The organism is Micromonospora sp. A200, assembly GCF_029893845.1.
Classification (GTDB): domain Bacteria; phylum Actinomycetota; class Actinomycetes; order Mycobacteriales; family Micromonosporaceae; genus Micromonospora; species Micromonospora purpureochromogenes.
Map to the genome: position 1 here is coordinate 1 of NZ_JARXXY010000021.1, position 57671 is coordinate 57671.

Below are 57671 nucleotides of genomic sequence, written 5' to 3' on the forward strand. Positions count from 1 at the left end.
CCGCTACGACCGCAAAGGCGACCACTTCGAAGCCTTCGCCACCATCGCAAGCACCCTGATCTGCTACCGCCGCCTCACCAAATGAGACGCGCCCTTAGCTCATGGCACCGGCCCGCCCGCCCACAATTCGCTACCGCCTGGCCCCTGCCCGGACCGCGTCGGCGTCCCACACCGACTGATTCCGCAGACGTCGCAGCGCATCCGGGGACATGTCCGGCCTGTTCAACGAGCTGCCGAAACGTCGTGATCTCAAGATCGGCGAGCAGCCGGTCGCGGTGCGGAGCGGCCCGACCCGCCCGAACCTGCCCGCCGAACGAGGCGAGTACCTTGTCCGCGGCACTGTGCCATCCGGCAGCGTTTACGCTGTTACCGAGAAAGGCGGATCATGATCGTTGCATGTTGCCGGGCACTGACTCCTTCCCAGGCCCGGGTCGGCCGATGAGCGCAGTCGCATTCCTCAACATCGCCATGCACGGGCACATCAACCCGACGCTGCCGGTCGTGGCCGAGCTTGTTCGTCGTGGCCACTCCGTCACCTACCACACGACGGCCGCCTTCGCCGAGGAGATCGCGGCCACCGACGCGCGAGTGCTCCGCTACCCCGGGGAAGACCAACCGCTCGCCAGCACGCCGGTCACGCTGATGGAGCAGCTTGCGCACACCGCCGTACGCGTGCTGCCCGCCGTCCTCACCGATCTGCGCGGTGCCCGGCCCGATCTGATCGTGCACGACTCCCTCTGCCCGTGGGGGCCGGTGGCCGCCCGGGAACTCGACGTGCCGGCAGCGTCGTCGTTCACCACGTTCGCGTTCAACGGGCACATGCCCAGCCCCACCCACGGCTCCTGGGGGCTGCTCGCCGAGGCGGCGGCCCGGCCCCGCCACGCCGGGGGGTACCTGAGGTCGCGCTGGGAGCTGCGCCGGCGGTACGACACAAGTGCGGTGCCCGTGATCGACCTGGCGAACATCCGTCAGCCGCTCAACCTGGTCTACACCTCGCGGGCCTTCCACCCCGATGCCGACAGTTTCGACCAGTCGTACCGGTTCGTCGGACCGAGCATCGGTGCCCGCCCAGCCGACTCGTCGTTCCCGGTCGATCGGCTGCGGGACCCGGTGCTGTACGCCTCCCTGGGCACGCTGTTCAAGGCCGACCCGCGGCTGCTGCGCAGCCTTGCCGACGCGCTCGCCCCGCTCGGTGGCACCGTGATCATCTCCACCGGACACACCGATCCCGCCGAGCTCCGTCCGCTGCCGGCCAACGTGATCGCCCACCGCTCCGTACCGCAGCTGAAGGTGCTGGCCCGAGCAGCGCTGTTCATCACCCACGGCGGGGTGAACAGCGTCAACGAGGCCCTGTACGACGGCGTCCCGATGCTGGTGGTTCCGCAGGGCGCTGACCAGCCGTTGGTGGCTGCCCGCGTCGTCGAGCTCGGTGCCGGCCTCTCGATTCGCACCGAGGACGTGAACGCGGAGGCCGTGCGCGTCCTCGCCCAGCGCCTGCTCGACGAGCCCCGATTCCGGGCCGCCGCGAGCACCCTGCAGGTCGCCCAGCGTCAGGCAGGCGGCTATCTGCGCGCCGCCGACGAACTCGAACGCTATGTGCAGCAGACCGGCCCGGTCACTCAGCCGGGCTCTGCCGATCTGCCACCGCAGGGCTGACCGATGTCCCCTGTCGTCGCCATCCTGCTGCTGTTCGCAGGGCTGTCCGAGGCCGCCGGGCGTGTCCTGCCCCTGTTGGCACGCCTGTCCGGCGTGTCGCACACCAGGGTGGTCGGGTTGATGCTGGCCGGCGCCGTGGTCGAGGGCTCGGTATTCGCGCTCTGGCCGCTGTCCGCGTGGACCCTTGCCGAGCTGGTGATGCAAACCTCACCGTCCGACGAGGCCGCGCTGGTCTGGACACCAGGCCTGGCCGCCCCGCTGCTGCTTGCCGCAGTCCTCGCGTTCCCGCTGCTCGGGCCGCTGCTGCACTTTGTGCTCATGCTGGGTGTGGGGGCCGGCCTCGCCGCTGCGCTCGCCACGGGGGCCGGTCTCGGCTGGTGGCCTGCCGCCGGCTGCGTAGCCGTCGCGGGAGTCGGGCTTGGCGTCGCCGTCGAGGGGGTCCGCCGCCTGGTCGCGAGGCTCAACAGGCCAAGGGCACCGGAGCCACTCACATGATCGGGCTTGCGCTCCTGCTGCTGCTCGGCGGGCTCGGACTGGTCCTGATCGCCGAAGCTCTGCTCGCCCGCTACGAGGTGCTGGTCTATGCCGCAGGCTGGCGGACTCCCACCATCGCGCTCCCCACGGGCATGCCCCCCGCCCGGGGCGCGGACCCGGACCGCCCTCCGGACGCCTACCTGGTCTATCTGGACGGCATCGGGAAACGCCGCTTCCACGACACCCGCGACGGCGGCCGACTGGTCAAGGCCCTGATCGACGGAGCACCGGAGCTCAGGGTGCTGGGCCAGGTGCAGCCCTACTCCCCGCTGGCCGTACCGCTCTCCGACCGGCCGGTGTGGGTATGGCTGCGCCGCCACCTCGGGCTGGTGCTGTTCCTGCACAACGTGATGCAGATCTTCGTCGCCGCCGACCGCCGGTACCGTCCCCTGTACAACCGCGCCGTCGGCTCGCAGATCGCCACTCAGCTCCGGCTCGCCGGTTACCGGCCTGACAGCGGTATCCCCGTGGTACTGCTCAGTTACAGCGGCGGCGCCCAGGTCGCCACCGGCGCGGTGCAGGAACTGTGGTCCCAGCTGCGCTCCCCGCTCTGGCTGATCACTCTCGGCGGGTTCCACAACGGCGCCAACGACATCAGCCACGCCCAGCACTTCGACCAGCTCACCAGTGCCGGCGACACGATTGAGCGAGTCGGCGCCTTGATCTTCCCGCAGCGGTGGCGGCTGTTCCGCCGGAGCGGATGGAACCGGGCCGACCGCGAAGGGAAGATCACCGTGCACTGGCTCGACCCGGCCACCCACATCGGTACGCGCAGCTACATCAGCCCGGGGGCCCGGTTACCCGATGGCCGCAGTCACCTCGACCGGACCGCCGACACCGTGATCGCGCTGATCCGGGATCGCCTCAGCGCGACTGCGAATACCGACGGCCCGCCGCCATGATCGGACGAGGCCGGTGACCTGGCGTCTCGCCCTTGATCGGTCGTGAGCCGCTATTTGTACAGTCGCGGTTATTTCACTCGCAGATCGCCATTGCTGTGTAAATGCGCGCAATCACGGGTAAAGCGCAGCATGCAACAACAGGTGCCACGGCGCCGAGACCTGACGAGGAGTCTCGGCTCCCGCTGGGAACGGTTCGTGCGGGCGGGTCGACGGGGTGCCGCCGAGGACAGGCTCGTCCAACGGCTCAAGGTGCGAGAGCGTGCGATCCGGGTGTACGGCGGAGGCATCGTGGCCCTACAGGCTGGCATCGCTGCGGTGACCGCTTGGCTGCTGTCGCACGAACTGACCGGCAATCCCAGCCCCGTGTTTGCTCCGCTTGCTGCGGTCGGGACTTTGGCCGTGTCTGTTGGGCAGCGGGTACGGCGGATCGTCGAGCTGGTCGTGGGTGTGGCGCTGGGGGTGCTTGTTGGTGATGCGCTTCTGTCCTTCATAGGCATCGGGCCCTGGCAGCTCGGCCTGGTCGTCATCATGTCGATCCTCGCAGCCTTTGCCCTCAGCAGCCGGGCGGCGGTGGTGATCCAGACGGCGAGCACCGCAGTACTGATCACCACATTGAGCCCGCAGGCCCCGAACGTGGAGTCTTCCCGGTTCGTTGACGCGCTGCTCGGCGGTGGTGTCGCACTGGCCACGGCGATCCTCTTGCCGGTCAACCCGTTGAGAGTCGTCAGGCGTGCTGCCGGACCGGCGCTGCGAACGCTGGTCGAACAGCTGACGGAGACGGCAGAGGCGTTGTGCGAGCGCGATATCGAGCGGGCGATCCGGGCCCGGGACCGGCTGCGCGGCAACCAGGAGGAACTTCGGGTATTGCGGGAGGCGGTGGCGGGTGCACGGGAGGTTACCCGGCTGTCTCCGTTGTCATGGCGGCACCGGCACGGCGTGCTCAGTCACTACGCCCGAACCGCCGAGCCGTTGGAGAGGGCGATGGGCAACAGCGGGACAATGATCCGTCGAGCTGTCACGGTCATCGAGGACAAGGAGCCAGTCCCGGCAGCGATGGTCGACGCGGTTCTCGCCCTTGCTGGGGCGGTGCGGATACTTCGGGACGAGTTTGCGGCCCGACGGGAGCCGCACAATGCGCGGGCGAAAGCCCTGCAAGCCGTTGAACATGCCGGCGCAGCGTACGGGGATGACATTGGTTTCTCCGGGACCGTCGTCCTCGCCCAGATTCGCACCACGACCAGCGACCTACTCGTGGTGTCCGGCCTCACCCAGGCCGAAGCCAACAGGCAGGTCCGGTGCGCCTTCGGCACGCTGCCGGATGCGTCGCAACAAGCCCGGCAAAGCAAGGCTACCGGCACTGGCGTCGGTCATTCCCGGCTGACGCCGGATGCGTCGGCCCGGCGGCTCTGATCGCCGCTTCCGGCATCGCTCACCCACACACCGGCCACCTGTCGGGGCAGGCGGGCCAGCGGGAAGCAACGGCGTCAGGGAGCCGGTCCTGATCGGGAGGCCGGGCGTCGAACTCATTGTCCGGCCGGTGGGTCGGCCGGATGAGGCCCTGGGTCCATCGGCTTGCGGAGGCGCTCGACCAGATCGAGCGCCGCCTCGATGTACGGCTCTTCGGACGCGCGGGGCCCGTGTCCCTTGATCGGTGGTGGGACGCTGTCGCTGGCTGGGACGACCACGTCGCTGGGGTCGCGGACGCGGTGGTCCACCGTTGCCGCCGGGCCGGTGACGGTGGGCGGCTCGTCCGGCCGGTGGGCGGAGAAGATCCATCCGCCGATCGCGTCGGTGTCGCGCCAGAGGTTCAACCATCGCCAGCCGACTCGACCACCCACCTCGTGCAGCATGTCGTCGTCGACGTAGGCGGGGAATAGCCGGGCGTAGATCCGCCGCAGTGGTGAGCCGCAGGTGAGTAGGGCGACCCGGCCGCTGACGTGGGGCGGCAGTTGGAGCACGGTGGCGGTGACCAGCACGGAGCCGTGGCTGTACCCGGCGATCAGGACGACGTTGCCGCTTTCGACCAGGTAGGTGATGCGTCGTACCAGCTCCGGCACGGCCCGTTCGGCGTAGCAGGGCGGCGCGAAGGGGTGGGCGGCGCGCGGCCAGAAGGTGGCCAGGTCCCAGAGAACGCCGACGTGGCGCCGGAACCCGGCGGTCCGGTAGGCGAAGATTCCGCCGATGACCAGACTGAGCAGGGTCGCCGCGATCAGGTAGCTGCCCATCCCGATGCCGAAGTTGACCAAGCCGGCCGGCACCCCTGCGTACCGCTCGAGTGCGTCGCCTGGATACAGCCCGAGCAGGTCCAGTGCGGTGGTTGCCGCGCCGAGTCCGGCGAGGCAGGCGTAGACCACGGCCAGCGGTATCAGCCGTTCGGTGAACCGGGCCCGGACGATCGCCTGCTGCACCTGCCGAAGCCGGGGTGCGGCCTCCGGCGGCGGGTCCGGGAAGTCGCGTGCGACGATCGCGGCCGCCGCGCGGGAGCGGCCGCGTCGGGAGATCAGGGTCACCACGCTGGCGACGACCAGCGTGATCAGCGCCGCCCGGAAGAAGCCGTAGATCACCCAGGTGTATGCGGCTGGTGGGCGGGGGACCAGGTCTTGTGAAGTTGATGCGGTGCGGTCCAGGTAGTCGGCCACCCGGCGGACGAGTTCGGCGGAGAACGCCACCGCGAGACCGGCGGCCGCCGCCGCGGTCGCCAGCGCGCCCAGTCCGAGTAGCGGTGGGTGACCCGGCGGTCGGTCCGGGCGCCACAGCAGCGCGGCGGCCAGGGCGGCCAGCAGCCCGGCATGAGCGACGAACAGCCAGGTGAGGGTCGAGCCGTAGCCGGGCAGGCCACCGCCCTCCTGCCAACGGGTGGGGCTGGTCAGGACGTGGGCGAAGACCGCGACGGTGAGACCGACGGCGATCGTCCGCAGCAGGCGGGCGGCACCGTCGAGCCGCCGGTTCGTGGGGGCCCGGTCGATCAGCGGGGGGGCGCAGAGCAGGGCCACACAGGTGGCCAGGACGCCTCCCGTTGCCACCGCCAAAACGATGGTGCTGGCTGAGGCGCCCTGTGCGGCCCGGGCGGCGAGCAGGCTGCCGTCCAGTGTCGCGAACGCCGCAGCGATGTGGATCGAGCGCAGCCGTCCCACCAGTGGCTCGGCGTCCCACTGGCCGACCGAGCTGAGCGGGTGCCCGGACACCGTGCTGTCCGGCGCGCGGAACGCCGTGAACGACCGTCCCGGGCGCGTGCTGGCCCACCAGATCAGGCCGATGGCGGCGGCCGGCACCAGCGCGAGCACCGCCAGCCGCAACCCGGTGGGACGTTCACCCAGCCAGGACAGCCAGCTACGACCAGACAGGCAGGCCGAGGAGGACATGCACTGCCAGGCGACGAGGTCCAGCGCGACGCCGACGGCGGCAAGCACGTACAGGGCGGTCAGGGTGAGGCCCAGCACCCGGCACAGAGATCTGACCACCGCGTCGGAAGCCGGCTTTCCCGGGCGCATCCAGATCGCCACGTTGAGCAGCAGGAACGGCAGCAGGAACACCAGCGAGAGGGTCCGAACCGCGGTGCCGGAGGGCAGGTCACTCCACCGGTACGCCTCCAGGGTCACCCCGCCCGGGCCGTTGACCTCCGAGCAGCCGGGTCGGGGCCGGTAGAAGCCCGCGCTGCGATCCCCCGCGACCTGCTGCACGTTCGGTCGGTCCAACACTTCGGCGGCACCTGCGGCGGCGATCCCGTGCACTCGCAACTCCACCACGTCGTTCGGCGTCGCCGGCCCGCTCACTCGCGCTGGTCCGTCTGACATCGACCCTCCGAGACATCTCGGCAGCCCCACCGCAGGTGGCGGGCTGAGGACGGTCCCGCCGGCCGAGTGGAAGGCGGATCTACCCCACCCGAGGGGCTCTAACCCCGGGACACGGGACTGGTGCCGCCCGGCACGACCACCGTGCCCGCCGACCCCGGGCGGGTCCGCGACGGGCAACCCCGGCGCCTGCCTCGCCCGCGGTGCGCTGCTCAGAGGAGCCCGTACGTGAATCCGGCGGAGTCCGGGCGGATGACGACTACAAGTGCCAGAGTGGCCTAAAATGCCGATATAAGGCGTTTGTCGCGGTATGCAGGGGTTACCGAAGGGCGGTAGGAGTTCTTGCTAGCCGGTACAGATGGGCAACGGAGTGAGGTTGATCTGCAGGCGGACCTGTCAGGTCCGCCAGCCCCCCGGCGTTCACGTCGGCGAATCGGCGCGGTGCTGGTGCTGGCGCTGGCGGTGTTCTTCCCCCTGGTTGCGCATGTTCTCGAGCTCAGGTCGTCGAATCGGGGAGCCGCTCCGCCCGTGATCCACACGTTCCATGTCAGCCCGACCGGGGACGATGCCCGCGACGGCTCCTCGCCCGCCACAGCGTGGCGATCGCTGGACAAGGCCGCCGCCTTCGCCTTCAAGCCGGGAAACAAACTCCTGCTCGAAGGAGGTGCGCACTTTCGCGGGAGCCTGACCTTCGGGTCCGGCGAGGCGGGGGACGCGGCAAATCCGGTCGTTGTCAGCACCTATGGCGCCGGCCGTGCCACGATCGAGGCCGCCGGCGGCGCGGGGATCAGGGTGCACAACACGGCCGGCATCGAGATCCGCGACTTGGTGATCGTCGGCGGCGGGGCGGACAACAGGACCACCGCCGGGATCGAGTTCTACTCCGATGTGACCGACGGCCGGACACTCGACCACGTGGATATCACCGGGGTCGAGGTGAGCGGATTCAAGAACGGAATCCAGATCGCCGCCGGCCCGAAGTCCACCGGCTTCCGTGGCGTACGGATCCGTGCTGCCAACCTGCACGGCAACACGGAGAATGGACTGATCAGCTTCGGACCTCGCTTCGACGCCGCGGCGCCGCGCTATGCGCACGAAGACGTCGTCGTGTCGGAGGTCGAGGCGCACCACAACCCGGGAGACCCGACCAATCACTTCAGTAACACGGGCAGCGGAATCGCGCTCGGCAGTGTGCGAGGCGGGCGCATCGAGCGGTCCAGCGCGCACGACAACGGGTCGTCGGCGGCGGCGCCCGAAGGGCCGGTCGGCATGTGGACCTGGGATTCGACCGCCGTGGTCATGGAGCGCAATGTCTCGTTCCGCAACCACACCGCCGGCCAGAAGGACGGCGGTGGCTTCGACATGGACCAGAACGTGTCCTCGTCGGTCCTGCAGTACAACCTGTCCTACGACAACGACGGCGCCGGATACCTGCTCTACAGCGGCCAGTCCAATGCCGCGCACACCGACAACGTCGTCCGTTTCAACATCAGCATCAACGACGCCCGCAAGCTGCCGGAGTACGCGGGTATCCACCTGGCCGGGTCGGTCAACAACGCCGAGGTCTACCACAACACGGTGGTGATGGAGGCGAAGGACTGGGCCCCCGCGGCCATCCGTCTGCAGAAGTACTTCGGTGGCTTGTCCAACGTCGTCCTGCGCAACAACCTGGTTGTCTCGGGTGGGACCAACCTCGTGCTCGCCGATGAGTTCTCAACCGCCGACGTCCTGTTGCAGGGCAACAACTTCTTCGCCGAATCGGGAAGCTGGGCAGTTTCGTGGGCTGGTACGTCCTATGTCAATCTGGAAGATTGGCGCGCGGCGACCGGGCAGGAACGCCTCGGGGCGAGGGTCGGCGGATCGAGCGCAGACCCGCGTTTCGGGAGGGCCGGTCGCTCGGGCTCGCCGGCCCAACGGGCGAAAGCGCTCACGCCGCGCCGCGATTCGCCGCTGGCCGGCCGCGCCCTCAACCTCCGGTCGCTCTTCGATGTCGATCCGGGACCGGTGGACTTCCTCGGCCGACCGCTCGTCGGGGCCGGCACCGTCGGGGCCATCCAGCCCGCCGCCTGAGCGATGTCTCGCCATTTGGTGGGACACCGTTGTCGACGGCGCCTGGGCTCAGCCCATGGTGGCGGTCGGGAAACGACATCGGTCAGGCTCGGCCGCCTGTGGTGGGCGCAGGTTGAGGCCGCCGGGAGCACGTGGCAGGCTCATGCCCCATGATCGATGACTTCGCGAAGACGCACCTGCACAGCGACCTGCGGGAGATTCGCGAGGCGATCCTTTGGAAGCTCGACGGGCTCGGCGAGTACGACATCCGCCGCCCCCTGACCGCGACTGGCACGAATCTTCTTGGCCTGGTGAAGCACCTGTCGGTCTGGGAGGCCAGATACTTCGGCGACGTCTTCGGGCGGCCGTTCCCCGAACCCCTGGCTCGCTGGGACGACGCCGAGGCGCGCGGCAGAGACATGTGGGCGACCGAGCACGAGACGCGCGAGGAGATCATCGACCGCTACCGTCGCGTGTGGGAGCACTCAGACGCGACGATCATCGCCCTGGACGTCGACTCGCCCGGCTACGTGCCCTGGTGGCCGCGCCCACAGGTCACGCTGTTCGCCATCCTGGTCCACGTGCTCACCGAGACGAACCGGCACGCCGGACACGCCGACATCCTGCGCGAACAGCTCGACGGCTTGACAGGGACAGCAGCCCGATACGCCAATGGGCAGCCCGACGCGGCCTTCTGGGAAGCCAGACGCGCGCAGATCGAGCAGGCCGCCAAGGCAGCCGCTCCTACCCTTGCCTGAGGCGCGGTCGTAAGCCGGTGATCGTCGCCGTCGAGCGTCAACGATGGTCAGGTGCAGGTGATCTGGGCATCGCGTCCGCATCGAGCGATCGCGCCGTCGGGATGGCGGCCGGCCTCGTCAGGTCGTCGTCGAATCCGGCGGGATTCAGCAGCTGGAAGCGCCACGCGTCCCGGCACATCGCGGCGAGGTTCCGGGTCGTGCGCCAGCCCCACTTCCGGGCCGCCGCGCCAGGATCGGCAACCAGTCTGGCCACGTCACCTTGCCGCCGTTCGACGATGTCGTACGGCAGGGACTTTCCACAGGTCGCGCTGACCGCCCGCACGAGCTCCAGGACTGACGTCCCCACGCCGCTGCCGAGATTGAGGGTCTCCAGTCCCGTCACCTCGTCGAGACGCTCCAGTGCGATGCGGTGCGCCTGGGCGACGTCCATGACATGGATGTAGTCGCGCACCGCCGTACCGTCCGCGGTGGCGTAGTCGCGGCCGAAGATGCTCAGCCGTTCGAGCCTGCCGATGGCGACCTGCATCAGATAGGGCATCACGTTCTGCGGGATGCCGCGGGGGTCCTCGCCGAGCAACCCGCTGGGATGCGCGCCGACCGGGTTGAAGTATCGCAGCGCATAGGCCGCCAGCTCCGGGTGCTGCCGGCAGGCGTCGGCGATGATCTGCTCGCACATCCATTTCGATCTGGCGTACGGGTTCGTCGGCCGTGGCGGTGCCTGCTCGTCGATCGGGATCCGGGCCGCCTCCCCGTAGATGGAACACGATGAGGAGAAGACGAGGCGGTGCACGCCGTTTTCCCGCATGCTTCGCAGCAGGCTCGTCGTGCCACCGACGTTCGTGTCGTAGTAGTCGACGGGAATCCACACCGATTCGCCGACCGCCTTCCTCCCGGCGAAGTGGATGACCGCATCGATGGGGTTCTCCGCAAAGATCGCCGAGAGCGCCCGATGATCACGTACGTCGGCCTCGTAGACGCTCAGCAGAGGGCGGCCCGCCACCTTCTCGACCCGGGTCGGTGCCGCCGGTGAGCTGTTGGAGTAGTTGTCGACAATGCACACCTCGTAGCCGTGCTCGAGCAACTCGACACAGGTGTGGCTCCCGATGAAGCCGGCGCCGCCGGTCACCAGGACAGTTTTCGGATCAGACATGAATGTCTCCTTCCAGCGTGTCGGAGATCTGGGAGTTATCGGGTGAGGAGCGGCAGCGCAGGAAGGGGGTATCTGGCGATAGCCGCCGCGAGCGGGAGGAGCGCCACCACGCCGACCAGCAGGGGGCCGATGACGGTCGGGACGGCTGACCGCACGCGCAGCCGGGCGGCCCGGGCTGCCTCCACCATGTGCAGGACGGGTACCGCGAGTCCCACCGCCGCGTAGCAGAGTGCGCCGAGAATGCAGAGGAAGACGTACCCCAGCGTGTGTGTCGACCGCTCGCCGAGCAGGGCGGCCGCGGACAGCACCACGGTGATCACCGTGTAGGGCAGGACGAGTCGGGTGGGGAGTGGCTCCAGGCCGGTGCGCGCCTTGGGGGTGACCTTGAACGAGACCTGCCTGGGCCGCACGTTCAGCCGCGTCGCGGCCAGGACGCCCCAGGCGACGTACGGCCAGCGGGTCAGGGCGAACAACATGTTTTCCCAGCTCACCACCGGCGCTGATCGCGGGCGCAACAGCCCCCGCCGGCGGAGCAGCAAGGTCAGCGGGGGCAGCCACAGCGATACCACAGCCAGGCGGACCAGGTATTCGAAATAGTTGACGTTGACCCAGGGCAGCCCGGTGACCGCCGCGATCGGAGGCAGGGCGAGGCCGACGACCATCACTACCGCCAGTAGCGGATAGTAGGACAGTTGAAACGCGAACTGCAGCCGCAACGCGACGCGCAGTCGCCGGAGGTGATCCGGCACGAGGTCGTAGAGCAGCGTGGTGAGGCTGCGTGACCACTGGAACTCCTGGGTCAGCATGTCGGCGACGGTGAGCGGGCCGTCGCCGTGTGCCTCGGCGTCGATGGCGAAGGTGCCGTGCCAGCCGGCCGAGGTGAGCAGGAACGTCGTGGAGAAGTCCTCGGCCAACTCGGGGCCGAGCCCGCCGATGTCGCGCAGCGCCTTGGTCCGTACGGCGTAGTGCGAGCCGATGCACAGGGGGGCGAGGCCATTGAGGCCTAGCTGGACCGGGCCGTGAAAGGTCGCCTCGCGGTACAGCCGGCCCCGGGCCGACCACGAGTTCGCGCTGTTGGCGTCACAGACGCTCGGTGCGGCGACGTATCCGATGGCGGGATCTGCGAACGGTCGCGTGATCTCGGCAAGATAGGTCGGTTGGGGCACGTGGTCGCAGTCGAGCTGGGCGACCACGTCGTAGTCCCGGTAACCCCAGTGGTCGTAGAAGTAGGCGAGGTTGCCTTCTTTGCAGCGGGTACGGCGAGGCCAGGTGGCCCGGTGGTAGGCGGCGACGCCACTGCGACTGGACACCCGGACCCCATTCGCGGCGCACCATCGCAGGGCCTGCTCGGACGGGTCCTCGTCGCAGAGCCAGACGTCGTACGGGTAGGGAAACCGCTGGGCCAGCATCGCGGTGAGGGTGCGGTGGGCCATCGACCAGGGTTCCGACGGTACGTGGGTCACCACGAAGGCCACCCGCAGCCGCGACACCCCGAGCGCGGGATTGACCTGGCGCAGTCGCGAGACGGCGAGCAGGAAGTAGCCGGGCAGCCCGGTCAGATACAGCATAAGCAGGCTGTTGAGGGCCAGTCCCGCCCAGCCGACGCGGTGCGCGGGTTGCCACCACCACAACCAGAAGGCCACGAAGGAGGTCGCCCAGCCGGCGGTCAGCCCGGCGACGGCCACCCGGTCGCGCCAACGCAGGGCCGATACGAAGGTGGCTGCCCGGGTGGCGCGCAGGTACCGGAAGGGCGCGAAGATCGGTCCACCGGGCCCGGCGCGTAGGACGCGGCCGCCCGAGAGATTCCGGATCTCGGTGTCGAGTGTCTCGGGTGCTGGCCGAGCGGGAGCGCTCATGCCGCGGTCCCTGCCCGCTGCCCGGCCCAGTTCTCCGGCGGTCTTCCCGATCGCCGGACGTCCTCGCCAAGACGGTAGCGCCGACCGGAGTGTTCCGTACCGGATGCGTCCGCCCGGCGACGCCCGCCGGCTCGCCGATTCCCCGAAGTCTGCACGTGCACTTGCGGTCCCCGTATCAAGATCGATGATTGCCGATGCGGTGGCGCCCAGCGGGCCGGTTCTGTCCGACCGGGGCATCCTCGGTCAGCGCAAGTCCGACCAAAGCGATGCTAGTGGCCGCAATCCGGCAAAAGCGGAGTATTGCCGTATTAAGGGGCATCGCCAGGAAGCCCCATACCTCCCGCGAGCGCCCTCGCCGCAGGCCTCGGTCAGTAGAGGCCGCGCTCGCGGGCCGCGAGGCGGGCGAGACCCAGTAGCGCGTCCAGGTGCGGGGTGGGCACGCCGGTCAGCGCGCCGATCTCACCGACCGCGGTGACCAGGGCGTCCAGCTCGATGGTGCGACCAGCCTCGGCGTCCTGGAGCATGGAGGTCTTGAAGGCGCCGAGCCGTCTGGTGGCCTCCGTGCGCTCCGCGATGCTCTGCGAGATCGGGCAGCCGATCCGCACACCGATCTCGGCCGCCTCCGTCATGACCCGCTGGACAAACGTGTTGACCAGCGCGTCGTCGAGGATGCGGTCGGCGGTGGCGCCGGTCAGCGCCGAGATCGGGTTCATGGTCATGTTGCCCCAGAGCTTGAACCAGACGTCCCGCTGGATCGACTCCGACACCGTCACCGTGAACCCGCCGCGGCGCAGCAGGGCGGCCACCGCCGCCGCGCGCGGGGACGCCACGCCCGACGGCTCGCCGATGATCAGCTCGTCACCTGCGGTGTGCACGGCGTGCCCGGGCCGGAGGGTGCGGGCGGCGAGGTGGACCACGCAGCCGATCACCTGCTCAGGTGGCAGCGCCTTCGAGACGACGCCGCCGGGATCGACCGCGTCGAGGACGGTGCCGGCCAGTGGACCGCCGAAGTCGTGGAAGAACCACCACGGCACCCCGTTCAGCGCCGGGACCAGCACGGTCTCCGGGGTGAGCAGCGGCACCAGCGCGGGCGCGAGCGCGGGCAGGTGGTGCGCCTTCACCGCGAGGATCACGACGTCCTGCGGGCCCAGTGCCGCGGCGTCGTCGGTGGCCGCGGCCACCGGGGCGGCCTGCGGCCCGCCGTCGCGCGAGCTCAACAACCAACCGTGCGTACGCAGCGAGGCCAGCGTGTCGTTCCTGGCCAGGGCCGACACGGGGAGCCCGGCCAGGGCCAGGCGCGCGCCGATCACCCCACCGACCGCGCCCGCCCCGACCACGCAGACCTTTCGCACGGAGCCGAAGCTACACCTACCTGGAGCCAGGCCACCGTGGCCGCAGGCGCCGCGACGGCACAAAGATATTGACGTACTTGCATTTCTCGATTGAGTTCCGGTATGAAGGTTCAAAGCCACGTCCGGATGCTGGTTCCGGGGAGGAGCGACGATGAAACATGCCCTACGCCGCCTGCGCACGGTGGCGGTCGCGCTCGGCGCCTGCACACTTGGGCTGAGCCTGCTGTCGGTACCCGCCGCCGAGGCGTACTCGGTGCGACCTCTCGCACCACACTCCGAGCGGGCACCCGAATCGGATCAGTTCTCGGCCGAGGGCGTCACCACGGTCGGTGAACTCCGCACCGTCGACGGCTCCCTGTCCTACGCCCGGGGCGGCCGGACGCAGATCATTCGGCACCCCGGCGCGGCGTACGTCAAGGTGCACTTCAGCTCACTGCGACTGGCTGACGGCGACTACGTCACCGTGTCGAGCCCCGACGGCGAGGAGAGCTACCGATACGACCGCTACCTGAACCGGGCGACCGGCTCGGACTACACCATCGACGGGCAGCCGGGCTTCTGGGCGATGTCGGTGGAGGGTGACACCGCAGTGGTGGCGCTGCACAGCAACCGCCGCTCCCTTGGCAGCGCCGCCACCATCGACCGGTTCTGGCGCGGCTACGACCGCACGGAGATCACGCAGCACAACTTCTCCACGCAGTCCGTCTGCAGCACCGACGCCCGGCGCGACGTCGTCTGCTACCAGAACAGCCACCCGAGCGAGTACGCCCGCGGCAACGCGGTGGCGCGGCTACTGATCAGCGGCGGCGGGCTGTGCACCACCTGGCGGGTCGGCAACACCAACCGCATGCTGACCAACAAGCACTGCTTCTCGACGCAGTCCGCCGTCAGCGGCAGCGAGATGCAGTTCAACTACCAGTGCGCCACCTGTGGCGGCGCGAGCCCCGGGCCCGGCACCAAGGTCAGCGGGGCCACCCTCTACAAGGTGAGCTCCGGCGGCTCCGGCGAACTGGACTACACCCTGTACTCGGTGAACAACTTCACCAACATCCAAGGCTTCGGCACGCTGTACCTGGCGACGACCGCCACCAGCACCGGCACCCGGATGTACATCCCGGGGCACGGCGACGGCAGCCCGAAGCGACTGTCGATCTATGAGAACACCCAGGGTGGCACGACGTGCACCGTGCGGAACGCGAACTACAACACCTGGAACATCAGCTACAGCTGTGACACCTCTGGCGGCAACTCGGGCTCGCCGGTGCTGAACGCCAGCCACCGGGTGATCGCCCTGCACCACCTCGGCGGCTGCCCTTCGAACCAGGGCGCGAAGGCGCACCTGATCTACAACCAGATCGCCAGCCTGATTGACAACGGCTGACGACTGCTGACAACGACGGGCCGTTGGGGCGCGATCCGCTCCCCAACGGCCCATCGGCATGCCGTACCTGCCGAGTCGCGGGGTGGGCAGGTTCCCTAGCACCGTCGGTAGATTGACAGCGCATAGACGTACTGGTATCTGTTAATAAGGTTATCTAATGCGTCACGGCGGTAACCGGGACCGTCCGACGCGGCGCAGGCCACCAACCGGAGGGCGGTAGCACCGCACCCCCATCCGAGGAGAGCCCATGCTTCGCAAGCGGACAGTCGCCCACCTTTCAGCGGCTCTGCTGGTATCCACCGCGACGGTTGGCTACGGCCTGTCGTCGGCCAGCGCCGCGTCGGCCGGGCCGATCACCGGCCTCGGTGGGAAGTGCGTCGACGTGGCCGGCGCCAACCCGGCCAACGGCACGCCGGTCCAGCTCTGGGACTGCAACGGCACCGCAGCCCAGGCATGGACGGTCGGCAATGCCGACGGCTCGGTCCGCGCGCTCGGCAAGTGCCTGGACGTCACCGCCGCGTCGACCGCCGACGGCGCCAAGGTGCAGCTGTACGACTGCAACGGCACCGGCGCCCAGAAGTGGGCCGCCAGCAACGGCGCGCTGGTCAACACCGGCTCGGGCAAGTGCCTCGACACCACGGACTGGAGCACGGCCAACGGCACCCGGTTGCAGATCTGGAGTTGCTCCGGCAACGCCAACCAGCGGTGGGTCCTGCCCGGCGGCGGTGCCACGCCCAGCCCGTCCGCCCCGGCCGGCGCCCCCCTCGACGACCCGGCGAAGAAGGACGTCGCCATGCAGCTCGTCTCGGCGGCGGAGAACTCTTCCCTCGACTGGCGCGCGCAGTTCTCCTACATCGAGGACATCGGCGACGGGCGGGGCTACACCGCCGGCATCATCGGTTTCTGCTCCGGCACGGGCGACATGCTCGCACTGGTGGAGGCTTACACGAGGACCAAGCCCGGCAACGTGTTGGCCGGGTACCTGCCGGCCCTGCGCGCCGTCAACGGCACTGACTCGCACGCCGGCCTCGACCCGTACTTCCCCCGCGACTGGCGGACCGCCGCCGCGGACCCGGTGTTCCGGGTCGCACAGGAGGCCGAGCGGGACCGGGTGTACTTCAACCCGTCGGTACGCGACGGCAAGGCCGACGGGGTACGGGCGCTCGGGCAGTTCGCCTACTACGACGCGGCCGTGATGCACGGCTATGAGGGCATGCGGGGGATCCGCAGCCGTGCCCTCACCCGAGCGAAGCCGCCGACGCAGGGCGGCGACGAGCGGACCTGGCTGAACGCCTTTCTCGATGAGCGGGTCGCCGAGATGAGGAAGGAGCCGGCTCACTCGGACACCTCCCGCGTCGACACCGCCCAGCGGGTCTTTCTCAACAACGGGAACTTCAACCTGAACACCCCGCTGGTCTTCGCCGTCTACGGCGACCAGTACCGCATCGGATGACGACCGCCCCGGTCGCGAGGGGGTAGGTCGTCGCCTGTCACATGGGGGATCGCTGTGACCGCATGTCGTCCACGCCCGGGGCGACCGGAACAGTGAGCGTGGTAGACATTCCGCGTGGTGGAGGTGAGCCAGCCCGGCGAGCGCGGCGTCGACGACGCGGTCCTGGACGCTGCCCGGGACTGTGTCCTCGCCTACGGGGTGCGTCGCACGACGCTGACGGACGTGGCGCGACGTGCCGGGGTCTCGCGGATGACGGTCTACCGGCGCTGGCCGGACGTGCAGTCGCTGATCGGGGACCTGATGAGCCGGGAGTGGCATCAGGTGCTGACGGAGGCCGCGGACGACGGGCGCGCGGGCTCCGCCCGGTCCCGCCTGGTCTCGCGGGTGGTGGCGGCGGCCCGGGTGCTACGGAGTCACCCGTTGCTGTGCAAGATCCGCGACGTCGATCCGGAGGTGCTGCTGCCGTACCTGCTGGACCGGCGCGGCAACGGCCAGGACGAGATGCTGCGGTTTCTCGTGGCGGCGCTGGTCGATGGCCACGAGGACGGCTCGGTCCGCGTCGACGATGCCGAGGTGCTGGCCCGCATGGTGTACCTGACCACGCAGTCCTTCGTGCTGTCCCTCCGCACGGTCGCCGATGACGTGCCGGTCGCCGAGTTCGACCGGGAGCTGGTCCGGCTGGTCGACGGCTATCTCCGGCCGGACTAGGGCTGCGTCGAAGTCGCTGTATCCGCAGTACGGACCGGTGCCGCCGGAGAACGCGAACGGGTGCGGGTGACCGACTTCGACAGGGCCTTAGCCGCAGATGATCCGCAGCGCGCGCGGGCGGAGCGTGACGTGCACCTGGTCGCCCCGGCCGATCGGGTCGCCGTCCCCGTACGCGACCACCGGCCGGTCGGCGCGTACCGTGACCGAGCTGCCGCGGTAGGACGTGACCTGCCGGCGTCCGAGATGCCAGCCGGCGCGCATCTGTCGCAACACGACCGGGAACAGCAGCTTCGGAGCGTGTCGGACCACGACGACGTCCAGCGCTCCGTCGTCGGGCTGCGCCATCGGGGCGATGTGCAGCCCGCGGCCGTAGTACCCGCAGTTGGCCACCACCACCGTGTAGGCGTGCAGCTCCTCCGTCCGGCCGTCCACGGTGATGGTGTACCGGGTCCGCGGCCACCGCAGCAGCGCCCGCAGACCGGTGGTGGGATACACCAGCGACGCGGGCAGGCGTGACCGGTTGGCCAGTTCGTTGGCGGCCGCGTCGACGCCCGTGTAGACGCTGCCGACGACCGTCTGCCCGGCGACGCGGAGCACGTCGAGGTGCCGGGGCCGGCCGTGCAGCAGGAGGTCGGCGACGGCATCGGGGGAGTGCGGCAAACCCAACTGGCGGGCGAAGTCGTTGCCGCGCCCGGCCGGGATGACACCGAGCAGGCCGCCGAGGTCGGCGACCACGCCGGCGAGCAGCCGGATGGTGCCGTCACCGCCGGCGGCGACGACCACCTCGTCGTCCCGCACCGCGGCGGCGGCGCGGTGGCGGGCCTGCTCGGCGGTCTGCGTGTACTCCACCCGGATCCGCGCGCCGACGGCGCGGAGCTGGTGAGCCACCGGCATCACGCGGGACAGTCCTCGGCGCGCGGCCGGCCCGAGGATCACGGTGAAGGCGCGCACCTCACGGCACCAGGATGCCGGGGTTGAGGATGCCGGCCGGGTCCAGCTGCTGCTTGACCGCCCGAAGCAGGTCAACGGCCACGTCGCCGATCTCGGCGGCATACCAGGCGCGATGGTCCGCGCCGACTCCGTGGTGGTGACTGATCGTGGCGCCGGTGGCGGCGATCGCCTCGCTGGCCGCCGCCTTCGCCGTCCGCCAGCGGCCGATCGGGTCCGATCCGGGCGAGCAGATCACCGTGAAGTACAGCGAGGCGCCGGTCTCGTAGACGTGGGAGACGTGGCCCAGCACCAGCGCCCCGTCGGGCAGCGCGTCGAGGATCGCCTGGCGGACCCGGCCGTGCACCTCAGGCAGCGCCGACCAGTACGCCGCGGTCTCCAGCGTCTCCGCGAACGCCCCGGCGTCCAGCAGCGCGTCCCGCAGGTAGGGGGCGTCGAAGCGGTGCCGTGCCCACTGTTGCCCGGCCTCCTCACCCAGCGGCACCCCGCCGTGTGCGGCCAGCACATCGGCGGCGGCCTCCACGGTGGGCAGGACCTCCTTGCCCTCGTACCCGGCGACCAGCAGGCAGCCTCCCTCCGAGCGTCCGGAGCCGGCCGCCCCGATCATGGTCTCGATCTCGTCGGAGAGCCGCAGCAGCGTGGGTCGCGGCCCGTCCTGCGCCAGCCGCCGTACCGCGTGCAGGCCGTCGGCGAACGATTCGAACCGCCAGCCCTCGTAGTGTGACCGCGCGGGCAGCGGACGTACCCGCACGGTGACGTCGGTGATGACGCCGAGCGTCCCCTCGCTGCCCAGGAAGAGCTGTCGCAGGTCGGGACCGGCGGCCGAGGCGGGAGCCCGGCCCACCCGGACGGTGCCCCGGGGCGTGGCGACGGTCAACCCCATCACCATGTCGTCGAAGCGGCCGTAGCCGGCCGACGCCTGACCGGACGACCGGGTGGCGGCGAATCCGCCGATGGTGGCGTACTCGTAGGACTGGGGGACGTGGCCGAGGGTGAATCCGTGCTCGGCGAGCAGCTCGGTCGCCTGCGGGGCGCGCAGCCCCGCCTGCAGGGTGGCGGTCCGGGACACCGGGTCGACGGCGAGAAGCTGGTTCAGCCGTCCCAGGTCGAGGGCGACGTACCGGGTCGCGGCGGGGGTCAGCCCACCGACCACCGAGGTGCCGCCACCGAAGGGGACCACGGCCACCCCGAGCCGGGAGCAGATGTCGAGGACGGAGACCACCTGGCGGTGGTCGGCCGGGCGGATCACCGCCTGCGGGGCCAGGCGTACGTCACCGTGTCGCTCCCGCAACAGGTCCGGCGTCGACATCCCCGAGGCGTGGCGTACCCGGGCCTCCTGGGTGGTGATCACGTGCCCGTCGCCGACCACCTGCCGCAGCGCGTCGAGGACCGCGCCGTCCAGCTCGCAGTCCGGCACCGCGACCGCCGCCAGTGCCACGACCGACGGCGGGGGCGTCAGATCGAGCACCTGCGCCAGCAGGCGCGACGCGGAGTCCGGCAGCTTCACGTCCTTCGCGGTTCCCCAGCGAGCCCAGCCGGCCGTCGACGCTTCCCCTCGTACATCCATGTGTGACAGAGTTACACTGAATGTCACTTGAGCGCAAGGAGGGTGTGTGAACGCATCGTTGACCGGCGCAGGCCGTGAGCGGGACCTGGCCGAGCTGGCCGCCGGCAACGTCGTCGACGTCCTCGTCGTCGGGCTCGGCGTCACCGGTGCCGGGGTGGCGCTCGACGCCGCGAGTCGCGGCCTGTCGGTGGTCGCCGTCGACGCCAACGACCTGGCCCACGGCACCTCCCGGTGGAGCTCCAAGCTCGTCCACGGCGGCCTGCGCTACCTCGCCCACGGCCAGGTCGGGATCGCCTACGAGAGCGCCGTCGAACGCCACGTCCTGCTGACCCGCACCGCCCCGCACCTGACGCGCCCCCTGCCGATGCTGCTTGCCGCGACCGGCTACACCACCGGTTGGCAGGACCGCGCCGCGGCAGCCGGCCTGCGCGCCGGAGACCTGTTGCGCACCTGTGCCGGAACCTCCCGCCGGACGCTGCCGGGCACCCGCAGGCTCGGCGCGGCCGAGGCGAGCGCGATGGCACCGGCGCTACGCCCGGCCGGCCTCCGCGGAGCCCACCTGTCCTGGGACGGCCAGCTCTGCGACGACGCCCGCCTGGTCGTCGGCCTGGCCCGCGCCGCCGCGGCGCGGTCCGCCCGCATCCTGCCCCGCTGTCGCGCCACCGAACTGCACCGCGACGGCGCCACCATCGAGGACACCCTCACCGGGGCCCGTCTGCACGTCACCGCGCGCGTCGTGATCAACGCCGCCGGCGTGTGGGCGAGCAGCCTGACGCCGCACGTACGCCTGCGCCCGTCCCGCGGCACCCACATCGTCCTGTCCGCCGCCCGCCTGGGCGGGCTCTGGACCGGACTGACCATCCCGGTACCCGGGCAGTTCACCCGCTACGTCTTCGCCCTGCCTCAGACCGACGGTCTGGTCTACGCCGGACTGACCGACGAGGCGGTGGACGGACCGGTGCCGGACGTGCCGGAGCCTGCCGACGCCGACGTCGCATTCCTGCTCGACGTGCTCAACAGCGTCCTCGACCAGCCCCTGCGACCCACCGACGTGCTCGGCGCCTTCGCGGGACTCCGCCCGCTGCTCGCCGACGCGGACGCCCGGACCGCCGACCTCTCCCGACGACACGCCGTCATCGACGACCCGGACGGGATCATCAGCGTGGTCGGCGGCAAGCTCACCACCTACCGACGGATGGCGGAGGACGCCGTCGACACCGCCGTGCGCCGGCGCCGCCTCGCCGCCGGCGCTTGCCGCACCCGCCGGCTCCCGCTGCCCGGCGCCGCGAGCCGGGCCCAGTTGGCCCGGGTCCCCGCGCCGCGCCGGCTCGTTCAGCGGTACGGCACCGAAGCGGTCGACGTGCTGGCCGAGGCGCCGGCCGACCTCCGCCAGCCGATCGGCCCCGACATCCCGGTCACCGGCGCCGAACTGCTCTGGGCCGCCCGCCACGAACTCGCCCTCACCGTCGACGACCTGCTCGACCGACGCACCCGGATCGGACTCGTCCCGGCACACCGCGAGGCCGCGCTGCCCGTGGCGCGGGACGTTCTCGCGCTGGCTGCCGACGGCACGGCAAACCCCACCGGAGCGTCGGCCTGAATCCGGCAGCGCCACAGCCGTCCGAGGTGTTCCCGTTCCGCGGCCGCATCCGCAGGCCCACGGGAGATCCTCCGGGCCACAGGTCGTAGGCGGCACGCCGGGCTTCGCGGGGAGGTTGTCCGTCCAGCGGACGATCAAGGAAGGGAAATACCACTCCCTGCCACTCTCAACATATAGCGCACCGGGGGACTTGCCGCAAGACCCGGGTCGTGCCGCAAAATTGCCGGCCGAGGCCAGAACCTACGGAAAATGGGAGTCGCGAAAACGAGTTGGTGGGTTCCTGGACGGCGGCGCACCACCGGTGGACGTGAGCTTCGGCAGCACGCACATGCGCGCATCGGAAGACGTCGCCCGGGTGGCCGTCGAGGCGATCCGTGCGCAGAGCCGCCGCGCCCTCGTCTCCCTCTGCAAGCGATCTCAGATCGGAGCTGATGACGTGAATTCCCTGACCACCAGCGCGTTCGACCTTCCCGAGCACCTTTCCCCCAAGGCCGACCCGACGCTGATCGCCCGCGACGAGCAGCATTTCGCGGCCCTCGCGGCGAGCCTGGAGCAGTCGATCGCCGACCTGTCCGACCGCCTCGATGCCGCGCGCAAGGCGCCCGGCGGCAAAGGCCGGCAGGCGGTGGACCGGGACCAGGAGGTCCGCCGGCTGACCGCTCGCCTGCGTGCCCTGCGGCGTTTCGGTGTGGACCTGTGCATCGGACGCATGGTCAGCGAAGACAACCCTGAGCCGGTGTACGTCGGACGACGTGGCCTCACGGACAGCGAAGGTCGCCGGCTGCTGCTCGACTGGCGCTCCCCAGCGGCTGAGCCGTTCTTCGGGGCGACCCACGCCAACCCGATGGGTCTGGCGAGCCGCCGCAGGTATCGCTGGACCGGTGGCCGGATCAGCGACTACTGGGACGAGGTGTTCACCTCGGACGGGCTGGAAGGGCACGCCGCGCTCGACGACCAGTCCGCCTTCATCGCCAGCCTGGGCAGCAGCCGGTCGGCCCGGATGCGGGACGTGCTCGGCACGATCCAGGCCGACCAGGACGCCATCATCCGCGCGGGATCGAGCGGCGCACTCGTCGTCGACGGCGGTCCGGGTACGGGCAAGACCGTCGTCGCTCTGCACCGCACCGCCTACCTCCGCTACGCCGACCCTCGCCTCGGTCACCGCCGGGGCGGCGTGCTGTTCGTCGGTCCGCACCAGCCCTACCTGGCCTACGTCGCCGACGTCCTCCCCAGCCTCGGCGAAGAGGACGTGCAGACCTGCACCCTGCGGGACCTGGTGCCCGAGGGTGCCGCGGCAACCGTCGAGACCGATCCGGACGTGGCCCTTCTGAAGTCGTCCGCGGACCTGGTGAAGGCGATCGAGGCGGCGGTCAGGTTCTACGAGGAGCCGCCGGCCAAGGGAATGACGATCACGACCGACGAGTCCGACATCTGGCTGAGCGCCGAAGACTGGGCCGAGGCGTTCGAAGCACCGGACCCCGGTACCCCGCACAACGAGGCGCGTGACGAGATCTGGGAAGAGCTGCTGACGATCCTGCTGGCGAAGTACGACGGCGATGAGCCGGACGACCTGGTCCGCAGGTCGCTGATGCGGAACAGGGAACTGCTCACGACCTTCAACCGCGCCTGGCCGCTGCTCGAAGCGACCGACCTCGTCGGAGACCTGTGGTCGGTGCCCGCCTATCTGCACAAGTGCGCTCCCTGGCTCAGCCGCGACGACATTCGGAAGCTGCAGCGCGGGAACGCCCAGGCCTGGACGGTGTCCGACCTGCCGTACCTGGACGCGGCACGGCAGCGGCTCGGCGATCCGGAGGCGTCAGGGCGTAAGCGTCAGCATGAGGCCATTGTCGCGGTCGAACGCGCGCGCATGGCCACGGTCGTCGACGAGCTGATCGAGGCCCACGCCTATGACGACGGTGAAGGGGTGCTGTCGAGCCTGCGCCAACTGGATCTCCAGGATGCTCTGGTCGACGAGACCGCACTGCCCAGCACCGACCCGGACCTGCTCGCCGGCCCGTTCGCGCACATCGTCGTGGACGAGGCGCAGGAACTGACCGACGCGGAGTGGCAGATGTTGCTGCTCCGCTGCCCGTCCCGGAGCTTCACCATCGTCGGGGACCGCGCCCAGGCCCGGCACGGGTTCACGGAGTCGTGGCAGGAACGGCTCGAGCGGATCGGGCTCGACCGGATCAACCTGGCCTCCCTGAGCATCAACTACCGGACGCCGGAAGAGGTCATGGCGGAAGCCGAGCCCGTCATCCGGGCCGTGCTGCCGGACGCCAACGTGCCGACCTCCATCCGCAGCAGCGGCGTCCCCGTCGTACACGGATCTGGTTCTGATCTGAACTCGATCCTCGACACCTGGCTCGCGGCGCACGCCGACGGGATCGCCTGCGTCATCGGCGACCCCACATTCCAGCCGACGCCCCGCGTCCGGTCGCTGACCCCGGAACTGTCCAAGGGGCTCGAATTCGACCTGGTCGTCCTCATCGACCCGGAGGCGTTCGGCGAAGGCATCGAAGGAGCGGTCGACCGCTATGTCGCGATGACCCGAGCCACTCAGCAACTCGTCATCCTCACGACCTCATGACACCGTGCTCGGCGTTGTCTCGGGGGCAGTCCCTCCTGGACTGGTCCGCCTGCCGTCGAGGTCAGGCACCAGGCGACGAGCCGAAGATCAGGTCGAGGTGGGCATCCAGCGCACCCAACGCCTCCTCGGAGGTGTACTGCCCGCCGAGCAGATAGACGCCCAGCCCTTCCATCAGCGCCAGCAGGCCGGCCGCGGCGGCGACGGCGTTTCGAGACGGGAGGACGCTGGCGATGAACCCGGTCAGCTGCACGGTGTCCTCGCGCAGGCTGGGCGCGGCCGCGGGTCGCACCGCAGTGTAGGCGAGGAACGCCAGCGCCACCCGTCCCTCGTCGCGGGTCCGCTCGTCGAGCGGCAACAGCGCGGCGATCATCGTACGCAGCAACAGCCGAGGGGCGGGGTTCTCGCCCAGTCGCGCCATCGCCTCGGTGACCCGGACCTGGCTGCGCTCGCGGACCACGGCCAACGCGAACGCCATCATCTCGTCCTTGGTGCGGAAGTAGTGCTGGACCATCCCGGCGGACACGCCGGCCTCGGCAGCCACGTGACGGAGGCTGACGGCCTCCAGGCCCTGCTCCGCGGCGACCCGCATCAACGCGTCAGCGATGAGCGTGCGTCGCTCCTGGTGATCGACCTTCTTGGGCATGACCTCGATCGTTTCACAGTGGATGGCCCGGACACTCCGCCGGCGGGCGGCAGCTACCGGCTGACAGTTCCGGTCGCGGGGGTGCCCCGTGCGCTGCGCAGGAGGCCGTCGGGGTCGTCGGCGTACAGCCGCAACTCGTCCATCGGCTCAGACCGGCCCTTGGGCAGGTCGAAGGTCGTCGGCCGGCGCAGCAGGACGTCGATGCTCGTCTGGCTGCCGACCGAGATGTACAGCACCCGGCGCTCCCCCTCCTGCTCGACCTGCACTGATTTGCTGGAGGGCAGCGAGCGGTGACGCTTGCGCAGCGCCTCGACGTCCGTCCAGGGGATCCAGATGTCGATGCCCGAACTCAGCCGAACCCGCAGGCCTGTGTCCCCGACGACGTGTGGGTGGATCTGCATGCTCGCGTAGAGGCCGGCCATCCAGAGCAGACCCCAGATGCCGAGGACGAGCACGATCCAGCGGGCCGGCCCCCACGGCACCACGTTGGTGACGATCAGATCGAAGATCGGAATCTCCACGACCGACAGGCCGATGAAGATCCCGAGGATCGGCTTGACCACGCCCAGGTAGCCGAACGGCTCATCGCCCGGCGCCAGCGGGAGCGGCTTGCGCCGCGCCCACACGTACAGGCTGCGCCACATCGCGGCCTCCATCGCGGCCACCCGGCGCAGCAGCGGGCCCACCTTCGCCCCGATCGGGGGTGTCATGTCGGTCATGGTCGTCCTCGCGGTAGTGAGCTGGCGGTCAGGCGGTCAGTGGAGGGTGACGGTTCCGGCGCCGCCGTCCAGGGTGACGAGCTGACCGGTGGAGATCGTTCGCGTGGCGTCGGGCACGCAGATGACGGCGGGGATGCCGTACTCCCGGGCCACGGTGGGGCCGTGCGCCATGATCGCGCCGGTTTCGGTGATCAGCGCCGAAGCGGTGAGGAACAGCGGGGTCCAGCCGGGGTCGGTGGTCGCGGCGACCAGGATCTCGCCGGGCTCGATGTGGGCGGTGGCCGGGTCGTGGACGACCCGGGCGGGGCCGGTCACCCGGCCCGCCGACGCGCCCACGCCGACGATGGTGCCGTCGAGGGCCGGCGCCGCCGGCAGTACGGTCTCGACGTCGGTGCCGTCGGAGAGCAACGCCACCGGCACCGCCCTGCGGCGCAACTCGCTGCGGTGTACCGCCCTGCGGGAGGCGACCGTCGCCCGGTGATCGATGCTCTCGTGCACCGCGGCGTGCACCTCGTCGAGGGTCAGGAACATGATGTCGTCGGGCTGCTCCAGCAGCCCGGCGCCGTGCAGGTCGGCGCCGATGAGCAGCAGTTGCCGGCGCCTCTCCCGCAGCGGGTACAGTCCGGCGAACTTGCCGGCCTCGCGCAGGCCGGCCAACGACCGGGCCCGGCGCAGCAGGAACCCGGCCATGGTGCCGCGTACCGGCCGCCGACGGCGAGCCCGCCTGACCAGCTCCTCGAGAGCGGCCTCGGCCTGGGCCGCGGCCCGTTGGAAGCGCTGGTCGGGCCCCTGTTGGGGATCGGTGACCCGCAGATAGTTGGCGATCGCCGCGAAGACCGGTGCCGGATCCTCCGCCCAGCGCGGTACGCCGAGGTCGACCTCGGCGACGCCGCGGTGACCGTAAGCGTCCAGGAAGTCGTCCATCCCGACGTCGGGCAGCGTCCCGCGCAGATACCGCACGGCCAGCTCGTCCGGCGGGGTGTCGAGTAGGAGCTCACGGTGTTCCCCCGCGCCCTGAGCGAGCCGCCAGAGCGCCAGGTTCATCTCGATGGTGACGTTGTGCGGCATCCCGCCCAGCACGGTGTGGATCTCATCCGGGCTGGCGACGCCCTTGAGCAACGACGCCGGCAACGCGGCGGCCAGCATCCCGGTGACGATCGGCCACATGATCGCGTCGGCGCCGTCCTCGGAGTCCCGCGCCTGCAGAAAGCGGAGCCGGTCGGCGGCGGTCCGCAGGTCGGCGGGGGCCGCCGACCGTACCTTCATCTCCTCGATCGCCTGGAACATTCGGATCCGTGCCGCGTCGGGACGGGCCAGCGCGCGCAGGATCCCCACCACCGCGCGGCCGGCCGTCCGCAGGGACGCTGCTCCCGCCGCCGCGCCGCGCTCGATGCTGCCCTTGGTCGGCGCGAACCGCGGATCCGCCAGGACGTGCTCCATCACCGCTTGTGCCCGCGGGCCGAAGTCGACCGCCATGAGCTTGACCAGCCGCTTGCGGGATGACCTGCGCCGGGCCAGCTCGGTCAGGTCACCGTAGAGGCGACCGCCGATGTCGACGATCTCGACCCGGACGCCGAGCGAGGCGAGCATCGCCGCGATCTGTGACTGCAGGGTCGACATGCCCATCGGGGTGACCGGTTGCAGCATCCCCTGGACGTGGCCGAACTCCAGGTAGACCCGGGGGAGGGGCTTCCCGGTCTCCGGAGGGAGGGGGAACAGGCTGGTGATCGGCCGCGATTGCAGCAACCACAGCACGCCGTCTCCGTCGAACGCCCACTCCACGTCCTGCGGGCAGCCGAAGTGACCCTGCAGCCGCTCACCCGTTGCTCGCAGCTCCGCCAGGTGCGCGGATGTCAGACATCCCGCGTCGGCTCGGGTCACACCGTCGAGGACGTAGTGATCTACCGTCGCCGCCCCGTTCACCACCGTCGTGCCGAGACCCGGCGCGGCGTCGACCGCCATCTCGTCGCGGCGACCGGTCACCGGGTTCGCGGTGAACAACACGCCTGCCACCGAAGGGGCGACCATGCGCTGCACGACGACGGCCATCCGCACCGCCTGATGATCGATCTGGCGGGCGTCGCGGTAGGCGGTCGCGCGGACGGTGTGCAGCGATTCCCAGCACTTCCTGATCGCGGCGATCAGGTCCGGGGTGCCCGTGACGTTCAGGAGGGTGTCCTGCTGCCCGGCGAAACTCGCCTCCGGCAGGTCCTCCGCGGTGGCGCTGGAGCGCACCGCCACCGGGCCCGCACCGAGTCGCTCGTACGCGGCGACGATCTCCGCCTGCGGAATGACGCCGAGCCGGTGAGCCTCGGCGGTGACGCAGAACCCCTCGGGGACCCGCTCGCCTCGCCGGATCAGCTCGCCCAGCCCAGCCGCCTTGCCGCCGACCAGGTCGACCATGTCGGCGGTCGCCTCGGACAACGCGATCACGTGCATGTGGGCCCTCTCGCTATGCAATGCATCTGCATTGCATGCCACGCTACCCGGTTGACGATGCGACTGCAATGTCACCGTGAGGGGGCAGGCCGTACCGTCCGGAGCGGGACCTGGGTCGGCCGAGATCGCCGCCATGTCGACTGGTGAGTGAGGAACCACAGGTCAGGGCGGCAAGGGCCTCGCGAGTGTTCGTGCGCCGGCCGGCGGCGGGCATCAACGCGTGTCGGCGAGGTACCGCTCGACCGGCTGTGGCAAGCCGTGGCCGCCTACCCGACGGTCAGCGAGACCTGGCTGCGACTGCTCGAAGCCTACGAACGCCCCACCGTCCGAATTGCGGCGGCCGTCGACGACGGTCTCGTCCCGGGTACGCCCGGAGAGCCCGACAGGCAGGCGGCCGTCCCGTCCTGACCCGTGTGGGCGACACCGGCGACTTCGACACCGGCCCTAGTCGGCGACGTGGATGACGATCTTGCCGCGGCGTTTGCCCATCTCGAGCGCCTCGTAACCCGAGCGCGTCTCGGTGAGGGGCAGTACCCGGTCCAGCACCGGCCGCAAGTGGCCGTGGTCGACGAGCTCGGCGATGGAACCCAACGTGTTCCGCTCGGGCTCGACGATGAAGTACACCCCGCGCACGCCGTGCCGGGCTGCTTCCTGCTCGTCCGGAGGCGTGGCGAGGCTGACCAGAATGCCGCCCGGCTTCAGCACGGACCAGGACCGCGACTGGGTGGCTCCTCCGACGAGGTCAACGACCACGTCCAGGTCGCGGACGTGATCCTCGAAGCGGTCGCGCGCGTAGTCGATCGCCTGCTCCGCACCCAGATCCTGGACGAACTCCAGGTCGGCCGCCGCCGCCGTGGCGCTCACGCGAGCACCGAGGCTGGCCGCGAGCTGCACCACGTAGTTCCCCACGCCGCCGGCGCCGCCCTGCACCAGCACGTGCTGGCCTTCCTGCAGATCGGCGTGGTCCACCAGCGCCTGCCAGGCACTCAGCGCAGCCAGTGGGAGCGCTGCGGCGTGGTCATGGTCGACGGTGGCGGGTTTGGCCGCCACGACGGCCGCGGGCAGGACGACATACTCGGCGGCAGCGCCATCCCGGGTGAACGGGATCAACCCGTAGACGGCCTCCCCCACGGCGGGGCTCTCCACCCCCGCACCGCACGCCGCGACGACTCCGGAGAACTCGTGCGACGGAATGATCGGGGTGCGCTCGGGTCCGGTCCCATCCGAGCTGTGGGTCCAGGTTTCCGGCCAGGTGAGCTCGCGGGGTGTCATGGAAGCAGCCTTCACGGCCACCAACACCTCACCGGGCCCCGGCTCGGGCCGCGGCGCCTCCTCGTACACGAGTTGCTCCGGGCCGCCCCGGCTGTGCGCCCTCACTGCGTGCATCGTGCTCATCCGACGGCTACTCCCTCCCCGAGGCATGGCGATCAGCGCAGCAGCCCCGGAGGATGAACCCAGGCTGACTTTCGCATTATCTGGCGGTTCGGCAGCCGCCCGCCGAACTTCCGCAATCTCGGGCGCAGACGAGCGTCGCCGAACACCTGTCACCAGCGTCCTGATTCCTGCCGGCACCTGGCGTCGACTCACCCGTGCCCACAGCCCGCCGGAGGTCGGTCTGCGTCACTCCGCTTCCGTGAGGGTGGTGTGGCAGCCGATGGCGTCGACGTTCCACCGCCGGCCCCCGACCATCACGTTGTGCAGGCGGATTCGGCCGAGTTCGTCGGGCAGATGTGGGTCGGCGACGAGGGTGTCCGCCTGCGGTTTCAGGCCGAGCATGGTGCGGAGCAGGAGCAGGGGTGCGCCGCTGGCCCAGGCCTGCGGGTTGCAGGCGGTGGGGTAGGGCACGGGTTGGCGGCCGAAGGACCGGTCGTAGCCGGAGAACGCCTCCGGCAGGCGGTGCTCGGAGTGACGGGCGGCCTCCAGCATGGCCATGGCGATGCGGTTCGCCTCGTCCCGGTAGCCGTAGCGAGCGAGGCCGGCCGCGATGATGGAGTTGTCGTGCGGCCAGACGGTGCCGAGGTGGTAGCCGATGGGGTTGTAGCCGGTGTCGGCGGTGGACAGGGTGCGGACTCCCCAGCCGGAGAACATCTCGTCGGACATGAGTTGCCGGGCGACGTGCCCGGCGTGGTCCTCGGGCACGATGCCGCTCCACAGTAGATGACCCATGTTGGAGGTCATCGAGTCGATGGGCCGCTTGTCCCCGTCCAGCCCGACGGCGTAGTAGCCGCCCCGCCGCGGGATCCAGTAGTCCCGGTCGAACTGCTCACGCAGCCGGTCGGCCTCCGCTCGCAGCCGGCGGGCCAGGTCCGGGTCCTGCCAGGGGCCGTCGGCGAGTTCCGCGAGGCGCACCTTGGCGTCGTAGGTGTAGCCCTGCGTCTCGCAGGTGGCGATCGGTAGGACCGGGACGTTCCCGTCGGCGTACTGCACGCCGTCCGGGGAGTCCCGCCAGCACTGGTTGCCCAGGCCCTGGTCGGAGCGGGTGGCGTACTCGACGTAGCCGTCGCCGTCGCGGTCGCCGTGGTGGTCGATCCAACCCAGGGCGGCGTCGGCGTTGCCGCGCAGCCGGCGGACGAGTTCGTCGTCGCGGGTCCACCGCCAGTACTCCGACAGCAGGATCAGCCACAGCGCGGTGGTGTCGGCGCCGCCGTAGTAGGGGCGGTAGGGCTTGAGGCCGAGCCGGGTCAGCTCGCCCGACCGGTACTCGTGGAAGATCTTGCCGGGTTCCTGGTCGGTGAACTCGTCGAACGTGGTGGCCTGGTGGGCGGCCAGCACGATCAGGGCGCCGCGGGCGACGTCGGGGCCGCACATCATGGTCTGGTAGGCGGTGATCAGGGTGTCCCGGCCGAAGACGGTCAGGAACCAGGGCAGGCCGGCGGCGATCAGGACGACCGGTTCCCCGGCGATGGTCTTCTCGATCCGCATCGACACGAGGTCGACCGCCGACTTGTGGTAGACGTCCCGGACCAGGTCGGCGTCCGCGTGCAGGTGCGGCTTGCTCGCCGCCCACCGGGTCGACGGATCCTCCATGCCGTGGTCGACGGCCTGTCCGAACTCTCGGGACGTGGGGCGGTTGTCCTCCTCGCCGCAGCGCAGCGGTACCCACAGCTCACAGCCCCACTGCTGTCCGCGCGCCAGCCTCAAGTTCCATTCCAGCGTGTCTCCGTCCACCTGGTCGGCCGGCGGGTCAGCTTCGATCCGTACCGTCGCCGCGTAGTCGCCGTTGCGGTACGCGAACTCGAGGGCCGACCCGTCCGGCGCGTGCCGGCGGACGATGTGTGGGCTGCGGTCCCGGCCGGACTCCTTGATCTCGAACAGGTCGGCGAAATCGGTTCCCACCGCGAGCCGCAGCCGCACCTGTGCCGGCTCGATGCCGAAGTAGCGCAGCTCGACGCGCTCGTAGAGTCCGTCGCCGACGAACCGTTGCCGCCGCACGCCGACCCGGTTCGCCGGCAGCCCGGGTAGCGCCGAGTTGGCCAGGAAGAAGGCCGCCGAGTACGGGTCGACGGTGCCGGAGGAGAGCACCAGCAGCGGTGCGTCGCCGATCGTCAGCACCCACCTGCTCACGAAGCGGGTGTCGTCGTGCACGAGCCCGCCGATGGACCCGTCCGGCACGTTTCCCACGGCGTCGGAGAGCATGAAGGTGCGCCCCTCCAACAGGCCGATCGCGTCCGGCCCCAGCTCGGGCGGCAGGTCACGGCAAGCGCCGCTCGGCACGCGGCGGGCGGTCCCGGCGACCATCGGATCCACGGGCGTGGGACGCCCGGAGGCTGCCGACACCGACACCTCCTTCCGCTGCGAGCTGGGCTCGCGTCAAGGCGGGCGCGTGTCCGCAGCCTATGAGCGCTCCTCACGTCCTGCAGGCAGATCGGCGCATCTGTCTGGGTACGGCCTTGAGGGCTGGACCGCGAGGCCCCGGGTCATGCCCGGTACCCCCGGGCGGCGTCGTCGGGGGTTCCTGCCGCGCCGCCGGTGCGGGGTCCGTCGTCGGCTCGGGGCGCGATGCTGAACGGCTAGGGGTCGCTCAGTCGGTCGGCCGCGCGTGCGCCGGCACCTGGAGCAGGTCCAGGCAGTTGCGCCACAGCGTCTCCAGCTGCCCCGGGTCGTTGAGCAGCTTCGCGAGCAGGACCCGCCCCTCGATCTGCGCGACGATGGACCGGGCGGCCTCCCGGGATTCGACCGACGGACCGGCCTGGCCCTGCTCCTTCGCCTCGAGGACCACCTGCTCGATGAGGTCGATCTGGGCCTCGAAGATCTCCTGGAGCCGACGGCGGATCTCCTCAGCCTGGTTGCTGAGTTCGAGGGCGAGGTTGCCGAACAGGCAGCCGGCGACCAGGCCGACCTGCTGCTGCCCGGTGCGCTGCACCTCCTCGGTGGCCTCGAACAGGTCCCGCAGGCGGCGCAGCGGGTCGTGTCCGCTGCCGAGCAACTCCTCCCACCGGCGGCGCTGGATCGCCCAGTGCTCGTCGATGACGGTGAGGGCGAGTGCCTGCTTGGACTCGAAGAAGTAGTAGAAGCTGCCCTTCGGCACGCCGGCGGTCGCGCAGATCTCGGCGACCCCCAGCGCCGCGTAGCCGCGCTGCTCGATCAGCGTGGCGGCTGCGGTGAGAAGTTTGTTCCGTGCGTCACTGGTCCGACCCATGCTTTGACGATACACGACCGGTCGGCTAGCTTTTAGTCGACCAGTCGTCTAGTGGTCGTCCGGCTGCCGCGATCGCGGCTCCCGGCCCCGTCAGCCGCCGTCCTACCAGGGCTTCGGCCAGTCAGGAAGTGGTTCGTCATGAGCAGCAGTCAGGTTCAGAAGGTCGCCGTGATCACCGGTGCCTCGCAGGGCATCGGCGCCGGCCTCGTGGACGCGTACCGCAAGCTCGGATACGGCGTCGTGGCAACCTCACGCTCGATCGGTGATGCCCACGATCCGGACATCCTCACCATTCGGGGCGACATCGCCGACCCGGACACCGCGCAGCGGGTGGTCGACGCGGCGGTGGAGCGTTTCGGCCGGATCGACAGCCTGGTCAACAACGCCGGCATCTTCGTCGCCAAGCCGTTCACCGACTACACGGACGAGGATCTCGACCAGGTCACCAAGGTCAACCTCGTCGGGTTCTTCCACCTCACCCGGCGGGTCCTGCCGCACCTGCTGGCAACCGGTGGCGGTCACATCGTCACCATCACGACCAGCCTGGTGGACCAGCCCAGCTCGCACGTCCCGTCCGCGCTCGCGTCGTTGACCAAGGGTGGCCTCAGCTCCGCGACCAAGTCGCTGGCCATCGAGTACGCCAGTCGTGGAGTCCGGGTCAACGCTGTCGCGCCCGGGATCATCAAGACCCCGATGCACCCGGTCGAGACCCACGACGCGCTCGCCGGCCTGCACCCGGTCGGCCGGATCGGCGAGACCAGCGACGTCGTCGACGCCGTCGTCTACCTCGAGTCCGCGCCCTTCGTCACCGGCGAGATCCTGCACGTCGACGGCGGCCAGAACGCCGGGCGCTGACCGCCAGCACCGCAACCCGTAGACAGGAGCATCCCGTGCCGATCGTCAACATCCAGATCACCCGCGAGGGCAGCACGCCCGGCGCGTCGGCGGCGACCGCCGAGGAGAAGGCCGCGCTGATCAAGGGCGTGAGCGAACTGCTGCGCGACGTCCTCAACAAGCCGCTGGACTCGACCTTCGTCGTCATCGACGAGGTCGAGACCGAGAACTGGGGCCGGGGCGGCCTGCCGGTCGAGCAGTTCCGCGAACAGCAGCGGTCACGCGCCAGCGAATAGGGCCCCTGCGCAGTACCGCGGCGTGCGCTGCGGACAGCGACAGTGGGTGACGTCGTCGTGAACCTGCACCGACAGGACCGACGGCAGCCTTGAGAATTTCCCCCACCAAGGGGGGCGGTCGGCCGGTGGGCGAAGCCAGAGCTTCACCCACCGGCCGATCATCGTCTCCGGTCGTGCGACCGGCCTCACCGCGCCGGCTGAGTCGGCCGCCGGTCGGGGCTTCGCCGTGATCGCACCTCCGCTGATCCGCGCAGCGGGTGGTCGATGCCGGCCGAGTCCCGTCAAGGACGCCGGATCCGACCGGCGCCCTGCGCGATCACCCCTGCTCGCCGATCGCGGTGTCGCCCTCGTTCCGCGCGGTGAGCCAGGTGCTCAAGCCGGCGAGCGCGGCAGGGCCGTAGTCGTCGTCGACACCGCTGGCGAGGTCTGCGATGGAGATCGCCTGTAGGGCGGCCCGCCAGGCGGCGTCGGCCCCGGCCATCGCGCGGGAGATGGGGCACGGCCGGGTGCAGGCCTCCGGCGGTGTCGCCAGGGGGCCGCGCTGGCGGATCTCGGTGCACACGAACGCGGGCTGAGCGCCGTCGACGGCGGTGACGACGTCGAGCATGGTGATCAGTTCGGGTGACCTGGTCAGGACATATCCCCCCGCCTTGCCCTAGACGGCGGTCACGAGCCCGGCGCGGGAGAGTGCCTGCAGCTGTTTGGCCAGGTAGCTGCCGGAGACGTCGTGCAGTTCCGCGAGCCGGGCAGCCGGCACGGGCTCCGTCGCCGTGGTCAGCACCACGCAGCAGTGCAGTGCCCACTCGACCCCACCTGACAGCTTCATCCGACCCCCCGCTTGACTCGGACAAAGCTTATCCGACTACTGTCTCGGACAAGAGTTGTCCGAGCTCGGGGCTGGTCCTCGACAAGTTGGGCGTGCCTGCGCGGCGCGCATGGAAGGGTGAGAGCCATGAAGCTCACAGTCATCGGCGGTACCGGACTGATCGGCTCGCAGGTGGTCCAGAAGCTGACCGCGGCCGGACACGAGGCCGTCCCCGCGGCGCCGTCGACCGGCGTCGACCTGATCACGGGAGAGGGCCTGGACCAGGCGCTGGAGGGCGCTGACGTCGTTGTCAACGTTTCCAACTCGCCAACCTTCGACGAGGCCTCGCTCGGCTTCTTCCGTACCTCCATGACCAACCTGCTGGCCGCCGGGGAGCGTGCCGGCGTCCGGCACCAGGTGATCCTCTCGATCGTCGGTGTGGACCAGGTGCCCCAGCTCGACTACTACCGCGCCAAGACCCTGCAGGAAGAACTGCTCCGGCAGGGGCCCACGCCGTACTCCATCGTGCGTGCCACCCAGTTCTTCGAATTCATGAACGCGACCATGTCCTGGACCTCCGACGACACCACCGTCCGCCTGCCCGCTACCCGTATCCAGCCGATGGCCACCGCGGACATCGTCGACGAAGTCGTCGATGTCTCCATCGGTTCGCCGCTGAACGGCATCCGGAACATCGCCGGCCCGGACGTCTTCGCCCTCGACGACCTCGGCAGGCTCACCCTGGCCGCACAGCACGACGACCGGACCGTCGTCACCGACGACAAGGCCGGCCTGTTCGCGGCCGTCACCGGCGACGCGATCATCGCGGGCCCGGACGCACACCTGGCACCCACCCACTACCGGGACTGGATCCAGTCCGCCCGCTGACCGGGTGCGCAGCCCGTCAGGAGCACTGGCGAGCATCGGGGGCGCCCCGGCCCGTGCCGGAGTCGCCCCCGAGGCTCGCTGCCCGCTTCCCGGTCAGCCGGCCTGCGTCGCCGCGCGGTTCTTCAGCCGGCGGACGGCTTGCGGAGCGCGTCGCGGACCCGGTCGACGACCGCCAGCGCGGGACCGGCCGCCAGGTTGCCGCTGGCCGACTGCGCGCTCGGGTGTGGTCGGGTCGGCGCGGCGGCCTCCGCGGCGCGTACGGCGGCGGCGAGGGTATGCAGCCGGTCGGCCGGCACGTGCTGTCGCAGCCGGGGGAACTCGTAGCGCTCCTCGTAGCGGGCGTGGGTGAGCACCGCGTCGCGGAGCAGGATGATGCCGGTGTCGAAGCCGTCGGCCTCGACGCCGCCCGCGATCAAGGTCGTCAGCGTCTCCTTGGCCTGGCGTTCCTCATCGAGCCGGTCGTCGACCATGGCTTCGCCACCACCACCGGGCAGGGTCCGGGCCAGCGGGTGGACGACCTCCTCCTCGGCGGTCTCGTGCGCGGCGAGGAGCCGGACCAGGTCGTCGAACGCCTCCCGGCGGGTATCGCCGGTGCTGCCGATGACCAGCAGGAAGAGCTGCTCGACGCGCGCGTGCTGGGCGAGCAGCAGGTCGACCACGTCCTCCTCGGGCCCGGGCGTGGCCGGGGCGTCGGTGTCAGGCATGGCTACCTCCCCGGGCACGCAGCCCCTCCACCGGGTGCGGTCCCTCGGTCTCGATGCGGTACTCGTCGCCGAAGCGCTCGCGGTGCATGTCGATGACCTGCTCGGTGGGCGGCTGCTGACCGTCGTGCAGCTGCTGCTGCATCCACTCGAAGCGCTCGTGCGCCTCCGTGACGTACCCCTCGCCGAGTTTGGTGAGGTCGATCTGGGTGGCCAGCAGGTGGCGCAGGTACTCCTTGTTCGGTTCGAAGGTGAGCGGCTCGGGCAGGCCGGCGCTGCCGACGATCTCCTCCGGCTCGCGGCCGTCGTGTCGGCGCAACAGGTCGGCCGCCTGCTGGAGGTGGGCCAGCTCCATCTGCAGGTGCAGCTCCCAGACCGCCCTTATCCGCGGGTCGCTCTCCTGCTGCAGGAACGAGTAGTACAACCAACACTCGTTGTACTCGTGGGTCAGCAGTCGCTCCCACCAGCTCTCGCCCGGGTCCAGCAGCGACTCGTAGTGGGTGACGTGCTCCTGCTCGATCAGGCTGATCTCCTGGTAGAGCTGGCGCGCGATCGGCTCCATGTACTGGGGGCCGACGTTGATGTAGTAGAACATCACCTGCTGCTCGGCGGAGAGGATCGTCAACGCGTTCAGCTTGGAGCGCGGGTCGACCGAGTTCCGGTCGTACGGGGTACGGACCTCGTCGAACGGGTGCCGGTGCTCCTGCACGGTCGGCCGGCCCGGCATGACCTCGGTGAGGCCGTCGACGATCTTCTCCGCCTTGCGCCGCTCGACCATCTCGTAGAGGTTCGCGTAGCGGTACAGGTGGTCGAAGTCCTCCAGCACCCCGAACTCGTACGCCTGCTTCAGGTAGGGGTCCGGTTCGTGCCGGGCCACCCAGGCCGTCAGGTCGACAGCGACCTGTTCGTAGCCGAGGGTCGTCTCCAGCACGCTCGCCACCCCCGGCAGCAGCCAGTTCACCACCCGCTGCTGCTGGCTCTCCACGTACCGCACGTACGCGAGCTGCCGCCGGACCTCCTGGTCCGGGCAGACGCGGGCGAACTGGTGCTGGAAGTTGATCGCCTCGACCTCGATGCCGTTCATCGTTATGATCCGGCACCGGGTGTAGGGGTCGACGGCCTCGGGATCGATCGGTTCGACGTTCAGTTCACGCCAGTTGCGGATCTGGCTCTCCAGGGGGATTCCCTTGTGATCCAGCGGGTTGAACATGTCTCTCCATTCGCGTCGGGGGTGCGCCGTCGGGTGCTGCCCGGGATCGTCGAGCGGCATCGCCCGAACAAGGCGCTGGTGTCGAGGGGACGGGTCGGTCAGCCGGAAGGCGCCAGCTGGTCGGCAGGGACAGTGCCGTCGAAGGAGCCTCGCGGCGCCAACCGCCGGCTGCCGCCGTGTCCGCGGGCCAGCGGGAAGCGAGTGACGACCGGAGGTACCGTCGCCGTGGACCGGGCCGAGGCGATGTCGACATCGAGCTGCGCCGGCACGCCGGTCACACCGAGGATGTGGAGCACGAAGGGTGGGGCCGCACGGAGGGTCAACCGCCCACCGGCCGAGGTGACCAGCTCGCGCACCTGCAGCAGGGCATCGATTCCCGGCGCACCGAGGTAGGTCACCGTTGACAGGTCGAGCGCGATCGGGGGCAGCGGAGGACGGCAGAGAAACTCCACCAGCTCCACGAGCAGGTGCGCGTTGCTCATGTCGATCTCGCCACTGGCGGTGATCACCTTGGTGGCGCCGTCGCAGCTCAACGACAACGACATGATGGGTTGACGCAATCCTGGTCGCCCTTCGGCGGAGGATCGGGCAGGCCCTCGTTCGTCGGGAGTGTCCGGATCTGTTGACATGGCGCCTCCGCCCTTCACCGGGGATCACCCGCTGCCCCACAGGACGGTGCGGCAGCGGCGGTTCAGGGCGCATTTCTCGACCCGGAGCTGTCCCTACCCCCGGATGCCGGTCGTACACCCGTCCGTCGCCGCCGGCGGCCCGCGCCGAAGAACGCGAGGTCGGCGGTCGGTTTCCCGGGGTGGGCATCGGGTAGTCGCCGGCTCCGGTACCGCCGGCCGATCGCCGAGCGGCAGACGACGGTGGCAGGAGTGTTGTCGTGTTGCGTGCACGCCGAGCGATCGGTTCCGGGTGAGATGTGCGGGATCAGCGGTGAGGCGAGGTTCGACGGCGCGACCCCCGACGCCGGCGCGGTGACCCGGATGACCGAGGCGATGCGCTCCCGGGGCCCCGACGGCGAAGGGTTGTGGAGCGACGGCGGGGTCACCCTGGGACACCGCCGGCTGACCGTCATCGACCTGTCCGAGGCGGGCGGCCAGCCCATGGTGCGCGAGGACCTGGGGCTCAGGCTCGTCTTCAACGGTTGCGTCTACAACTACCACCAGCTGCGCGACGAGCTGCGGGAGGCCGGGCACACCTTCCACTCCACCAGTGACACCGAGGTCATCCTCGTGGCGTACGCGCAGTGGGGTGAACGGTTCGTCGACCACCTGGTCGGCATGTTCGCCGCGGTGCTCGTGGACCGGCGGCGGCGCCGGCTGGTGCTGGCCCGGGACCGGCTGGGGATCAAGCCGCTCTACCTGGCGGAGTCGCCCGGGCGGCTGCGGTTCGCCTCCACCCTGCCGGCGCTGCTGGCCGCCGGTGACCTGGACACCGGCATCGACCCGGTGGCGCTGCACCACTACCTCTCCTGGCATTCGATCGTGCCGGCGCCCCGGACCATCCTGCGGGGGGTGCGCAAGCTCCCCCCGGCCACGGTGCGGGTGGTGGAGTCCGACGGAAGCAGCCGCGAGCGCGTCTACTGGCAGCCCGACTACCAACGGGACCCGGCACACGCCGGCATGAACGCGCGGGACTGGCAGGCCGCGGTCGGCGACGCGCTGCGCACGGCCGTGCGGCGGCGGCTGGTGGCGGACGTACCGGTCGGGGTGCTGCTCTCCGGCGGCCTGGACTCCAGCATGATCGTGGCGTTGCTCGCCGAGGCCGGGCAGCACCACCTCCAGACGTTCAGCATCGGCTTCGACAGCCGCGGCGGCGAGGTGGGCGACGAGTTCCACTACTCCGACCTGGTCGCCGCCACCTTCGGCACCGACCACCAGCGCATCCAACTCGGTAACGACGACCTGGTGCCGGCGGTCCGCCGGACGATCGAGGCGATGACCGAGCCGATGGGCAGCCACGACGTGGTCGCCTTCCACCTGCTCTCCGAGCAGGTGGCCCGCCGTGTCAAGGTGGCCCAGTCGGGCCAGGGCGCCGACGAGGTCTTCGCCGGCTACGCCTACCACCAGCCCCTCACCCGGGTACCCCGCGACGGCGCCGCCGAGGCGTTCGCCGCCGCGTTCCTCGACCATGACCACGCGGAACTGGACCGGGTGGTCGACCCGGCGTACGCGTGCGACCACGACGCCAGCCGCGAACTGCTCGCCGCGCACCTGGCCGCGCCCGGCGCGGACACCGCACTGGACGCGGTGCTGCGCCTGGACACCCACCTGATGCTGCCGGACGACCCGGTGAAGCGGGTGGACAGCATGAGCATGGCGTGGGGGCTGGAGGTGCGCACCCCGTTCCTGGACCAGGACCTCGTCGCCCTCGCCGCGGCCTGCCCACCGGAGCACAAGGTGGCACAGGGCGGCAAGGGGTTGCTCAAGGAGGTGGCCCGGGAGGTGCTGCCCGCCGAGGTGATCGACCGGCCCAAGGGCTACTTCCCGGTGCCCGCCCTGCGCAACGTCGACGGGCCGGTGCGGCACCTCGTCGAGGAGGCCCTGACCGCGCCGGCCGCCCGGGAGCGCGGCCTGTTCCGGCCCGGGTACGTCGCCGACCTGCTCGCCGAACCGGCCCAGGCGCAGTCCGCCGCCGGCAGCAACAAGCTCTGGCAGCTCGGCCTGCTGGAACTCTGGCTCCAGGCCCACGACATCCACTGAACTCCCGGCGCGCTCGCTCGTCGGCTTGGTCCGGCCCGGCCGCCGGTTCAGTGGGCGGTGGTCTGGGCGGTCAGGTGGTCCAGAACGGCCTGGACGTCGCCGTCGGTACGGGCCATGATTCGGCGCTGTCGGGTCGCGCCGGTGCCGTCCCGGCGTATCCGGTCGAGCTGGCGCCGCACCAGATCGAGATCGCCGTGCCGGGTCAACGCGGACGCGACGGTGACGAGGAGATCGTCGATCAGGTCCCAGGCGGGACGGGCGCCGCCGCCCCGCAGGTCGATGAGGTCACCGTCGACCCCGTTGTGGGCGGCTCGCCAGTGGGCGGCGGCGACCAGGCAGTCCCGGACCGGAGTTGCGCGGACCCCGGCGCGGACGTCGTCGGCCATGGTGGCGACCAGCGCCCTGACCAGCGCGGCGACCAGCACCGTGTCGTCAACGGTGGGGCAGACGTCGCCGACCCGGACCTCCACGGTCGGGTACGCGGCGGACGGGCGGGCGTACCAGTAGACCATCGCGGCGTCGAGCATGATCCCTGCGGCGATCAACTCCTGCACGGTGGCGTCGTAGTCGGCGACCGACTCGAAGTGCGGGGTGGGTCCGATGCTCGGCCAGCGTTCCAGCTGCATGGACCGCCAGCTGGCGTGCCCGGTGTCCCTTCCGTCGTGCAGGGGGGAGTTGGCGGTGAGCGCCTGCACCACCGGCAGCCACGGGCGCAGGTGGTTGCACACCTGCACGGCCAGCTCCCGGTCCGGCACACCGACATGGACGTGGCAGCCGCAGACCGCGGGGTCGTGGGCCACCGGACCGAACCGGCGGGACATGGCGTGGTAGCGCTGCTCGTCCGGCACCGTTCGGTGGGCTTCGCAGACCGGGGTGGCCCCGACCGCGACGAGGCGCGCCCCGGCCGCCTCCGCCGCCTGTGCGGCGGCACCGCGCAGCGCGACCAGATGTTCGCGCAGCTCTGCCAGGTCGGTGCAGACGGGGGTGACCATCTCCACCATGCTGTGCCGGAACTCCTGCCGGCTCTGCTCCCGAGCGGTGGTCCCCGACAGCGTGTGCAGCACCCGGTCGGCGACGGGCAGGCTCTCCCCGGTTGCCGGGTCCAGGAGCAGGAACTCCTCCTCCACCCCCAGGGTGAGGATGGTGGCAGCGGGTACCGCGGGGGCGGCGACTCGGTGCGGCTTCATGGTCACGTCCGATCGTCGGCAGTGTGCTGGAGTACCGCGGCGCGGCGTGCTGCCATCGTGGTCGGCGGTAGCGGCTGATTGGCCGTGGTCGAGCCCGGACCTGCCTCGTGTCCCAAGAACGTGACACCGTGTTCCACCGCGGTGCGGATGACGGCGATGCCGTCCTCATTGTTCACGGCGGGGCCGAGGCCGGATCTGATGCCCACGCAGCCGAACCCGAGGGCCGACACCTCAAGGCCGGTGCCGAGGATGCGCTTGTCCACAGTCGTGATCCTTCCGTAGGTGAACGTGTCGTGCGGGCTGCTTACCGGGGCGGGCGGCGGCCGCGCTGCGGGCCGCAGGTCGGTGACGCCGGCGCTCCGGCTGCCGCGCGGGACGAGCATGACCGCCGGGACGAGGGCGAGCGCCAGCATCCCGGTGCCGACGGTGAGCGCCGGTGGGCACGCGGTCGGGGACCGCGTGCCCGGCGCCGGGCGCCACCCGGACAACCCTCACCGCTCGCGTCGTGCCAGCGCCTGCTGAGACCGGTACTGGCAGAACCTCCCAGGCGGGGTTGGGTCGGCCGGTCGACCCAGTCCCGAGGTTTCGTAGCTAACCTTCTTGACTGCTCATTCATATGTAGCTAAGTTTCAGCCACCCGGACTGAGAGGTCGTCGTCTATGAAGACCCGATCCGTCACCGCGACCGTCCTGATGGCCACCCTGGTGACCACCCTCGCGCCGCTCCCCGTCCACGCCTCGGCCGAGCCCGCGCTCCCGCCCACCGCCGAGCAGGGCTGGGTCACCTCGACGCTGCGGCACATGAGCCTGGCGCAGAAGGTCGGGCAGCTCTTCTCCACCTACGTCTACGGCAGTGACGCCACCGAGCCCACGGCCGCCGACCGCGCGGCCAACCGCGCCGCGTTCGGCGTCGAGACTCCGGCCGAGGTCATCGACCGGTTCCACCTCGGCGGCGTCTGTTACTTCTCCTGGTCGCACAACCTGGACAGTCCCCGTCAGATCGCCGGCCTCTCCAACGGCCTCCAGCGGGCCGCCCTCGGCGACGGCGCCAAGGGGCGCGTCCCCGTGCTCATCTCCACCGACCAGGAGCAGGGCACGGTACTGCGCATGCCCGCTCCCGCCGCGCAGTTCCCCGGCGCGATGGCGCTGGGCGCGGGGCGCTCACCGCAGGACGCGCGCACGTCGGCGGACATCACCGGACGGGAGCTGCGCGCGGTGGGCATCCACCAGCCGTACGCGCCGATCGCCGACGTCAACGTCAACGCGGGCAACCCGGTCATCGGGGTACGGTCGTTCGGCGCCGACCCCACCCTGGTGGCCGAGCTGACCGCCGCGCAGGTCGCCGGGTTCCAGGACGGCGCCGGCGTGACCGCGGTGGCGAAGCACTTCCCCGGCCACGGCGACACGGCCACCGACAGCCACACCGGCCTGCCGGTGATCAACCACAGCCGGGCGGAGTGGGACCGGATCGACGCGCCGCCGTTCCGGCGGGCGATCAGCGCGGGCGTCGAATCGATCATGACCGCGCACATCGTGGTGCCCGCGCTCGACCCGTCCGGCGATCCGGCGACGTTGTCGCCGACGATCCTCACCGGTGTGCTGCGCGGTGAACTCGGCTTCCGGGGAGTCATCGTCACCGACGCGCTGAACATGGCCGGCGTGCGGCAGAAGTACGGCGACGAGCGGGTGCCCGTACTGGCGATCAAGGCCGGCGCCGACCAGTTGCTGATGCCGCCGAACCTCGCGCTGGCCCGGGACGCGGTGCTGCGGGCCGTCGCCACGGGCGAGCTGACCGAGCAGCGGATCGACGAGTCGGTGCGGCGCATCCTCGGCATGAAGTACCGGCAGGGGCTGGCCCGGTCGCCGCTGGTCGACGTCGAGGAGGCGGTACGGACGGTCGGGGCGCCCGGGCACCTCGCCGCCGTCACCCGGGTCACCGACCCGACGCTCACCGCGGTGCGCAACGACGCCGGGCTGCTGCCGCTGGCCGGCACCGGCCGGTCGGTGCTGGTCACCGGCTGGAACAGCGCGGCCTTCGCTCCGGTCGCGACGGTCGCCGACGGGTTCACCGCCCGCGGCGCCCGGGCCACCGCCCGACCGGCCACGCTGCCGTCCGACGCGGTGATCGCCGCGACGGCCACCCAGGCGGCCGCGCACGACCTCACCGTCGTGCTGGTCAACAAGGCGTGGGACACCACCATCACCGATCCGCGGGCCACCCAGCAGCGCCTCGTCGCGGCGCTGCTCGCCACCGGCAGACCCGTGGTGGTGGTGGCGGTGCGGGACCCCTACGACATCGCCCACCTGCCGGGCGTGACCACCTATCTGGCGACCTACTCGTACACCCGGGCGGCGATGGACGCACTCGTCCGCGCGCTGCACGGCGAGCTGTCCCCCCGGGGGCGGCTGCCCGTCACGATCCCCACGGCCGAGGGTGCGGGCACCGTGCTCTACCCCTACGGCCACGGCCTGACCTGGTAGGAGGCAACCCATGCAGCGTAGGAATTTCCTCGCCGGCGCGGTCGGCGCGGGAGCGCTCGGCACCGGCGCGGGGGCGCTCGGCGTCGGCGCGGCCCGGTCGCCCGCGGCGGGCAGCCCCGGTGTCCGCCGGGTCCGCACCGGCCTGGACCAACTGGTGGCCTCCGACTTCGCCGTGCTCGCCGGCCAGCGGGTCGGCGTCGTCTCGAACCCGACCGGCGTCGACGGGGCCTACCGCCACCTCGTCGACCTGATGCACGGCTCGGGCCAGGTCCGGCTGACCGCGGCGTTCGGCCCCGAGCACGGCTTCCGTGGCTCGGCCCAGGCCGGAGGCAGCGAGGGCACCGGCGTCGACGCGCGCACCGGCATCCCCGTCTACGACGCGTACGGCGCCTCGCTGGCCCGGTGGGAGAGCATGTTCACCGAGGCGGGCGTGGACACGGTCGTCTTCGACATCCAGGACGTCGGCGTCCGCTTCTACACCTACATCTGGACCATGTACACCTCGATGGTCGCCGCGGCCCGGGTCGGCAAACGCTACGTCGTGCTGGACCGTCCGAACCCGATCGGCGGGCGGGCCTACGGGCCGATGATGACCGCGCCGTACACCTCCGGGGTCGGCCTCAAGGAGATCGTCCAGCAGCACGGGATGACCGTCGGGGAGCTGGCCCGGTTCTTCAACGGCACGTTCCTGCCCGTCGAAGCCGGGCGACCGGTGGACCTGCACGTGGTGCGGTGCGAGCACTGGAAGCGGGACCGCCTCGCCGCCGACACCGACGTGCCCTGGGTGATGCCCAGTCCGAACATGCCCACCCCGGACACCGCGCTGGTCTACCCGGGTACCGGCCTCTTCGAGGGCGTCGCGTCGATCACCGAAGGCCGCGGCACCTGCCGTCCGTTCGAGTTGATCGGCGGGCTGGCGACCGACTTCGACCACCACTGGAGTGACCGCCTCAACGCCCGGGACCTGCCCGGAGTCGAGTTCCGCGAGGCGTACTTCGCACCGACCTCGGCCGGGCAGAAGCCGGCGCTGTTGAACAAGCTCTGCGCCGGCGTCGAGGTCAAGGTCGTCGACCGGGCGGTGTACGACCCGATCCGTACCGCGGTGGCGATGCTGGTGGAGGCGCACAAGTACCCCGCGTTCGCCTGGCGGCGTGACTCCTGGGACGCCGTCCGCCCGTACTGGATCGACAAGCTCACCGGGTCGCCCCGGCTGCGTACCCAGATCGACGCCGGGGCCGACGTGGACGACGTCGTCGGTGCCTGGGCCGACGAGCTGGCAGCGTTCGACCGCCAGCGCCAGCCCTACCTGCTCTACTGAGGAGTGTGGCCATGACCACGTCGTCCCGCCCGCTGCACCGCCCGCCCGCGCTCCGCCGGCTCGCGCTCGGCCTGGCCGTGGCCATCCTCGGTACGACGGCGCCGGCCACCGGGGCGGCCGGCGCACCACTGCGCGACGAGGCCGGGCCGCCGGCCGTCACCCCCGCCGACATCCACTTCCGGCAGGACACGCTGCGGCCCGGCACCGCCCGCGAGGTCGGTCTGCTTCCCGCGCCCGTGGATCGCCTCCCCGCCGACCTGGCGGCCTATCTCCAGCCGACGCCGGACCACCCCGGGTACCCGGCGTACGCGGGCGCGGTGGTCCTGGCGGCCAAGGACGGCGTGGTCGTGCAGCACGCCGCCGTGGGCACCGCGGTCCGGTACGCCGCCGTCGGACCGCCGCCCGGGCTGGTCGGGGTGGAGCTTCCCGCCGACCAGCAGATCCCGATGCGGCCCGACACCGTCTTCGACCTGGCGTCGGTGTCGAAGCTGTTCACCACGATCGTCACCATGCAGCAGGTCGAGCGGGGGCGGGTGGAGCTGGACGCCCCGGTCGCCCGCTACGTCCCGGAGTTCGCGGCCGGCGGCAAGGAGGCGGTCACGGTACGGATGCTGCTGACCCACACCTCGGGTCTGCCCGCCTTCACGCCACTGTGGAGCAGGTACCCGACGTCGGCCGAGCGGTTCGCCGCCGCGCTGGCCACGCCGCTCGCGGCCGGGGCCACCCCCGGCACCCGCTACGTCTACTCCGACCTCGGCCTGATCGCACTGGGCGTGCTGGTGGAACGGGTCACCGGGCGGCCGCTGGCCGACCTGGTCCGCGACGGTGTCACCGCGCCGCTGGGCATGACCGACACCGGCTACAACCCGGGGCCGGAGCTGCGGTCGCGGATCGCCGCCACCGAGTACCAGCCGTACGCCGGGCGCGGCATGGTCTGGGGCGAGGTGCACGACGAGAACGCCTGGTCGCTCGGGGGCGTGGCCGGGCACGCCGGGGTCTTCTCCACCGCGGCCGACCTGTCGCTGCTCTGCCAGTCACTGCTCAACGGCGGCGAGTACAGCGGGCGACGGATCCTCCGGGCGGACACGGTGCGCGCGATGCTGGTCAACTACAACGCGCCGCTGGAGGCGGCCTACCCGGAGAGCGATCGCGGGCTCGGCTTCGAGCTCAACAAGCACTGGTACATGATGGGGCTCTCCTCCCCGGTGGCGTTCGGGCACACCGGCTTCACCGGCACGTCCCTCGTCATCGACCCGCTCTCCCACTCGTTCCTCATCCTGCTGAGCAACCGGGTGCACCCCGACCGCGGCTGGGGCAGCAACAACGTCGCCCGGCGCGCGGTCGCCCGCGACCTCGCCGAGGCGATGCCGGTGCGGCCCCGGTCGCGGGAGGCCTGGCGGGCCGACCCGCGCGACCTCGCGACCGTCACCCTCACCGCCCCGCTGCGCCGGGCCGCGCACGGCGGCGCCGCGAGCTTCCTGCTCTGGTACGACACCGAGCCCCGCTACGACAGCACGCGGTTCGAGGTCTCCACCGACGGGGGCCGGACGTGGGCTCCGGCGCGGATGCTGCTGCGGCACGGGGACCGGCGCTGGACCAGCGACGGCACGGTCACCGGGTACGGCGGCCGGGCCTGGTGGCAGGCCTCGGTGGCGCTGCCCGACCAGGCGACCCACCTGCGCTGGAGCAGCAGCACCGACGGCTCCGGCCAGGGTCGTGGAGTGTACGTCGACCGGGTCGTCGCGGGAGACCGGGACGGGGTGCTCTTCGACGGCGAGGGCGTCGACGCCGCCCTCCTCGTCGCCGACGGGTGGTCACCCGCCCGCAGCTGACCGGAACAACACGACGTCGACAGGCGTGGGTGCTCAGCGCAGCCGGCGGATGTCGCCGTACGCCCGGTAGAACCCACCTCGGCCGGACTCGCGGACCTCGGTCACCAGGTAGCGGGCGCCCGGCTCGCGGATGCCCTTGGGGAACTGCACCGACCAGTCACGCCGGTAGCCGTCGGAAACCACCTGGACCCGCAGCCGCCCCCGATCGTCCAGGCACTGCACGACGACGCCCGCGCCGGCGTCGCTGGTCACCTCGACCACCGTCGGCTCCACGGTCCGCGGCGCCTGGCGGGGCGCCTTGACGTCCAGCACCTGCGGCACGTCGCCGACCTGGGCCGCCCGGATCGCCGGCTCGCTGGCGTCGATGCAGGCCAGATGGCCGCCGGTGGTGACCACATAGAGCCGATCGTCGTGGTACTGCATGGAGTACGCCGAGCCGCAGCCCGTGCCGAGCTTCCACAGTCGGGTGCCCGCCGCGTCGAAGCAGTAGATCGAGGACTGGCTGTCGCCGGCGAAGACGTACCGGCCGCCCTCCGCGGTCGCGCAGGAGAAGACCGGGGCGTCGCACCGGTAGCGGCGTTCGACCCGACCGTCCTTGGCCAGCCGCACCACCTCTCGGGTGCTCGTCCCGGCGAACACGCTGCCGCGCTCCTGCCACCCGAAGAGCACCGAGCCGGTGCTGGTGTGCCAGAGCTCGCGGCCGGTACGCCAGTCGTAGCCGGTCACTCCCTGGGAATGGCCGTGGTAGAGCGCGTCGGTGTCGCAGCGCACCATCCAGGCGGAGCGGCCCCGCCCGGGCCGACGCCAGAGGAACTCGTCCTCGTGGTCGATGGCGGCGATCCCGCCGTCGGCGTCCGAGACGCCCAGGACGCCGTCGTGGATGTCCAGCCAGTAGATGTCGATCTCCGGGGCGATCGCGTACGCCACCCGGGGCACCTTGCCGGAGAGGTCGTAGACGTTGCCGTCGTCGCAGCCGGCGTAGATCCAGGCGTCGTCGGCGACGATGCACTTCACCCCGTCGGGGAGGCGGACCTGGCTGCGCACCTGGGCGTCGTGGCCGAGGGTGGTGATCACGCCGTGCTCGTTGCCCACCATGCAGTGCTGCCCGTCGACGAAGATGCCGAAGGCGGGGGCACCGGAGTCGTAGCGCCACAGCACCGGGGCGGTGCGGGCGGTGGAGCGGGTGCTGACGATCTGCCGTCGGGAGACGCTGCGCTTCTTTCTGACGCCGGGGACCGCCGGGGCGTACCCCTTGCGGACCTTCTCCCCGATCTTCTTCGCCGCGGCCGCCCGGGCCCGCGCGTTGTCCGGATAGGCGCTCGCCTTGACCTGCCCCTGGTCGCCGATCCGGCCGTAGCGCACGGTCAGCGTGGCGTCCTCGACGACGACCTCGTAGAACTTGTGCGCACCGTCCACTTCGGACAGTTCGAGGTAGGTCGTCTCCTGCGACATGGGGGCCTCCGAGGGGTCAGCGACCGGCCCGACGTGGCCGGCGCGGCGACAGTGACCACACGCTAACCGCCGCCCCCGACAAGATCGCCGGGGTTGACGAGCCACTGGCGGCGGCCCGTCAACCCCGACCCGTGCCCACCAACGCTCGGGTTACCTACCGCACCGGTGTACGACTAACGCGAGGTTCCGCGAAGCATCTCGACGACGAAGCGGTGGTCGTCCAGTTGCGGAAGTCCGGAGACGCCGAACCAGCCCACCACGCCGGTGCCGCGAACGCGCAGTGGCACCGCACCCCCGGCGGCCGCGTACTTCGCGGCCGGCAGTCCGAATCTCTCCGCCAGGGTGACCTGCTTGTCCTGGCACAGCCGTGCCATGTACAGCGACGAGTGCTCGAACCGCATCACCACTCGTCCCTTACGACGCAGCCACCCGTCGTTGTCCAGCGTCGAACCGGGCAAGCCGCAGTGGAACAACTGGCGCCCGGTCCGCCACACACCTACCGAGATCGGCAGCTGCCGCTCACTCGCGGCGGCGACCGCCCGCATCCCCAACTCGTACGCGTCCGACTCCGACAGAGCCGGCAGCTCCAACTCGCCCTCCTCGCGCAGCAGCTCCTCCAGCGTCGGCCACGCGTCATGGTCAAGTGGCATACGTACCTCTTCTTGGTCGAGTGGCGGACTGCGCCGGGTTGGGTGTCCGTGCTTGTTGATTGTCGCAAACCGGATGGGTGCCTCCGCCGCGATGGGCGAGACGCCGGCAACATGCGAACATGATCAATGTCGGTGCCGAGGCGTAACCTCGGCCCGGTGAGGATCCGACCCGGGAGGGACCCCGATGGCTGACGCCGATGATGTCCGCCGGATAGCCCTGGCCCTGCCGCACGTGGTGGAGATCGACAGCGAGGGCTTCGACTTCCGGGTCGTCGGCAAGGGACTCGTCTGGTCCTATCCCGAGCGCAGGCCGGGGAAGCCACGGGTGATCCGGACCGACCTCGCGGTGCTGTTCGTCGGCGACGAGGCCGAGAAGCAGGCTCTCCTCCTCGGCGAGCCCGACCTCTTCTTCACCACACCCGGCTACGAGGGGTGGCCGCTGGTGATGCTGCGCCTGGCCAAGGTCGATGTCGAGCGCCTGCGGGAGCTGGTGACCGATGCGTGGCGGATGCGGGCCCCGGACGCGCTCGTCAGCGACGGTTGACGGCCGCCTGACCGGCGCGTCCACCGTGCTCGCCGGGGTGGGGCGACGCGGGCGGGTGTCCAGCGCGGCGCGGTGGCGGCCCAGGCGGGGCGTCGGTCGTCGATCGTGAGGGTGGCCAACAGCCCTGGGTGGTCGGTCGCCCCGCGCATGCCTATCGACCTGCTGCAACAGATCGTGACGTCGGTTGTCGCCATGATCTGTTGCACCGCGCCGTCGTCGATCCGCAGGTAGCCCGGCGGCACGCAGGACCGCACGTCGGGGGAGCCGCCGTGCCGGAGGTTGAGGTCGCCGCTCAGCACGGTGGGCGCGTATCCGGTGCTCCTGCGGATCATCGGTACGACCGTGTCGAGCAGGTGGGCGCACTGGGCGAGCGCGACGGTGGCACTGGTGGCCGCCAGGTGTGTGGTGCAGGCGTGCAGCAGGCCGGCGACGTGGACGCAGAGCCAGGGCCGTTCCTCGGGGTCCGTGACATCCTGCGTCGGGTGGATCCCGCTGTGCACCGTGTGCCCCGGGTACGGCGCGGCAAGGTGGGTCAGCAGCCCGACCCCGTACGGCTGCCCGTTGCGGCACTCGGTGACGGCGCCGGTAGGGCGGTCACCGGCAGCCTTGAAGGCGGAGACGACTGTGCCGCCGCCGTGGACCGCCGCGAACGCTTGCTCCAGCGCGGCCACGTCGTCCTGACAGATCTCGTTGAGGGTGACCAGGTCGGGCAGTTCGGCGCCGATCACCTCCGCGGCCTCGGTCACCGATCGGCCCGTGTAGCAGCCGGCCCGGCCGCTGTTGCAGAGGTTCAGCTGGAGCACCCGCAGGGCGGTGGATCCGGTGGCGTCGGCCACCGACGATCCGGCCGGCAACCCGGCCGCGGCGATCAGGCACACCACGACCAGGGCCGGGCGGAGAGTTCGGTACGAACGATCAGCCCCGCACCGACGAAGGAATCCGACCAGGGCGTGACCGCGCGACGGACGGCCCCTGCGGGGGCGGGTGACGTCGGTGGCGGGCTGCTCGGACATGCGGGCTCCGGGTGGGGGAGGACGTGTCTTCGCCGGGGTGCCAGCGATCTTACTGCTGCCGATCGGTCGCCGGACCCTGTGCAGGCCGACGTGTTCCGGGCGCCGGCGGCGCGGAGGTGGTCCACGGGACAGGCCCGGCGGGCTCGCGCCGGTAGCCCGACCGGGTGAACGGCGCTCGCGCAGGGACCCCGGCGACGGGTGCACCGGCATGCTGCCTTCGACGATGCGGTGCCCGCACGACACCGGGGTGGAGAGGATTCCAGATGGCAGACGGCGACGTGCCGGAGCAGATGCAGGCCGCGGCCTTCGACGAGTTCGGCGGTCCGCAGGTGATCACCCCGCGTATCCTGCCGGTGCCGCAGATCGCCGACGACGAGGTTCTGATCAAGGTGTGGAGCGCCGGCGTCGGGGTGTGGGACGCCATGACACGGGAGGGCGCGCTGGTGCCCGAGGGGTCCACCTTCCCGATGGTGCCCGGCGCCGAGGCCGCCGGCAGCGTCGCCGCCGTCGGCCGGCAGGTGACCAACGTCGCCGTGGGCGACGTGATCTACGTGTACGGCTACACCCGGCCCAAGGGCGGCTTCTACGCCGAGTACGCGGCGACCAGGGCCGAGTACGTCGCGAAGCTGCCGGCGGGTTTGCCGGTGGAGCACGCGGGGGCCATGCCCACCGACGCGCTGACCGCCTTGACGGGCCTGGACGTGCTGGGCCTGTCCGCCGGCGCGTGGTTGCTGATCTTCGGGGCGAGCGGGGGACAGGGGCACCTGGCCGTGCAGTTGGCCAAGCGGCAGGGGCTCAACGTGGTCGCCGTGGCGTCCGGGGCTGAGGGCGTGGCGCTGGTGAGCCGGCTCGGCGCCGACCTGGCCGTCGACGGTCACGGTGACCTCGCCGAGGTGCTCGGGCGGATCCGGGAGCTGGTGCCGAACGGCGTGGACGGCCTGCTGGCGATGGCCGGTGGGAAGACGCTGGACAAGCTCACCGAGGCGCTGCGCGACGGCGGCGTGCTCGGGTACCCCCACGGGGTGCAGCCGGAACCGTGCGAGCGGCCCGGCGTGACGATCAAGGCGTACGACGGCGAGACCGGGCCCCGGCAGTTGCAGCGCCTCAACGAGCTCATCGAGGCCGGACCGTTCGTGGTGCACGTCGCCGAGAAGTTCCCGCTGGGGCAGGCAGCGGAGGCGCACCGTCGCCTGCAGACCTCCTTCCCGGGCAGGCTGCTGCTCACGGTGGTCTGACCGCCGGGGCGTCGCCACGCTGCACGACGCCTCGCACGATCCCGGCTCGCGTACCGCTCTCGGGTGTGGTGGCGCGGCCGGCGGGTAGGGCTTCGCCATGGTGAAGCGAGCGGTGTGGCAGGGGCTGGTCGCCGGACTGGCGGGGGCGGCGGTGATGACCGCGGCGGAGAAGCTGGAGCAGCGGGTGACCGGACGGCCCGACTCCCACGTGCCGGCCCGCGTACTGGCGCGGCTCACCGGCCTGCCGGAGGCACCGACGCGTCAGCCTCGGCGGCGGAACCTCACCATGCACTACGGCCAGGGCGCGCTCGTCGGCGTGGTGCGCAGCATCATGGCGCAGGCCGGTCTGCGGGGTGCCTGGGCCTCGGGGATGTTCACCGTGGTGCGGCTGACCAACGATCAGATTCTGGAGAACGCCACCGGCGTGGGGGCGCCACCGCAGACCTGGCCACGCGGCGAGCTCGCCGTCGACGTCCTGCACAAGTCCATCTACGGATTCGCCACCGGAGCGGTAGCGGACATCCTCGCCGCCCGCGAGGGTGCCGGCCCCGGCCAGCGGCACGCGGCGCTGCGCCCCGGCCGCCGCTCTGACGTCGGCCCGCTGCCCCGAGGCTGAGCGGGGCGAGTTCCCGCGTAACAATTGCCATTATTTCGTTAGCAGCAAGAGCATTTTCTTTCATCAGCCGGCAGCGAATATGTGGATGAGAAGAATTCGCTGCGACAATCGTGAAATTGTGCCGAGCGGCGCCGAAGTGAAGCAGGACACATCCGTCGGCGCTGTTTTGTGGGCGGCGTCGACGCTGAACAGCGAAAGCGCGCCGTCGCGCCGGTCGTCGCGCCGCCGGAACCCGCCTGGACTTCCTTGACGGCATATCGGGGATGCGATCTCATCGGGGCCGGCGCCGACGAATCATCAAACGGCCGGCGCCGTCCGGCGTTCTCGTCATCCTGGTCGTGCCATTCACCCTTGGCGCGCGACCACGGTGGACGCCGCCCATTTCGCCCGCCCGATCGGTGGGCCCTTTCGAAAGGGAGTGCACAATGACGTCACTCGGTGTCAAGATGCTCGGTGTGGTCGCCGTCACCGGTATCGCTGTCGCGGCCGGCGCCTCACCCGCCACGGCCTCCGCCGACAGCGACTTCGCACTGGAGAGCGCCGGGGTCAGCGCCTACGGCAGCTACGACATGATGATGAGCATCCCGGAGCGGCCGGTACCGCCGGTGGCGGTCAACGGGACGCTCGCGGTCAACGCTCCCGGGCGGTGCGGTTTGGTCCAGATCGCCACCAACGGGCCGGCTGACGAGCTCGTCTGGCGGACCTTCGCCGCGCTGTGCACTCCTGGCAAGACGACCGCCCAGACCCGTTCCGAGTTGCTGTGGGGTGGGTTCAAGCCACGGCTCCGGCTGTGCGTCGGCACCACGGTGGCCCGGGCGGAGCGTGGCCGGGTCTGCGACACGTACACCCCTCCGGTCGACTGACCGGGACCGCGCAGCACGGCCCGGGCCGCGCGACCAGCGTGGCCCGGGCACGTGCGGGTGGTGAAGCCGCCCGGCGGTGTGACCTACCCCGCCTTCGGCGTGGCTCGTGCCAGGGCGACGACCCGCCCACGCTCCGACTCCGCGAAGCGGTCGAGCATGGCCCGCACCTCGTCGGCGCTCACGTTGGCGCCGAACAACTCGCTGCCCGGTTCCAGTCGCACGCCCTCGGCGAGCGGGCCGGCGACGACCGGATCGAAACCGAGCCGGTCGACCAGGGACGCGACGACGTCGAGATCAGCGCGGTCGTCGCCGGCGATGGCGATGGCCTTGCGGCCGGGTGTACCGCTCGGCCGCGCCCCGTCCTCGAGATCGTGGTACCCCATGTGGTTGAACGCCTTGACGACGCGGGAGCCGGACAGGAACGCCTGGACGGTCTCGCTCGACGAGGTGCGCGGGTCGGTGAGGTCGTCGCGGATGCCGTCGATCTCCCACCAGTAGTTCATCGCGTCGACGACGAGCTTGCCGCGCAGCGCCTCGGCGGGGATGCTCCGGTACTTGCCCAGCGGGAGGGCGAGAATGACGATGTCGGCGCCCCCCACGGCGTCGACCGCGGTGGTGGCGACCGCTCCGGGCGTGAGCACCTCGATGGTGAGGGCGATCTTCTCCGGGTCGCCGGAGCCGGCGATCAGCACCCGGTGACCGGCGGCGAGGGCGAGTCGGGCGAGCACTGTGCCCACCTTGCCGGCACCGAGGATGCCGAGCGTCTGGGGCCCGCTCCGGGCGCTGTCGTTCATGTCTTCCTTCCGCTTCCCGATCGGCCGTCCGTGGGCCCGATCAACTGGCGAGGATGTCACGGACCATGGGGATCACCTTGGTGCCGTACAGCTCCACCGCGCGCATCCGGGCGCTCACCGGCTGCGCTCCGGCGGTGTAGATGAGGTCGAACCGGCCGACGCCGAGACTGCGGATCGCGCGAGCCACCCGGCGGGCGACGGTCTCCGGGGAGCCGATGTAGAGGGAACCGTGCTCCACCTCGGCGTCGAACTCCGCGCGGCGGATCGGCGGCCAACCGCGCAGCGCGCCGATCCGGTCCCGCATGACCCGGTAGTACGGCCAGTACAGCTCCTTCGCCTCCTCGTCGGTGTCGGCGATGAAGCCGGGCGAGTGCATTCCGACCGGGTGCGCCGTCGTGCCCAACTGCTCGGCGGCCCGGCGGTAGAGGTCGATGTAGGGCGCGAAGCGCTCGGGAGCGCCGCCGATGATGGCGAGCATCAGCGGTAGGCCGTATCGGGCGGTACGCACGACCGACTGCGGCGAGCCGCCGACGCCCACCCAGGTGGTGAGGTGTCCCGACTCGGTCTTCGGGAAGACGTCGGCGCGCTCGAGCGGGGCACGCTTGGTGCCGCTCCAGGTGACCGGCTTCTCGTCCAGCAGCTTCGCGAACAGCTCGATCTTCTCCTCGAAGAGCACGTCGTAGTCGCGCAGGTCGTAGCCGAACAGCGGGAAGGACTCGGTGAACGACCCGCGGCCGAGGATGACCTCGGCCCGGCCGTGCGACAGCGCGTCCACCGTGGCGAAGCGCTGGAACACCCGGACCGGGTCGTCCGAACTCAGCACGGTCACCCCGGAGGCGAGCCGGATCCGCGAGGTACGCGTGGCGATCCCGGCCAGCACGGTCTCCGGCGTGGACACGGAGTACTCCGGCCGGTGGTGCTCGCCGAGGGCGATGACGTCGACCCCCAGCTCGTCCGCCAGCACCGCCTCGTCGACGACCTGACGGATCGCCGCGGCGTAGGAGACGAGCTTGCCGGAGTCGTCCTCCGGCACGTCGCCGAAGGTGTCGAGGCCGAACTCGAGATCAGACATGGGTGGGCTCCTTCGCCAGCAGCTCCCGGACCCGCGGCGCGACCTCACTGCCCAGCAGTTGGATGGTGCGCGCGCGTGCCTCGCGGGGCAGGTGCATGATGTCGTACTTGAGATCGAAGCGGCTCAGCCGCAGGTCACGGGCCATGGTGGCGATCTTCTGCGCGACCGTCTCGGGTGACCCGACGAAGAGCGCGCCGGTGTCGAGCTCGGCCTCGTAGCGCTTGCGGTCCGGCTTGTAGAAGCCGCGTTCCGCGGCGGTCTGCGCCACCACCGGCTGCCAGTACCGCCACCAGGTCTCCACGGCCTCCTCGTCGGTGTCCGCGACGAGGCCGAGCGAGTGCTGCCCGATCGGCTGCACGGGATGCCCGAACTGGTCGAGCGCCCGGAGGTAGAGGTCGACGTTGCCGGCGAACCGCTGCGGGCGCCCGCCGATGATGGCGTGCATGAGCGGAAGGCCGTAGCGAGCGGCGCGGATCACCGAGTTCGGGCTCCCACCGACACCGATCCACGTCGGGATGCCACCCGCCGGCATCCGCGGATGCAGGCGCTGCTCGACCAGCGGGCTGCGTACGGTGCCCGACCAGGTGACCTTTTCGTCCCGCTGAAGCCGGACGAAGAGGTCGAGCTTCTCCTCGAACAAGCGCTCGTAGTCCGCCAGGTCGTAGCCGAACAGCGGAAACGACTCGGTCGCCGACGCCCGCCCGAGAACCAGCTGGGCCCGGCCGTTCGACACCGCGTCCAGGGTCGCGAACTCCTGGTAGAGCCGGACCGGGTCGTTGGTGCTGAGCACCGTCACCGAGGTCCCGAGGCGGATCCGATCGGTCGCCGTCGCGATCGCCGCGAGCAGCACCGGCGTCGCCGAGTCGTTGTGGCCCTCCCGGTAGTGCTCGCCCACGCTGAACACGTCGAGGCCGACCGACTCCGCGAGCCGTGCCTCGTCGACGAGCAGCCGCACCGTCTCGGCGTCGCTCAGGACCCGGCCGCCGTCAGTGGCGACCTCCCCGAACGAGTTGAGTCCCAGTTCGAAACCCTCAGCTGTCATCGTCTCCTCCTCACGCTCGCTCCCGGGCGGCGATCTCGCCGCAGGAAGCCTTCGACGATTGACATGTCAACCATGCTAGCCTCAGGATTGACATGTCAACCAGGAGCGAGAGATGACGAAAGCCACACCTGACCGGCGAAAGGGACGCCAGCTCCCGAGTGCGGCGGAGCTGCGGGCCTGGCGCGACTACATCGAGACGGCGGAAGCCCTCAGGTCCCAGCTCGCGTCCCGCCTCCAGACCGAGTCTTCCCTCTCCCCGGGCGACTACGCCGTGCTGCTCGCTCTCACCGAGGCGCAGGAACGGCAGATGCGCTCCTCCGAACTCGCGGCCCACATCGGCTGGGAGCGCAGCCGGCTCTCCCACCACCTGGGGCGGATGGAGCGGCGCGGGCTGATCCGCCGCCAGGAGTGCGCAACCGATCGCGGTGGGGCGGAGGTCCTGCTGACGCCGGCCGGAGCCGACGCGTTCCGGCGCTCCACGGTTCCGCACCTGCGCGCCATCCGCGAACTCTTCGTCGACGCTCTCACGCCGGATCAGCTCGTCGCGGCGGGCGAGATCGCCGCAGCGCTGCGCGCGCACCTCGACCCGCACCAGACTCCTCAGGCGCCGTGAAACGTCCGGTGAGCCCGGAACTCTCGTCGCACTGAGGGTGGGACCAGGGCACCCTGCGGCTGAGCCCCGCGCCTCGATCAGCTTCCCGACCGCTGAACGGCGGTTGATCCCCGATTCGGTGCTTGTGACGCATCCGGGCTATGTGTCCGCCGCTGTTCCCTATGCTCCAGGTGACATTCCTACTCGATCCAGGACTCCGGCCGGTCCTGCGCCGCGTGCTGCCCACGCCACGGGACCGCTGGCCTGGCGTCGCCTCGGGGCGCGCCCCTGCCACGGCTTCGACCGCCGGTTCCGACAGAAATGCGTGAGACACGATGAAGGACGCGGACACCATAGTCCTGCCCCGGCTGACGTCGACGGAGGTCGACGTCGAGGACCCCTGGGGCGAAGGCCACGACGTGGCCCCCCAGCCGGCGACCCACCCCGTCCGGTGGCGGGTCGCCGCCTGGCTGGTACCGGCACTGCTGACGGTCACGCTCTGCCTCATCCGGGCCGCCGCGCCCGCCCCGCCCACCGGCGACCCCCCGGCCTGGGGCATCGCCGGTTCAGCGCTGATGCGCTGGTGGGCGGAGGTCCTCGGCACGCCGGGCCCGGCGGTGCGGGCGGTGTCGATGGTGGCCGTCACCGCCGCGGCGGCCCTCGTCGGGCTGTTGGCGGCCCGACTGTTCACGCCACGGGTCGGCCTGCTGGCCGGGGTGATCTTCGCGCTGCTGCCGACGTCGACCCGGTACGCGCAGGAGGTCCAGCCGTACGCGCTGACGGTGTTCGCCGCCGTGCTCGCCA

The 57671-nt window shown here is 70.9% G+C and carries 47 protein-coding genes and 1 pseudogene (1 of these 48 running past the window's edge); 25 read left to right on the forward strand and 23 right to left on the reverse strand.

The annotated features are described in order from the left end of the window. Positions 1 to 209: 209 nt before the first annotated feature. The 5 genes from M2302_RS20635 (at position 210) to M2302_RS20655 (ending at position 4502) form a co-directional block, all read left to right on the forward strand. On the forward strand, positions 210 to 389 hold the full coding sequence (locus M2302_RS20635) for a hypothetical protein (protein ID WP_280839489.1): 180 nt from the start codon (positions 210 to 212) through the stop codon (positions 387 to 389). A 49-nt stretch (positions 390 to 438) separates the two neighbouring features. Then, positions 439 to 1656 (forward strand): macrolide family glycosyltransferase, encoded by a 1218-nt coding sequence (locus M2302_RS20640; RefSeq protein ID WP_280839490.1) that lies wholly within the window; start codon positions 439 to 441, stop codon positions 1654 to 1656. A 3-nt stretch (positions 1657 to 1659) separates the two neighbouring features. Continuing rightward, on the forward strand, positions 1660 to 2151 hold the full coding sequence (locus M2302_RS20645) for a hypothetical protein (RefSeq protein ID WP_280839491.1): 492 nt from the start codon (positions 1660 to 1662) through the stop codon (positions 2149 to 2151). Next, positions 2148 to 3092, forward strand: a complete 945-nt coding sequence (locus M2302_RS20650) for a hypothetical protein (RefSeq protein WP_280839492.1) — start codon at positions 2148 to 2150, stop codon at positions 3090 to 3092. The genes M2302_RS20645 and M2302_RS20650 overlap by 4 nt, the downstream gene beginning before the upstream one ends. Positions 3093 to 3221: 129 nt before the next feature. Further along, positions 3222 to 4502, forward strand: coding sequence for an FUSC family protein (locus M2302_RS20655; RefSeq protein WP_280839493.1), 1281 nt, complete (start codon positions 3222 to 3224; stop codon positions 4500 to 4502). 113 nt (positions 4503 to 4615) lie between these two features. Here the strand turns inward: M2302_RS20655 and M2302_RS20660 are convergent, their stop codons facing one another. Further along, the gene (locus M2302_RS20660) at positions 4616 to 6886 is read right to left on the reverse strand and encodes a hypothetical protein (protein WP_280839494.1); all 2271 of its coding nucleotides are present in this window, start codon (positions 6884 to 6886) and stop codon (positions 4616 to 4618) included. A 438-nt stretch (positions 6887 to 7324) separates the two neighbouring features. Between M2302_RS20660 and M2302_RS20665 the strand changes: the two genes are divergently transcribed. Together M2302_RS20665 and M2302_RS20670 are read left to right on the forward strand one after the other, a co-directional pair. Continuing rightward, a complete protein-coding gene (locus M2302_RS20665; RefSeq protein ID WP_280839495.1) occupies positions 7325 to 8953 on the forward strand; it encodes a right-handed parallel beta-helix repeat-containing protein in 1629 nt (542 codons plus the stop codon). Positions 8954 to 9102: 149 nt separating this feature from the next. Further along, positions 9103 to 9690, forward strand: a complete 588-nt coding sequence (locus M2302_RS20670; protein WP_280839496.1) for a DinB family protein — start codon at positions 9103 to 9105, stop codon at positions 9688 to 9690. 37 nt (positions 9691 to 9727) lie between these two features. On the opposite strand, the gene galE is transcribed toward M2302_RS20670, so the two are convergent. The 3 genes from galE to M2302_RS20685 all read right to left on the reverse strand — a co-directional run bounded on the left by galE (position 9728) and on the right by M2302_RS20685 (position 14048). Beyond that, a complete protein-coding gene (gene galE / locus M2302_RS20675) occupies positions 9728 to 10840 on the reverse strand; it encodes a UDP-glucose 4-epimerase GalE (RefSeq protein WP_280839497.1) in 1113 nt (370 codons plus the stop codon). 35 nt (positions 10841 to 10875) lie between these two features. Next, positions 10876 to 12696, reverse strand: a complete 1821-nt coding sequence (locus M2302_RS20680; RefSeq protein WP_280839498.1) for a glycosyltransferase family 2 protein — start codon at positions 12694 to 12696, stop codon at positions 10876 to 10878. Between the two features lie 368 nt (positions 12697 to 13064). Then, positions 13065 to 14048, reverse strand: a complete 984-nt coding sequence (locus M2302_RS20685; protein ID WP_280839499.1) for a 2-dehydropantoate 2-reductase — start codon at positions 14046 to 14048, stop codon at positions 13065 to 13067. A 151-nt stretch (positions 14049 to 14199) separates the two neighbouring features. On the opposite strand from M2302_RS20685, the gene M2302_RS20690 reads away from it, so the two are divergent. The 3 genes from M2302_RS20690 to M2302_RS20700 all read left to right on the forward strand — a co-directional run bounded on the left by M2302_RS20690 (position 14200) and on the right by M2302_RS20700 (position 17590). Then, positions 14200 to 15429, forward strand: coding sequence for a serine protease (locus M2302_RS20690; RefSeq protein ID WP_280839500.1), 1230 nt, complete (start codon positions 14200 to 14202; stop codon positions 15427 to 15429). A 247-nt stretch (positions 15430 to 15676) separates the two neighbouring features. Then, complete coding sequence (locus M2302_RS20695) at positions 15677 to 16882, forward strand: chitosanase (protein ID WP_280839501.1); 1206 nt, start codon at positions 15677 to 15679, stop codon at positions 16880 to 16882. A 114-nt stretch (positions 16883 to 16996) separates the two neighbouring features. Then, the gene (locus M2302_RS20700) at positions 16997 to 17590 is read left to right on the forward strand and encodes a TetR/AcrR family transcriptional regulator (RefSeq protein ID WP_280839502.1); all 594 of its coding nucleotides are present in this window, start codon (positions 16997 to 16999) and stop codon (positions 17588 to 17590) included. A gap of 87 nt (positions 17591 to 17677) precedes the next feature. Here the strand turns inward: M2302_RS20700 and M2302_RS20705 are convergent, their stop codons facing one another. Together M2302_RS20705 and M2302_RS20710 are read right to left on the reverse strand one after the other, a co-directional pair. After that, on the reverse strand, positions 17678 to 18541 hold the full coding sequence (locus M2302_RS20705; RefSeq protein WP_280839503.1) for a diacylglycerol kinase family protein: 864 nt from the start codon (positions 18539 to 18541) through the stop codon (positions 17678 to 17680). A 1-nt stretch (position 18542) separates the two neighbouring features. Beyond that, positions 18543 to 20105: an FAD-binding oxidoreductase gene (locus M2302_RS20710; protein WP_280839504.1), complete on the reverse strand. Its 1563-nt coding sequence runs from the start codon at positions 20103 to 20105 to the stop codon at positions 18543 to 18545. A gap of 46 nt (positions 20106 to 20151) precedes the next feature. On the opposite strand from M2302_RS20710, the gene M2302_RS20715 reads away from it, so the two are divergent. Together M2302_RS20715 and helR are read left to right on the forward strand one after the other, a co-directional pair. Continuing rightward, positions 20152 to 21705, forward strand: coding sequence for a glycerol-3-phosphate dehydrogenase/oxidase (locus M2302_RS20715; protein ID WP_280839505.1), 1554 nt, complete (start codon positions 20152 to 20154; stop codon positions 21703 to 21705). Positions 21706 to 22150: 445 nt separating this feature from the next. Beyond that, positions 22151 to 24295, forward strand: a complete 2145-nt coding sequence (helR, locus tag M2302_RS20720) for an RNA polymerase recycling motor ATPase HelR (RefSeq protein WP_280839585.1) — start codon at positions 22151 to 22153, stop codon at positions 24293 to 24295. A gap of 61 nt (positions 24296 to 24356) precedes the next feature. Here helR and M2302_RS20725 read toward each other — a convergent pair whose 3' ends face one another. From M2302_RS20725 to M2302_RS20750, 6 genes are all read right to left on the reverse strand, one after another. Next, the gene (locus M2302_RS20725; RefSeq protein ID WP_280839506.1) at positions 24357 to 24938 is read right to left on the reverse strand and encodes a TetR family transcriptional regulator C-terminal domain-containing protein; all 582 of its coding nucleotides are present in this window, start codon (positions 24936 to 24938) and stop codon (positions 24357 to 24359) included. Positions 24939 to 24991: 53 nt separating this feature from the next. Next, complete coding sequence (locus M2302_RS20730; protein ID WP_280839507.1) at positions 24992 to 25648, reverse strand: hypothetical protein; 657 nt, start codon at positions 25646 to 25648, stop codon at positions 24992 to 24994. A 45-nt stretch (positions 25649 to 25693) separates the two neighbouring features. Beyond that, positions 25694 to 28096, reverse strand: a complete 2403-nt coding sequence (locus M2302_RS20735) for a PEP/pyruvate-binding domain-containing protein (protein WP_280839508.1) — start codon at positions 28094 to 28096, stop codon at positions 25694 to 25696. A 444-nt stretch (positions 28097 to 28540) separates the two neighbouring features. Beyond that, on the reverse strand, positions 28541 to 29491 hold the full coding sequence (locus M2302_RS20740) for an NADP-dependent oxidoreductase (RefSeq protein WP_280839509.1): 951 nt from the start codon (positions 29489 to 29491) through the stop codon (positions 28541 to 28543). 225 nt (positions 29492 to 29716) lie between these two features. Further along, positions 29717 to 31873 (reverse strand): glycogen debranching N-terminal domain-containing protein, encoded by a 2157-nt coding sequence (locus M2302_RS20745; protein ID WP_280839510.1) that lies wholly within the window; start codon positions 31871 to 31873, stop codon positions 29717 to 29719. 244 nt (positions 31874 to 32117) lie between these two features. Next, positions 32118 to 32735: a TetR/AcrR family transcriptional regulator gene (locus M2302_RS20750; protein ID WP_280839511.1), complete on the reverse strand. Its 618-nt coding sequence runs from the start codon at positions 32733 to 32735 to the stop codon at positions 32118 to 32120. A gap of 138 nt (positions 32736 to 32873) precedes the next feature. Here M2302_RS20750 and M2302_RS20755 point away from each other — a divergent pair, with 138 nt between their 5' ends. Then, positions 32874 to 33590, forward strand: coding sequence for an SDR family oxidoreductase (locus M2302_RS20755; RefSeq protein ID WP_280839512.1), 717 nt, complete (start codon positions 32874 to 32876; stop codon positions 33588 to 33590). A gap of 35 nt (positions 33591 to 33625) precedes the next feature. Next, positions 33626 to 33865, forward strand: a complete 240-nt coding sequence (locus M2302_RS20760; RefSeq protein ID WP_154936273.1) for a 4-oxalocrotonate tautomerase family protein — start codon at positions 33626 to 33628, stop codon at positions 33863 to 33865. Positions 33866 to 34181: 316 nt separating this feature from the next. Here the strand turns inward: M2302_RS20760 and M2302_RS20765 are convergent. Beyond that, positions 34182 to 34691, reverse strand: a pseudogene (locus tag M2302_RS20765) (Rrf2 family transcriptional regulator). 126 nt (positions 34692 to 34817) lie between these two features. Here M2302_RS20765 and M2302_RS20770 point away from each other — a divergent pair. Beyond that, positions 34818 to 35558, forward strand: coding sequence for an NAD(P)H-binding protein (locus M2302_RS20770; RefSeq protein ID WP_280839513.1), 741 nt, complete (start codon positions 34818 to 34820; stop codon positions 35556 to 35558). 122 nt (positions 35559 to 35680) lie between these two features. Here M2302_RS20770 and M2302_RS20775 read toward each other — a convergent pair whose 3' ends face one another. The 3 genes from M2302_RS20775 to M2302_RS20785 form a co-directional block, all read right to left on the reverse strand. After that, positions 35681 to 36262, reverse strand: coding sequence for a hemerythrin domain-containing protein (locus M2302_RS20775; protein ID WP_280839514.1), 582 nt, complete (start codon positions 36260 to 36262; stop codon positions 35681 to 35683). Then, the gene (locus tag M2302_RS20780) at positions 36255 to 37469 is read right to left on the reverse strand and encodes a hypothetical protein (RefSeq protein ID WP_280839515.1); all 1215 of its coding nucleotides are present in this window, start codon (positions 37467 to 37469) and stop codon (positions 36255 to 36257) included. Before M2302_RS20780 ends, M2302_RS20775 begins: the two co-directional genes overlap by 8 nt. A 98-nt stretch (positions 37470 to 37567) precedes the next feature. Then, positions 37568 to 38014: an STAS domain-containing protein gene (locus M2302_RS20785; protein ID WP_280839516.1), complete on the reverse strand. Its 447-nt coding sequence runs from the start codon at positions 38012 to 38014 to the stop codon at positions 37568 to 37570. Positions 38015 to 38392: 378 nt separating this feature from the next. Here M2302_RS20785 and M2302_RS20790 point away from each other — a divergent pair, with 378 nt between their 5' ends. Then, positions 38393 to 40177 carry an N-acetylglutaminylglutamine amidotransferase gene (locus M2302_RS20790; protein WP_280839586.1) on the forward strand — a complete coding sequence of 595 codons (1785 nt, stop codon included), beginning with the start codon at positions 38393 to 38395 and terminating at the stop codon, positions 40175 to 40177. 47 nt (positions 40178 to 40224) lie between these two features. Here the strand turns inward: M2302_RS20790 and M2302_RS20795 are convergent, their stop codons facing one another. Together M2302_RS20795 and M2302_RS20800 are read right to left on the reverse strand one after the other, a co-directional pair. Then, complete coding sequence (locus M2302_RS20795; protein WP_280839517.1) at positions 40225 to 41364, reverse strand: glutamate--cysteine ligase; 1140 nt, start codon at positions 41362 to 41364, stop codon at positions 40225 to 40227. A 2-nt stretch (positions 41365 to 41366) separates the two neighbouring features. Further along, complete coding sequence (locus tag M2302_RS20800) at positions 41367 to 41777, reverse strand: hypothetical protein (protein WP_280839518.1); 411 nt, start codon at positions 41775 to 41777, stop codon at positions 41367 to 41369. Between the two features lie 246 nt (positions 41778 to 42023). Between M2302_RS20800 and M2302_RS20805 the strand changes: the two genes are divergently transcribed. The 3 genes from M2302_RS20805 to M2302_RS20815 are packed head-to-tail and all read left to right on the forward strand — an operon-like array spanning position 42024 to position 46994. Next, a complete protein-coding gene (locus tag M2302_RS20805) occupies positions 42024 to 43844 on the forward strand; it encodes a glycoside hydrolase family 3 protein (protein ID WP_280839519.1) in 1821 nt (606 codons plus the stop codon). A 10-nt stretch (positions 43845 to 43854) separates the two neighbouring features. Further along, a complete protein-coding gene (locus tag M2302_RS20810; RefSeq protein WP_280839520.1) occupies positions 43855 to 45162 on the forward strand; it encodes a DUF1343 domain-containing protein in 1308 nt (435 codons plus the stop codon). Positions 45163 to 45173: 11 nt separating this feature from the next. Then, the gene (locus M2302_RS20815; protein WP_280839521.1) at positions 45174 to 46994 is read left to right on the forward strand and encodes a serine hydrolase domain-containing protein; all 1821 of its coding nucleotides are present in this window, start codon (positions 45174 to 45176) and stop codon (positions 46992 to 46994) included. Positions 46995 to 47027: 33 nt separating this feature from the next. Here M2302_RS20815 and M2302_RS20820 read toward each other — a convergent pair whose 3' ends face one another. Continuing rightward, the gene (locus M2302_RS20820; RefSeq protein WP_280839522.1) at positions 47028 to 48446 is read right to left on the reverse strand and encodes a PQQ-binding-like beta-propeller repeat protein; all 1419 of its coding nucleotides are present in this window, start codon (positions 48444 to 48446) and stop codon (positions 47028 to 47030) included. 173 nt (positions 48447 to 48619) lie between these two features. Beyond that, on the reverse strand, positions 48620 to 49096 hold the full coding sequence (locus M2302_RS20825) for a heme-degrading domain-containing protein (RefSeq protein WP_280839523.1): 477 nt from the start codon (positions 49094 to 49096) through the stop codon (positions 48620 to 48622). Between the two features lie 184 nt (positions 49097 to 49280). Between M2302_RS20825 and M2302_RS20830 the strand changes: the two genes are divergently transcribed. The 4 genes from M2302_RS20830 to M2302_RS20845 all read left to right on the forward strand — a co-directional run bounded on the left by M2302_RS20830 (position 49281) and on the right by M2302_RS20845 (position 53367). Beyond that, positions 49281 to 49640 (forward strand): MmcQ/YjbR family DNA-binding protein, encoded by a 360-nt coding sequence (locus M2302_RS20830; RefSeq protein ID WP_280839524.1) that lies wholly within the window; start codon positions 49281 to 49283, stop codon positions 49638 to 49640. 1276 nt (positions 49641 to 50916) lie between these two features. Beyond that, positions 50917 to 51888, forward strand: a complete 972-nt coding sequence (locus M2302_RS20835; RefSeq protein WP_280839525.1) for an NADP-dependent oxidoreductase — start codon at positions 50917 to 50919, stop codon at positions 51886 to 51888. Positions 51889 to 51985: 97 nt separating this feature from the next. Beyond that, the gene (locus M2302_RS20840; RefSeq protein WP_280839526.1) at positions 51986 to 52504 is read left to right on the forward strand and encodes a hypothetical protein; all 519 of its coding nucleotides are present in this window, start codon (positions 51986 to 51988) and stop codon (positions 52502 to 52504) included. A 425-nt stretch (positions 52505 to 52929) separates the two neighbouring features. Continuing rightward, positions 52930 to 53367, forward strand: a complete 438-nt coding sequence (locus tag M2302_RS20845) for a hypothetical protein (protein WP_280839527.1) — start codon at positions 52930 to 52932, stop codon at positions 53365 to 53367. Positions 53368 to 53450: 83 nt separating this feature from the next. On the opposite strand, the gene M2302_RS20850 is transcribed toward M2302_RS20845, so the two are convergent. Genes M2302_RS20850 through M2302_RS20860 form a run of 3 tightly spaced genes read right to left on the reverse strand, consistent with a single transcriptional unit; the run spans position 53451 to position 56275 of the window. Next, entirely contained in the window at positions 53451 to 54161 is a 711-nt protein-coding gene (locus M2302_RS20850) for an NADPH-dependent F420 reductase (RefSeq protein WP_280839528.1), read from the reverse strand. Between the two features lie 40 nt (positions 54162 to 54201). Next, positions 54202 to 55233 (reverse strand): LLM class flavin-dependent oxidoreductase, encoded by a 1032-nt coding sequence (locus tag M2302_RS20855; RefSeq protein WP_280839529.1) that lies wholly within the window; start codon positions 55231 to 55233, stop codon positions 54202 to 54204. Next, the gene (locus M2302_RS20860) at positions 55226 to 56275 is read right to left on the reverse strand and encodes an LLM class flavin-dependent oxidoreductase (RefSeq protein WP_280839530.1); all 1050 of its coding nucleotides are present in this window, start codon (positions 56273 to 56275) and stop codon (positions 55226 to 55228) included. Before M2302_RS20860 ends, M2302_RS20855 begins: the two co-directional genes overlap by 8 nt. Before the next feature lie 112 nt (positions 56276 to 56387). On the opposite strand from M2302_RS20860, the gene M2302_RS20865 reads away from it, so the two are divergent. Continuing rightward, positions 56388 to 56888 carry a MarR family transcriptional regulator gene (locus M2302_RS20865; protein ID WP_280839531.1) on the forward strand — a complete coding sequence of 167 codons (501 nt, stop codon included), beginning with the start codon at positions 56388 to 56390 and terminating at the stop codon, positions 56886 to 56888. Positions 56889 to 57202: 314 nt separating this feature from the next. Then, positions 57203 to 57671, forward strand: partial view of a glycosyltransferase family 39 protein gene (locus tag M2302_RS20870; protein ID WP_280839532.1) — the beginning only. It continues 695 nt past the right edge of the window; 469 of the gene's 1164 nt are visible here — the first part of the coding sequence; its start codon is at positions 57203 to 57205; its stop codon lies beyond the right edge, outside the window.

Bases quoted from the DNA above. Each gene is read 5' to 3' on its own strand.
- M2302_RS20635 (WP_280839489.1), top strand. From the start codon at position 210: ATGTCCGGCCTGTTCAACGAGCTGCCGAAACGTCGTGATCTCAAGATC.
- M2302_RS20640 (WP_280839490.1), top strand. From the start codon at position 439: ATGAGCGCAGTCGCATTCCTCAACATCGCCATGCACGGGCACATCAAC.
- M2302_RS20645 (WP_280839491.1), top strand. From the start codon at position 1,660: ATGTCCCCTGTCGTCGCCATCCTGCTGCTGTTCGCAGGGCTGTCCGAG.
- M2302_RS20650 (WP_280839492.1), top strand. From the start codon at position 2,148: ATGATCGGGCTTGCGCTCCTGCTGCTGCTCGGCGGGCTCGGACTGGTC.
- M2302_RS20655 (WP_280839493.1), top strand. From the start codon at position 3,222: ATGCAACAACAGGTGCCACGGCGCCGAGACCTGACGAGGAGTCTCGGC.
- M2302_RS20660 (WP_280839494.1), bottom strand. From the start codon at position 6,886: ATGTCAGACGGACCAGCGCGAGTGAGCGGGCCGGCGACGCCGAACGAC.
- M2302_RS20670 (WP_280839496.1), top strand. From the start codon at position 9,103: ATGATCGATGACTTCGCGAAGACGCACCTGCACAGCGACCTGCGGGAG.
- galE (WP_280839497.1), bottom strand. From the start codon at position 10,840: ATGTCTGATCCGAAAACTGTCCTGGTGACCGGCGGCGCCGGCTTCATC.
- M2302_RS20680 (WP_280839498.1), bottom strand. From the start codon at position 12,696: ATGAGCGCTCCCGCTCGGCCAGCACCCGAGACACTCGACACCGAGATC.
- M2302_RS20690 (WP_280839500.1), top strand. From the start codon at position 14,200: ATGAAACATGCCCTACGCCGCCTGCGCACGGTGGCGGTCGCGCTCGGC.
- M2302_RS20695 (WP_280839501.1), top strand. From the start codon at position 15,677: ATGCTTCGCAAGCGGACAGTCGCCCACCTTTCAGCGGCTCTGCTGGTA.
- M2302_RS20710 (WP_280839504.1), bottom strand. From the start codon at position 20,105: ATGGATGTACGAGGGGAAGCGTCGACGGCCGGCTGGGCTCGCTGGGGA.
- M2302_RS20725 (WP_280839506.1), bottom strand. From the start codon at position 24,938: ATGCCCAAGAAGGTCGATCACCAGGAGCGACGCACGCTCATCGCTGAC.
- M2302_RS20730 (WP_280839507.1), bottom strand. From the start codon at position 25,648: ATGACACCCCCGATCGGGGCGAAGGTGGGCCCGCTGCTGCGCCGGGTG.
- M2302_RS20735 (WP_280839508.1), bottom strand. From the start codon at position 28,096: ATGCACGTGATCGCGTTGTCCGAGGCGACCGCCGACATGGTCGACCTG.
- M2302_RS20740 (WP_280839509.1), bottom strand. From the start codon at position 29,491: ATGAGCACGATGCACGCAGTGAGGGCGCACAGCCGGGGCGGCCCGGAG.
- M2302_RS20750 (WP_280839511.1), bottom strand. From the start codon at position 32,735: ATGGGTCGGACCAGTGACGCACGGAACAAACTTCTCACCGCAGCCGCC.
- M2302_RS20755 (WP_280839512.1), top strand. From the start codon at position 32,874: ATGAGCAGCAGTCAGGTTCAGAAGGTCGCCGTGATCACCGGTGCCTCG.
- M2302_RS20770 (WP_280839513.1), top strand. From the start codon at position 34,818: ATGAAGCTCACAGTCATCGGCGGTACCGGACTGATCGGCTCGCAGGTG.
- M2302_RS20775 (WP_280839514.1), bottom strand. From the start codon at position 36,262: ATGCCTGACACCGACGCCCCGGCCACGCCCGGGCCCGAGGAGGACGTG.
- M2302_RS20780 (WP_280839515.1), bottom strand. From the start codon at position 37,469: ATGTTCAACCCGCTGGATCACAAGGGAATCCCCCTGGAGAGCCAGATC.
- M2302_RS20785 (WP_280839516.1), bottom strand. From the start codon at position 38,014: ATGTCGTTGTCGTTGAGCTGCGACGGCGCCACCAAGGTGATCACCGCC.
- M2302_RS20790 (WP_280839586.1), top strand. From the start codon at position 38,393: ATGTGCGGGATCAGCGGTGAGGCGAGGTTCGACGGCGCGACCCCCGAC.
- M2302_RS20795 (WP_280839517.1), bottom strand. From the start codon at position 41,364: ATGAAGCCGCACCGAGTCGCCGCCCCCGCGGTACCCGCTGCCACCATC.
- M2302_RS20800 (WP_280839518.1), bottom strand. From the start codon at position 41,777: ATGCTGGCGCTCGCCCTCGTCCCGGCGGTCATGCTCGTCCCGCGCGGC.
- M2302_RS20805 (WP_280839519.1), top strand. From the start codon at position 42,024: ATGAAGACCCGATCCGTCACCGCGACCGTCCTGATGGCCACCCTGGTG.
- M2302_RS20810 (WP_280839520.1), top strand. From the start codon at position 43,855: ATGCAGCGTAGGAATTTCCTCGCCGGCGCGGTCGGCGCGGGAGCGCTC.
- M2302_RS20815 (WP_280839521.1), top strand. From the start codon at position 45,174: ATGACCACGTCGTCCCGCCCGCTGCACCGCCCGCCCGCGCTCCGCCGG.
- M2302_RS20820 (WP_280839522.1), bottom strand. From the start codon at position 48,446: ATGTCGCAGGAGACGACCTACCTCGAACTGTCCGAAGTGGACGGTGCG.
- M2302_RS20825 (WP_280839523.1), bottom strand. From the start codon at position 49,096: ATGCCACTTGACCATGACGCGTGGCCGACGCTGGAGGAGCTGCTGCGC.
- M2302_RS20830 (WP_280839524.1), top strand. From the start codon at position 49,281: ATGGCTGACGCCGATGATGTCCGCCGGATAGCCCTGGCCCTGCCGCAC.
- M2302_RS20835 (WP_280839525.1), top strand. From the start codon at position 50,917: ATGGCAGACGGCGACGTGCCGGAGCAGATGCAGGCCGCGGCCTTCGAC.
- M2302_RS20840 (WP_280839526.1), top strand. From the start codon at position 51,986: ATGGTGAAGCGAGCGGTGTGGCAGGGGCTGGTCGCCGGACTGGCGGGG.
- M2302_RS20845 (WP_280839527.1), top strand. From the start codon at position 52,930: ATGACGTCACTCGGTGTCAAGATGCTCGGTGTGGTCGCCGTCACCGGT.
- M2302_RS20850 (WP_280839528.1), bottom strand. From the start codon at position 54,161: ATGAACGACAGCGCCCGGAGCGGGCCCCAGACGCTCGGCATCCTCGGT.
- M2302_RS20855 (WP_280839529.1), bottom strand. From the start codon at position 55,233: ATGTCTGATCTCGAGTTCGGCCTCGACACCTTCGGCGACGTGCCGGAG.
- M2302_RS20860 (WP_280839530.1), bottom strand. From the start codon at position 56,275: ATGACAGCTGAGGGTTTCGAACTGGGACTCAACTCGTTCGGGGAGGTC.
- M2302_RS20865 (WP_280839531.1), top strand. From the start codon at position 56,388: ATGACGAAAGCCACACCTGACCGGCGAAAGGGACGCCAGCTCCCGAGT.